We start from the raw sequence: 53,817 nt of genomic DNA on the forward strand, positions 1-53,817 counted from the left end.
GCGTCGGCCTGCTCTCGGCCGTCATCGCCACCGCCTTCGCCATCGCCGTGGGCCTGGTCGGCGGCTACTTCGGCGGCGCGGTCGACGAGGTGCTCTCGGTGCTCACCAACATCTTCCTGGTGCTGCCCGCGCTGCCGCTGATCATCGTGTTGGCGGGCTACCTGCCCCAGCGCGGCGTCGCGTCGGTCGCGGTGGTGATCGCCGTGACCGGCTGGGCGTGGGGTGCCCGCGTGCTGCGCGCCCAGACCCTGTCCGTACGGCGGCGCGACTTCGTGGAGGCGGCCAAGGCCAGCGGCGAGGGCCCGTTCCGCATCGTCTTCTTCGAGATCCTGCCCGTGCTGCTGCCCGTGATCGCCACCAGCTTCCTGGCGACCGTGGTCGGCGCCATCCTGGCCGAGGCGGGGCTCTCCTTCCTCGGCCTGGCCGACCTGTCCACGGTGAGCTGGGGGAGCATGCTCTACTTCGCGCAGAACGGCCAGGCGCTGCTGATCGGCGCCTGGTGGTGGTTCGTGCCGCCAGGGCTCTGCATCGCGCTCATCGGCACCGGCCTGGCGCTGGTCAACTTCGGCCTGGACGAGGTCGCCAACCCGCGGCTGCGCACGATCAAGGTTCGGAAGGCTCGCGCATGAACGTCATGGAAGTCCGCGGGCTCGGCGTCGACTACCTGTCGTCGAGCGGCGCCGTGCACGCGGTCGCCGACGTCTCCCTCGACCTGCGGCGCGGCGAGATCCTCGGGCTGGCGGGGGAGAGCGGCAGCGGCAAGTCCACCCTCGCGCACGCGATCGGGCGGCTGCTGCGTCCACCGGCCACGATCACCGGCGGCTCGGTGACCTACCACCGGCCCGACGGTCCGGCCGTGGACGTGCTGAAGCTGAAACGGGAGGAGCTGCGCGCCTTCCGGTGGAGGGAACTGGCGGTCGTCTTCCAGAGCGCCATGAACTCCCTCAACCCGGTCAGCACCGTCGGAGCTCAGATCGACGATGTGCTCCGCATCCACGTCCCCGACCTGCCGCGCAAGGCGCGCACCGAACGCTCGGTGGAGCTGCTGCAGCGGGTCGGCATCAGCGCGGACCGCAGGCGCAGCTACCCGCACGAGCTGTCCGGCGGCATGCGCCAGCGCGCGGCGATCGCCATCGCGCTGGCGCTCAACCCCGAGATCATCATCATGGACGAGCCCACGACCGCGCTCGACGTGGTGGTGCAGCGCGACATCCTTCACGAGATCAGGGCCCTGCGCGAGGAGTACGGCTTCGCGGTCATGTTCATCACCCACGACCTGTCGCTGCTCATGGAGATCTCCGACCGGATCGCCATCATGTACGCGGGCAGGGTCGTCGAGACCGGCACCGCCAGAGCCCTGCACCAGGCTCCGCGCCATCCGTACACGCTGGGCCTGCTGCGCTCGTTCCCGCGCCTGCACGGGCCGCGCGAGGAGCTGCTCGGCATCCCCGGCACCCCGCCCGACCTGCGCTCACTGCCGCCCGGCTGCGCCTTCCACCCGCGCTGCCGCTTCGCCTTCCACGCCTGCGACTCGACGCTGCCACAGCTCGATCCCGACGTGGCCTGCCTGCTCAACGAGGGGAAGGGGGTCCGATGAGCGCGGTCGTCCTCGAAGGCAGGAACCTCACCAAGCACTTCAAGGCCGCCCGCGGCCGGGGCAGCGTGCGCGCGGTCGAGGACGTGTCGCTGACGCTGCGGGCCGGGTCGGTGACGGCGCTGGTGGGGGAGAGCGGCTGCGGCAAGAGCACCGTGGCCAGGCTGCTGGCCCAGGTGTACCCGCCGACGTCGGGCGAGGTGCTGCTGCGCGGGGAGAAGGTGAAGGGCTTCAGGGAGTACCGGCGGCAGGTGCAGCTGATCTTCCAGGACCCGTTCGCCTCGCTCAACCCCTTCCACCGGGTCCGCTACCACCTGGCCAGGCCGATGCGCGTCCACGGGCACGTGCGCTCGGACGCGCACGAGCGCGAGCTGGTGGCCGAACTGCTGGAACGGGTCAGTCTCACGCCCGTCGAGCAGTTCATGGACAAGCTGCCGCACGAGCTGTCGGGCGGGCAGCGGCAGCGGGTGGCGATCGCCCGCGCGCTCGCCGTACGGCCGGTCGCGCTGATCGCGGACGAGCCCGTCTCCATGCTCGACGTGTCGATCAGGCTCGGGGTGCTGCGGCTGCTGGAGGAGCTGGCCGACGACAGCGGCCTGGCGCTGCTGTACATCACGCACGACATCGCCAGCGCCCGCTACTTCGCCGAGGACATCACCGTCATGTACGCGGGGCGGCTGATCGAGAGCGGCCCCGCCGAGGCGCTCACCCAGGCGGCCCGCCACCCCTACACCCGGCTGCTGCTGGACTCGGCGCCCGATCCCGACAGGGTGACGCGGCCCGACCGCACCAGGCACGGCGAGCCGCCCAGCCTGGTCTCGCCGCCGAGCGGGTGCCGCTTCCACCCGCGCTGCCCCGTCGCGCTGCCGGTCTGCTCCTCCGAGGTGCCGGGCCGTACCGATCTCGGCGACGGCCGATGGACGCACTGCTGGCAGGCCGATGGAGCGGTCGGGTAGGGAAGTGCTCTCGCGGACCCCGCCGGCGGGTCCGGCCGTACGTCAGGTCGTCGGCGGGGCGATGCCGAGCCGGTCGAACGCCGCGGCCGCACTCGGGGAGTACGGGGGACGAGCGCGAGGGCGGTGGCCAGGGGTATCACGGGCAGCACGTAGCAGTGGTCGTAGTCGGCGGTCGCGGCCGGCGCTTCGGTCAGGAGAACACCCTTTGGCCCGCCCAACACTTTGCCTGATCGGGAAGCGCCTGGCTGCTGCCGTACGGGCGTGGAGGGGTACACGGGCGACATGGACCGCGACAAATCGGGCAAGAGTGGTATTTCCCGCGAGCTGTGTGACTGGTGCGGCACGGTGATCTCGGACGGGACAGAGATTCACGGCTTGGCACCGGACTCCTCCATGATCCATGCCAGTATCCCCGGGTTCGACGGCCGGCGCTTTCTGACGGCCTGCAACCACGAGCACCTGGTAGCCCTGTACGAGCACTACCGCCGTCGGCCCTTCGTCGACGAAGAGCTGTGGGCGGGGAAGATCGCCAGAGCGTTGAACGGCACCGCCGAAGAGCTCACCATCGAGGACCTGACCGACGCCACCGGCTTGAGCCGGGAACAGGTCGAACGGTGCATGGCATGGCTCGAAGCCCAGCTCCACCGGCCGCGCGACCGATGATGACGCGCTCCCGGCCTGTCCCGGGGCGCCGCGCCCGTCCAGGCCGCCCTGCGGCAGCGTGCCCCCTAACCACCACGAGCTGTCTGCCGCATGCCCGCATCATGGACACCGGCCTGCGCACGTTCTACGGAATGATCCCGCCACCGGTTCCTCGGCCAGAACCCGCTCCCTGAGCAGGTCAACGTAGCCTGAGCCGCCTGGCTGACCGGGCGAACGGCGCACCGGCGCGGGTTTCGCTCGCCCTCAGCTGGACCCGCGTGTCTCGCGGAGGAACCGCAGCAGGAGGTCGGTCACCTCGGCGGGCCGTTCCAGGCTGGGCAGGTGACCGGCCCAGGGCAGCTCGTGGTGACGGGCGTCGGCGAGCCGGTCCGGCAGCCGGGCCGCGATCTCGCGGAAGTCCGGCAGGTCGAGGCCGCCGGACACGGCCAGGCAGGGGGCCGTGATCAGTGACAGGTCCACCTCTGCCTTGACCTGGGCGAACTCCTCGGTCACGGCCAACTGGACGTCGAACGCGTGCCGCTGCATCTGACGGACCCGCTCCCTGACCGCGTCGTCGGCCTCCGGGCCCAGGAAGGTCTCCACATTCAGATCGACGGCTCCGTCGATGTCACCGGCGGCGATCAGCGCGTCCTCTCGCCCGGCGAAGGACCTCAGCGCCTCGCCGGGCACGTGGTCGGGAGAACCGGAACAGAGCAGTGCGAGAGCTGTGACCATGTCCGGCCAGCGCGCCGCCAGCTCCAGGGCGACCCGGCCGCCATAGGAGGATCCGATCAGCGTCGCGTGCTCGATGCCGAGGCCCTTCAGCAGGTCGGCGACATCTTCGGCATTGTTGTACGGGCGGTCCGGCATCGGAGACTCACCGAACCCGCGCAAGTCACAGCGGACCACTCGGTATCCGGCATCGAGGAGGGCCGTCCACTGCGGATCCCACATGCGTCGATCGCACACCGCCGAATGCAGGAGCACCAGCGCAGGACCGTCACCAGCCACTTCATGAGAAAGAGTCATACGGCGGGACCCTAGTGTAACCGCCCTCCTGCGAGTGGAAGCGGACCTCGGCGCCCGCCTCGCGGGCCCGCTCCTCGCCCCAGGCCAAAGCCGTGGGGGAGAGGTCGACGGCGTCCACCTCGAAGTCGAGCGAGGCAAGGTGGATGGCATTGCGGCCCGGCCCGCAGCCCAGATCCACACTCGGTCATGAGCGCGAGCGGGTCAACCGCTGGTGGCCGACCGCCTGGTGTTCAGCTGGTCGAATCCGACCGCGACAAGGATGAGCACACCGATGGCGATCTGGAGGTAGAAGGCGTTGATCGCCAGGAGGTTGCCGCCGTTGTTGAGGACACCCATGATCAGCGCTCCGGTGGCGGCGCCGATCGCGCTTCCCTTCGCGCCGAAGAGGCTCGCGCCACCGATGACACAGGCGGCGATCGCGTTGAGCTCGAAGCCCGTGCCGGCGGTGGGGATGCCCGCTCCCAGCCGGGAGGCGAGCAGCACCCCGCCGAGACCGGCGAGCAGGCCTGAGATCATGTAGACCGAGACCGTCACCATGCGGACGGGCACGCCGGCCAGGCGGGCCGACTCGGGGTTCGAGCCGACGGCATAGATGTAGCGGCCGAAGACCGTCCTGGTGAGCACGAACCACATCACGGCGGTGACCACGGCGGCGATGATGAGCAGGTTCGGAATGCCGAGGACGGTGCCGTTGGCGATGACCTGGAACGCCTCCGGCACACCCTGGATGGTCTGGGCGTCGGTGGTGACCAGGACTATTCCGCGGGCGATGCCGAGCATGCCCAGGGTCGCGATGAACGGCGGTAGCAGGGCCCGGGTCACCAGCAGGCCGTTGACGATCCCGAGCCCCGTGCCGATCCCCACTCCGAGCAGGATCGCCGGCAGAATCGGCATGCCGGCGACCAGGAACTGCGCGGTGGAGGCGCCTGACAGGCCGAGGATCGACCCGACCGACAGGTCGATCCCGGCGGTCAGGATGACCAGGAGCTGGCCGACCGCGATGATCCCGAAGATCGCGACCTGCCGGGCGAGGTTGGCCAGGTTGTTGCCGGTGAGGAACTCGTCGCTGGCAAGCGTGAGGGCGCCGATCGCGACGAGCAGGACGACGAGTCCGCCGCTCTCTCGTCCCGCGATGTCCCCCAGCGTGATGACTCGTCGTGGGAGCGCGGCCTGCTGCTCGGGCGACAGCCTCGCCCTCGGCACCGTCTCCAGGCCCGGTCCCTCACCGCCCGGCGGCTTGTTGGTGATCGTCGTGGTCACGATCGGCTCACGCCAGATCAGCTTAGGCATCTCGGCTCACCCCTCCTGGGTCGTCTGGCGTCGGTGGAGTCGTGCTCCGAGGCGCCCGGACCTTGCCCGAGACCGATGACGTTCCGTCAGGGGTCGCCGGCGTCGCGTCCCCGGCGGCTGGGATCTCGGCGCCGCCGGTACCGCTCGCCAGGCGGAGTACGTCCTCCTCGGTGGCGGATCCGGGAAGCTCGCCCGCTACCGCCCCGTCGCGCAGCACAAGGATGCGATCGGCGAGACCCAGCAGCTCAGGGAGATACGACGAGACCACGATGATTCCCAGCCCTTTCGCGGCCAGGTCTCCGATGACCGTGTAGAGCTCGCCCTTGGCTCCGACGTCGATGCCCTTCGTGGGCTCGTCGAACATCAGCATCTTCGGCTTGGTGAGCAGCCATCGGGCCAGCAGGACCTTCTGCTGGTTGCCGCCGGACAGCGTCGACACCGGCTGGTCGTAGGAACCGGCCCGCAGCCGCAGGCTGTCGAGCAGCCGATCCGCCTCTTCGGCCTGCTCGCGGCCGGGCAGGAGACCACGGCGGGAGCCGCTGCGCAGGCTGGCGATGGTGACGTTCTCCCTGATCGAAAGCTCAGGCAGCAGTCCCAGCACCTTGCGGTCCTCGGTGAGCAGTCCTACCCCGGCGTTCATCATCGTGCGAGGGCTGGACGGTTTCACCGGCTTGCCCTCGACCTCCAGCTCACCGGCCACGGTAGGAGCGGCGCCGAAGATGGACAGCAGCAACCCGCTGCGCCCCGACCCCAGCAGCCCTCCAATACCGAGGATCTCTCCGGCTCCGACGTGGAGGTCGATGCTCGGCGAGCGCTCGAACCTGCGCAGTCCCCGCACGCGCAGCGTCGGCGTTCCGGCGTGCCGGTGGGTCTCCGGATAGAGAGAGCTGATCTCCCGGCCGACCATCGCGGTGATCAGCCGGTCCTCGTCGTAGTTGCTGATCGGCCCATGCTCGGACAGGCTCCCGTCGCGCAGGACGGTCACCCAGTCGCCGATCTCGAACATCTCCTCGAGCCGGTGGGTCACGTAGAGCATCGCGATACCGCGCTCGCGCAGCCGCAGGATGTGCTCGAGGAGTCGCGCCGACTCAGCCTCGGTGAGCGCCGTGGTCGGCTCGTCGAACACGATCACCTTGACGGAGTCCGCGGTCAGCACCTTGGCGATCTCCACGAGCTGGCGCGTGGCCGCCGGGAGCCGTTCCACGATCGCGTCCGGGCTGAGATCCTTCAGGCCGACCTCGTCGAGGGCCTCCCTGGCCCGGGTGCGCAGCCGGCTCCTGGCGATGATCCCGGTACGCGCGGGAAGGCGGCCCATGAACAGGTTCTCCGCGACCGACAGGTGCGGAAGAAGGCTGAGCTCCTGGTAGACGGCCTGAACACCGGCCGCGCGCACCGATGCGGGGGTCGGCGCGGTGACCGGCCGGCCCTCGATCTCGTAGCTGCCGCTGTCCCGGCGCAGCGCGCCCGTCAGCACCCGGATCAGGGTCGACTTCCCCGCGCCGTTCTCGCCCGCGAGGCAGTTCACCTGACCGGGGAGCAGACGGAGTGAGACGTCGGTGAGCGCCTGGACGGGGCCGAAGGCCTTGGAGACGCCCTGCAGTTCGACGACCGGCTGGACCATCATTCCGCCTTCATCGTCGGCGGGTGGAGCAGTTGCTTCACATCGGGCTCGTTCATGTTCTTCTTGTCCGCCACGACCGCCCCGGGATCGATGTCACGCGGCGGGATGCGGTTGACCGAGGCCATCCCGGCCGCCAGGACGCCCTGGTAGCCGAAGAAGTAGGGGTTCTGCACCACGAGCGCGTCGATGGTGCCGGCGGCGAGCGCGGCGTTCTCCTGCGGGTCGGAGTCGAAGGCCACGACGGGGACGGTGTCGGTGGCCTTGTTGTCCTGGATCGCCCGAGCCGCGCCGACCCCTGAGGTGTTGTTGTCCGCGAACACCCCCGCCAGGTCGGGGTTGGCGGTCAGCGCATCGTTGACCTGCGACGCCGCGGTGTTGATGTCATTGTTGTTGAAGCGCTGCAGCGCCACCTTGACCTGCGGGCAGTTGTTCGCGAGGCCCTGCTTGAATCCGGCGTCCCTGTCGACCAGTGACTGGATGCCGGCCACGGAGGACTCGATCATGACGGCGCCGCTCGTCTTGTCCTGCGCCTTGAGCAGGTCGCACATGCGCTTGCCTGCCTGCATCCCGGCCTTGAGGTTGTCGGTGCCGATGAACCCCTCCGAGGCGGTGGTCACGCGGCTGTCCACGGTGATGACCTTGAGGCCCGCCTTGCGCGCCCGGTCGATCGCCGAGTTCAGGGCGCTGGAGGAGTTGGGCGCGATGACAAGCCCGTCAACGCCCCGGGAGATGGCGTTCTCCACCAGTTGCACCTGCTGGTCGATGTTCGTCTCGGACGTGGGGCCGAAGGTGCTCACCTTGATGCCGAAGTCGCCGCCTGCCTGCTTCGCCCCGGCGATCATGGTCTGCCAGAACGAGGAGTCACTCGCCTTGATGACCACGTCGATCTTCTTGCCGCTCGCCGCCCCGCCCGCGCCTCCGCCGGTCGCCTGGCTGGCCGAACTCGTCGCCCTGCCTCCCACAACTCCCAGCACCAGCGCCACCAGCGCGATGGCCGCGACGAGCGACAGCGAGAAGACGATACGTGAGCGAGCCATGGCGGCCTCCTGAAATGCCTTCAGGGAATCTCGACAGGCGTCTCAGGTGGCTTCACTTGACACACCGGTGAGGTGCGCCCATGGAGAACTTTTCAACAAGGACTCAAAACAGTGGGTCGCTTCCAGCAAAGCCCGGGAAGTGTCTCGGCGGAAACTAGTAAAAAGAAAAGAACTCATTACTCGCCGATACCGACGGTTCGGACCTGCTGTCTGCGCGACAGCAGGTCCGGGTCCGTGGTACGGCGGTTGCGAGATCAGCCTGCGGCGCTATTGGCGGGGATCCGCTTGCCGAGGTTGACGAAGAACAGGATCAAGCCCACGGTGAGCACGATGTGTCCCAGCCCGGCGATGCCGGAGACCGCCGCGCCGGTCTGGACGCCGAGGACCGTCAGGGTGCCGTGGACGGTCATCACGACAACGGTCAACGCGACACCCGCGTTGTAGACCCAGAAGAACCAGTTGAAGAGTTTGCCGGCGGTCAGCGTGAAAACCTTCTCCAACACCAGCACGATGAGGTGGAAGAGCATCCCGAGTGCGAGCAGGTGCGTGTGCACGACTCCGAGTTGGGTGTCGCCGGTGAAGTCGTTCAACTTGGTGAGCTCGCGGTAGTACAGGCCGCTGATCACGCCGAGAATCATGTAGGTGTGTGCCGCGTAATAGAGCTTTCTCACGATGGTCTCCCAAGAGGATGGTTCTTCGGCAGGCTTCAGGCTCTGGCGTCGTTCCAGGTCGCGCTGTTGAGGAAGTAGGTGTCATACAGCTCCTGGACATCCAGCAGGCTCTCGGGCGGCACCTTGCCGTAGGCGACGCGCTCCAGGTGGCGGAAGTACTCGAACCGCTCGACGCCGGGGGTGATGACGATGAGGATGTCGGCGTCGTGTCCGGGTGCGGCGGCGAAGGCGTGCGCGAGACCGGGCGGCACGATGACCAGGTCGCCGCGTTCGGCGGTCACGACCTGGTCGCCGGACAGGAGCTGGGCGGTGCCGTCCAGCATGTAGAACAGCTCGGCCGAGTTGGAGTGGTGGTGCGGCTTGGCGCCGTCCGCGCCGTCGTTCAGGGTGACCCGCTGCGTGGACAGCGCGCCTCCGGTCGAGCTGCTGTCGGCCAGCAGCCGGATGGTGGTGGGGGCCTGGCCGATCACTTGGGCGTCCGCGGAGCGGACGATCACGGACTGGTCGAATTCCGGCACGATCAGTGACATCTGCGTGAGTCCTTGGGGGGAGGGGTGTTTGGAGGTTCAGACGGCGAAGAGGAGGGCGGCGCTGATGAGGACGACCACGGCGGTGGCGAAGTGGATGCCGAAGGCGGCGGCCCTGGTGCCGCCGTGCCGCAGGACGATGGCGGTGTCGCCGAGAGGGGTGAGGGCGACGGCCAGCATGAACCAGCCCACGGCGTGGGCGTCCGCGAACGCGATCAAGGCGAGGCCGATGACGCCGGAGGTCAGGTCGCGCAGGCCCTTGATGGTCAGGTAGGCGGCGTCTCCGTCCTGCTTGGCGGGGACGCCGTAACCCGCGGCCGCGGCTTGGGGGGTGACGAGGAATCGCGCGCCGATGAAGGCGACGAAGAGGACGAGGACGATGGCCAGGCCGTAGGCAAGGGGGGTGAGCATCGGATTTCTCCAGGTGCTAGCGATGCTAGGAACAAGAGCGACACTAACATAGCTTCGATAGAGGTTCTAGCGGTGCTAGCGTTGCGAGCATGTCGATTCAGTCGCGCCGGGAGCGCGAGCGGGCGAAGCGGGAGCGGTTGATCATCACAGCGGCCCGGGAGCTGGCCGAGGCCGAGGGCTGGGAGGCGGTGACGACCCGGCGCCTCGCCGAACGGGTCGAGTACAGCCAACCGGTGCTCTACAGCCATTTCACGGGAAAAGACGCCATCATGGCGGCGGTCGCGGTGGAGGGCTTCGCCGACGTCGCCGCCGAGCTGCGCGCGGCCCGTACGGCGGCGACCGACCCTCGACAGGCCCTCGCCGCCGTCAGCGCCGCCTACGCCGCGTTCGCCGAGCAGCGACCCGCGCTGTACGAGGCCATGTTCAGCCTGGCCACCGACCTGCCGTTCGCCACCCCCGAAGCGCCGGCCGCCCTGCACGCGGCCTTCGGCGAGCTAAGGGAGGCCGTACGGCCACATGCGGGTGACGACGACCTCGGCCTGCTCACGGAGACCTTCTGGAGCAGCCTGCACGGACTGATGACGCTCATGCGCGGAGGCAGGCTCCCGCGCGAGAACCACGACCGGCGCCTGGCCATCCTGGTCGGGCGCTTCTCCTGTCCACCCGCTGATCACGCCTGACCATCGCGCGACACGCGCTCGGCCGCGGTCGTCGGCGTTCGGGCAGTCGTCGGGCTGTCCACACCGTAGATCCCGGATGCTTCGGCGGCCGACGAAATGTCCGGGCGAACGCTAAGCACCCCTGTCATCGACCCTTCTCGGTCGAGGCCTGCTGCCAGGAGGCACGCAGGGCGGCGAGGACGACGTCCAGTTCGCCGTCGTCGCGGGGCGCGTACAGCATCACGATCGTGTCCGGCCATTCCGGGCGCAGACTGATCGGGTGCTGCTCTGCCCACCCCGCCTCGACGAGCGGGGCAAGCAACGGCCGCGGCAGGGTCAGATGGAGGAAGCCGGCCCGGTGGATGTGCCCGAACTCGTCCGTGCTGGGATGCAGGAACGCCTCCCACGGGCCGAGAGGCTGACGCAGCCGCAGGGCCAGCGAGGAGGGTTCCGATACCTGGCTGGGCCCGGTGAACACGCCAGGCAGCGCCTGCGCCTGCTTGACCAGCTCCGCCCTGACCCGCGGCGGAGAGAACATGTCGAGCTGGTCATGCGGAATCTCCAGCCCCGTGGTCGTCGGCCGCTCGCCGTGCCGCCGCGGTGGAGTCAAGAGGTTCGGATTCATGAGCTGCCACACTTTCTGTGCGTGGTTACTTGTTGTGTGTGGCCATGAGTCTGGTGGCAGTGCCGGGACGGCGGAAGAAGGCACTTCGTCCGGCGTAACACACACCGATGTGCCCTCGGCTTCTCCACCCCGACGTCGGCCGGCTCCCGCGAGCGTCAAGGTCATTTCGTGCAGCCACTCGCGCCCGCAGGTCCGCGACAGATCGGTGCCTTCCGGTTGAGCGGTGTGCTCGGCAGGGGCGGGCAGGGGTCGGTGTACCTGGGTGAGGACGCCGCCGGGGTCAAGGTGGCGGTGAAGGTGCTGCACACGCAGGCGGTGGGGGACCAGGACGCGCATCGGCGGTTCGCCACGTGAGGCCGGGCGGCGAACCTGGCAGACGCGTCCACCGTCAGGCAGGGCCGCCCGCTCGCCTGCGCGCTCCACTGAGAAGGTGCCGGATCGCCAGGGAGTACTCGTCCCTGACCCGGAGCTTGTCCTGGGCAGGCGCCTCGGCGAGCGCCATCCCCGCGGCGCCGAGAATGTGGAAGGTGATGCGGGCCATCGGCTCCAGCGGCAGCGGCGGCACCTCCCCGCTGTCCACGAGCGCCTGGATGAGCTGCTCGATGAGGCCGTAGGCGTACTTCTCCTCGCATTCCTTCCAGCGCTGCCAGCCCAGCGCGAGGGGCGCCTCCTGCCAGACCACGCGTCCGTAGTCCGGGTCGCAGCAGTGGTCGAGGAACGTCTCCGTGGCTGTCATCGCCGCCTGCCAGGTGTCGGTCGCGGTGGCGGCCGACTCGATCACATGGCGGATCATCTCGGTCTCCAGCGCTTCGACCACCGCCTCGAACAGCGCGGTCTTGTTCGCGAAGTGGTGATAGACCGCGCCACGGCTGGCCTGGATGTCCGCCGCTACGTCCTCGAGCGCGGTCCCGGCGAAGCCGTGCTTGGCGAAGCGACGCGTGGCCGCTTCGAGCAGCGCGGCCTTGGTCGCCTGCGAGTACTGCTCGCGGCGGCTCTTGACAGGTGGCATGCGGGAAGTATACGACATGCACTGTGTATGTTTCCGACACGAAGTAGGTGTCCAGGTTGTCGTGGAACCGGGTGCATCGCCGCCATCAGCTGGTCCATGCCGTGCTGGCCGCCGGGCTGACGACCGTTCCTCCCGAACTGGCCGCGGAGGTCGACGTCGAGTTCGGCGACTTCGGCGGCTTCCTTCAGGAGGTTCAGCGGCGATGGCACCGGGCGTTCGACGCCCGGCTGGACGAGGTGCTCGAGCAGCAGCCGCAGGACATCCACGACGCGCTGGTCCGGCTCTGGCGGGACCTGGCTCTCACGATGCCCGCGGCGAGGCTCATGCTGGACGCGAACGCCGATCATCCCGCGCTCGTCGAGCCGGCCGAGCAGCACCGGCGCCTGCTCCACGCCGCGACCGGAGTCGTCCTGAGTCCTGCGCCTCTCACGGAGCCGCCCGAGGGCCGCGGGAAACGGTGCCTGTGGGCACTCCTCTTGCGCACCTCCATCACGTGAGGGGACGGAGTCCGAGTCGCGCTTCACTCGTGTGCCGCTTTCGATTGGGAGTACGTATGAAACGATTTCTCGCGTTCTTATGTAGTGGTCTGCTCGCCGGCTCGCTGGTCGCACCTCCTGCCGCCGCGGCAACGGCGGGCGGTGTACGGCTCAAGCTCAGCTTCGGGTGGTGCAAGACGGCCTGCGAGATCCGCATCAAAGTCACGAACAACAGCCGGTACAACATCGACTGGGTCGGGGGCACCTGCCGCCTCAGGGTCAACGGACGCTTCGTGGGGAAGGGGACGATCTATATCGGCCCGATCAAGCGCGGCCATTCCCGCAGTAGCACCTGCAACGTGGTCGATTCGCGATTGGAAGACGCCTGGTGGGACTACGAGAACGGCGACGCGGTCTTCTCGACGTACGCCACCGCGAAGGGTGTCTACCACTACCGCTATCGCCGCTGAGCTCTTCCCGACCATGACACCCGCGCCATCAGATCGTCGTTTTTGAACGGAAAGCTCGCCCGCGCTCCGGCCGCCGGGTGGCGGTCACTCCGCGCGGGAAGGCCGGGGGAACCCCCTCCGTGCCGGGCCGCTCCCGCCACGGACGGTGGCCCGCCCGCGCGGTGCCTCACCCACCGGCCCTCGCGCCGGCGACCGGCGACAGCCCCAGGCGTGCCAGGTCCGCGCGCAGCCCGGCAACGTCGGTGAACAACACCGATCGGATGCCCAGAGCCTCGGCTGCCCGCACGTTCTCCTCGCGATCGTCGACGAACAGCACGTCACGTGGTGCGGCCCCGAGCCGGGCGGTCAGCCGGTGGAAGATCTCCGGGCTGGGCTTCACCAGGCCCAGGTCGGCGCTGTAGAGGCGATGCCTGAACAGGGACGCCCAGGGTCGCTCGTCCACCATGCGGGCGAGTTCGATCGGCGCGTTCGACAGCAGGGCAAGCGGCGTGCCGCCGCCGGTCAGCTCCGCCAGGAGTCCGACGGTCTCCTCGTTGATGTGTGCCCATGTACGGACGTCGAGCGCCACCAGCACCTCGACCAGGTCGGCGTCCGCAGGCGCGTTCAGGTGCCCGCACACCTCGCGCCAGAAGTCGGCGGCGGTCACGGCGCCGAGGTCGTACGGCGGCCGGTGCGCCCAGTACGCCGGCCAGAACCGCTCCGGCTCGACCCCCACCGTCTGCGGCAACAGCGCACCGGCGTGCTCCGGCGGGGCGAGGCTGATGACGCCCGCGTAGTCGAACACGATCCATTGCATGGAGACCTCCCTGCTCTCGTTGACTTTCTAACACATATCTTGTTCGATCGACCATGTGGAAAGTTTGCAACGAGTGGATACGCTCATCGAACGGTTGCGGACCACTGAGCACGTCACCGTGAGCGAATTGGCCAGGGAGACCGGCGCGTCCGAGATGACCATCCGGCGCGATCTCGACCAGCTCGCGGAGCGTGGGGTGCTGCGCAGAGTGCGAGGCGGCGCGGTCAGCCTGCTGCTACGCGGCGAGGCCATGCCGTTCGCCGTACGCGAGCACGAGGCGGTCGAGACTAAGCAGCGGATCGCCGCCGAGGTGAACGGGCTGCTCTCCGACGGGGAGGCCGTGGTCCTCGACTGCGGGACGACCACGCTCACCATCGCTAACGCGATCGTCGGGCGGCGTCTCACCGTCGTACCGCTCGACCTGCACGCCGCGAACGCGCTCAGCGGCGCCCCCGAGATGCGGCTGCTGGTTCCCGGCGGCCGGACCAGGCCCGGCGCCCTTGCGTTCACCGGGCCGCTCACCGAGGGGTCGCTGGCCTCGCTGCGCGTCGACACCGCCGTCCTCGGGGTGTGCGGGCTGTCGGTCGAGCACGGGCTGACCGCGCATGACCTCGACGAGGTTCCGGTCAAGCGGGCCGCCATCGCGGCGGCCAGGCGCGTCGTCGCCGTGTGCGACGGGGCCAAGTTCGGCAGGACCGGTCTCGGGCTCGTGTGCCCCGTCACCGCGCTCGACGTGGTGGTCACCGATAGGTCCGCACCGGAGGCGGCCGTCGCCCGGCTGCGGGACGCCGGGGTCGAGGTGCGCCTCGTCTGAACCCTCCGCCCGCCTTCGGGAGATGGGGAGCGCTCGTGGAACCCGGATCAGGCGTTCTCGACCGGCAGTCCGGCCCCGGCCCAGTCCTCGATGCCGTCGGCGTACAGGCGGACGTTCCGGTACCCGAGCCGCTTCAGCTCGGCGGCGAGGGCCGGGCCCCGCTCGCAGTCCGCCCCGCATCGTGCGGCGGCTCATCGACGACGCCCGCGCCACCGGAGCCCTGCCGGGGGACGTCGCCTTCATGGACGTCGTGACGATGCTCGTGCGCATCGCCCGCCCCTCCCTGGACCGCTCGACGCGGACGAGAAGCACGCCTTCGCCCGGCGGCACCTGGAGCTCTTCATCCGCGGGCTCAGGGCGATGGCCCGCCCGGACTAGGAGTTCATGGAACGGGTCGGTGGAGGGCACACTGGGAGTGAGGACCCCGCTCCGGAAGGTTCGCGTATGGACGGCCAAGCCAGCGGGAAGCCGGCCGGCGTCCTGGACAACCCCGTCGTCGGAATGGCCCCGTGGATCATCTTCTCCGTGCTCGTCGGCCCCGGCCGGTTCGAGTTGTCCGTGGCGCTCGCGCTGGCCGTGTCCGTCCTTCTCATGGTGGCGGACCGGGTCCGGCGGGGCGGTTCCCTGAAGCTGCTCGAGGTAGCGGAGGTGGTCTTCTTCGCCGCCTTGGCGGTAGTGGGTCTGTTCGCGAGCGAGGGCACGCGCCGCTGGCTGGAGACGTACGCGGGTGAGGTGTCGAACATCGCGCTGGTCCTGATCGCCTTCGGGTCCATGGCGGCGCGGATGCCGTTCACCCTCCAGTACGCCCGCGAGCAGGTCGACCGCGCGTACTGGCAGTCGCCGGCCTTCCTTCACACCAATTATGCGATCACCGGCGTCTGGGGGCTGGCCTTCCTGATCGCGGCGGTCGCGGGCGGCTATGGGGATCTCGTCCTGGGCGACCCGGACAACCTCTGGACCGGCTGGATCATTCAGATCGCCGCGATCATCGGGGCCGTGCGGTTCACCGCGTGGTATCCCGGCGTCGTGCGAGCGCGAGTCCGGCGGGAGCGCGGTACAGGCCAAGGCGCCTGAGTCGCTGGGGAGGGTGCCTCGTGACGGCGGATCCATCGGATCTGTTGCCCTAACTCCGTTTAACGGAGTATCTTGATCGTCGTGCCAAGGAGATCAACGGAAGTCAGCGAGCCGATGTACTTCGTGCTCGCCGCGCTGCTCGACGGGCCCCTGCACGGGCACGCCATCGTCGGCAAGGTCATCGAACTGTCGCGCGACCGCGTCAAACCGTCGATCAGCACCCTCTACGGCATCCTGGAACGCCTCACCGCCCAGGGCACCCTCAGCATCGACCGCGAAGAGGTTGTCGACGGCCGCAACCGCCGCTACTTCCGCATCACCGACCGCGGCAGAGCCATCGCCGAGGCCGAGGCCGAGCGCATGCATCACGCCGCCAACGTGATCAGAAGCCGCCCCGACCTGGGGCTGACGTGACACCACTGGAACGGCGCTACCGGCGGCTGATGCGGGCCTACCCCCGCGCCTACCGCTCAGCGCACGGCGAGGAGTTACTCGACGTCCTGCTCGCCCACACCGACGCCCTGCGCTCCAGACCACCACTGAAAGAGGTGGCCGGACTCCTGCTCAACGGAGTACGCGAACGGGCCTGGCAGGCCACCACGACACCGATGTGGGCCGACGCCCTGCACCTCGGCGTCACCGCGCTCTGCGCAACCAACCTCGCCGCAGCCCTGCCCTACGCCGCCTCCATCCCCGCCTGGTGCGCACTGTCGGCGCTCGCCCTGATCCTCGTGATCCTCGGCCGGGTACGGCTCGCGCTGCCCCTGGCCCTCACAGCCGGGATCAAGGCATGGGCGATCGGCACCGGCGTCATCTTCGCCGACGCCACCCTCCTGCCCGTCGAGCCGGCCTTCCTGACCCACCACGCCCTCTACGCCCTCAGCGGCCCGATCGGCGCCACCGCCGGACCGCTGCTGGCCTGCGCGGGCCTGACCATCCTGGCCCTGCGCGCCGAGCGGCCACGACGCAGGTCGCTGTGGTGGATGGCCGCGGTACCCCTGCTGGCCGCCGCCGATCCCGCCTGGATGGCCCTCGACGACCCCACCCCCGTCGTCCTGCTCAGAATCACCACCGAGGCCGCCGCCCTGACCTGCGCGGTATGGGCGGGCCGGCTGACCGGCGACCAACGCTGGGCACTGGCCGCCGCCCTCTACCTGGTGGCCACCTCCGCCGCCGTCGGCGAACACCTGAACGTCCAACCACGCCAGAACCTCGCCTACTGGGGCCTGCTGGCGTTCCTCACCCTCGTCGCGGCCCTCGTGCCGCACGGGTCGCGCACACGCGCGTTCGACTGATCTGGAGAATTCCCCATGCGCCGAGTCACGTGGTTGCTTTCGCTTGCCCTCATATCGGGCTGCGCGGCCGAACAGGCCGCCGCCCCCGTCCCCTCCAAAGGGCCCGACCCACGGCCCAGAATGGAGCAGATCAAGGCCGACTGCATGAAGCAGAAGGGCTTCAGGTACATCGCCTTCGTCCAGCCACCCCAGCCGAAGCCCGACCTGGGCACCTACGAGGGTATGAAGGCGTACCGGCAGAAGTACGGGTACGGCGTGTTCGCCATGCACGTCTACCCGAAGGACCCCCTGGCCCGTGGTGGCGAGAGCCCGTACGTCCATGACCCGAACGACGCGATCATGATGAAACTGAACAACGAACAGCTCGCCTCCTACAAGAAGGCGCGTGAGGGGTGCCTGAACAGAGCGGCCAAGGAGGTGCTCAAAAAGGAGGTCAGCTCGACGGACAAGGCCGTTGACCTGCTCAACGCGGCCTCGGCCAGGTTGGAGGCCGAGGAGATCGACGGCGACCCCGAACTGGTGGCTCTCGCCTCGAGCCTCGCCGACTGCCTCACCGCCAAGGGGCAGAAGGTCTCCTCGACCAAGCCGACCGACCTGGCAAGGAGAGGGTCCAAGGCGTTCTGGGCCGAGTCCGAGAAGCTGGGTGACGAGCAGTACCCCAATAACAAGGGCTTGCACTACGTGCCTGACCTCACCGCCGCACAGGCCAGGCCGTACCTGGATCGGGAGGTCAAGGCCGCGCTGGAGGACCTGGAGTGCGGCAAGGAGTTCTACACCCGCTACGCGCCGAAGCAGGCCTCGATCGACGCCCGGGTGATGGACGAGTACGGCCCGCTGCTCGGGATGTAGCGCCTTCCGGAGTGGCGGGTCATGCCACACTGCGGCCATGAAGAACGAGGAACTGGCGCGAGCCGCGGCACTGCGCGAGGAAGACCGGCATGAAGAAGCGCGTGAGCTGCTGGTGGCGCTCTCCGCGCAGCATCCCGACGACGGCGACGTGGCCAGGGCCACGGCCTACGTGCATGACTCGCTCGGGCTGGAGCACGAGGCGGTGCCGTACTACGAGAGAGCGCTGGAGCTCGGCGCCGACGACAGGATCGGCTTGTTCACCGGCTTCGGCAGCACGTTGCGGGTCATCGGCAGGTATGACGACGCGCTCGCGGTACTGGAGCGCGGGCTGGCGGAGTTCCCCGGCGACCCGTCGCTGCGGGCGTTCAAGGCGATGGCGCTGTACAACACGGGTCAGGATCGCGAGGCCGTGAGCACTCTGCTGAAGCTGCTGGCCGAGGGCGGGCAGACCGGAGGGTACGCCCGCGCCGTCGCCTACTACGCCGACAACCTCGACGAGATCGTCAAGCCTGGCTGAGCCTCCCGGTGGCGCGGGCGTTGTCGTCGAACGCGGCCTGTCCTGGATCCCTGCGGTGGGGGGTGATCCGTGGTGCTGGGCGGGTGTGTCCGGCCGGCCCCTTACCATACGCGCATGACCGCGCACGGATTCACGCTCACCGCCGAGGGCCCGTTCGACTTCGGCGCCTCGCTCCGCTTCGTCGAGGACTGGCCGGCCACCAGCGCGCTGCCCTCCGACGGGCGGGCGCTGCGCTTCGCGTACGCCGCGGAGTCCGACTGGCTCCCGATCGGCGTGACCGTGACGGCCGCGCCCGGCGGGGTCGCCGTCGCCACGACGAGGGCCGCGGGAGCGGGGATCCGGGGCGAGGTGGCGCGCATCCTCTCCCTCGACGTGGACGGCGCGGGCTTCGCCAAGCTCGGCGAGGCCGACCCGGTGCTCGGCGACCTGCAGCGACGCCGTCCCGGCCTGCGTCCTGTGTGCTTCTGGAGCCCGTGGGAGGCGGCGTGCTGGGCGATGATCGTGCAGCGCTCGTCGATGCTCATCGCCTCCAGGCTCAAGCAGCGCATCGCCGAGCGGTACGGCGCGAAGGTCACCATGGACGGACGGACGTTCGCGGCCTTTCCCCCGCCCATCACGCTGCTGGAGGCCGGCGGACTCGGCCTGCCCCCGCAGAAGGAGGAGTGGGTGCGCGGGCTGGCCCGCGCGGCGCTCGACGGCGTCCTCACCACCGAGCACCTGCGCGCGCTCGGCCCGGAGGAGGCCCTGGCCGAGCTGCGCGCCCTGCCCGGCGTGGGGCCGTTCTCCGCGGGCCTGATCCTGATCCGCGGCGCGGGCGCGCCGGACGCGTTCCCCGGCGACGAGCCGCGCCTGTTCACGATCCTGCGCGAGGTGTACGGCCTGCCCGAAGACGCGCCGCCGGCCGCGTACCGGAGGCTGGCCGAGGCATGGCGGCCCTACCGTTCCTGGGCCTCCTTCCTGTTCCGGGCATCCACCTACGGCGTCATGGACGATCGAGCGCTCATGGAGATGGAGCGCCGTCCCGGCGAGTGAAGGTCTAGATCGCGGAATCCGGGGCAGTTCGAGGGTCTTTGACGGACTCTCGGGAGAATCCATGAGCGAGGCTGAGGCAGTGGCACGCCGGGCGGCGGACAGCCCGGCGATGGACAAGCTTGCGCGGGTCGGGCTGGCTTGTCGTGGTGTCCTGTACGGGTTGATCGGAGTGCTGGCACTCCAGATCGCGTTCGGCGGCGGCGGCAAGGAGGCCGACAAGAGCGGGGCGATCAGTACGGTCTCGGCGCTGCCGTTCGGGGCCGTGATCCTCTGGGTCATGGTCGTGGGGTTCGCCGCCCTGACCGTGTGGCAGGCGTGCGAAGCGATCTTCGGGGCGCACAGGCTCAAGGACAGGATCGAGCCGATCAGCCGGGCGGTGGTCTACGCGTTCGTCTGCACCGCGCTGCTGACCATGCTGCTGGCGGGCGAGACAGGCTCCGACGACCAGAAGTCACGGGACCTGACGGGCAAGCTGCTCGCGCTGCCCGCCGGGCAGGTCATCGTAGGCGCGGTCGGGCTCGGCATCATCGCGCTCGGCCTCTACTGGGTGTGGTACGGATTCGAGAAGAAGTTCCGCGAAGAGCTCAGGCCGATGCCGCCTCAGGCCCGCTCGGTGATGGACCGGCTCGGGCTCGCCGGTTACATCGCGCGCGGGGTCATCGCCGCCCTGGCCGGGGTCTTCGTGCTCCAGGCGGCCATCACCTTCGACCCGGACAAGGCCGGGGGCCTCGACGCGACGCTCAGAGCGTTCGCCGACACCCCGGTGGGACCCTGGCTGCTGGCGGTGGTGGCGCTCGGGCTGCTGCTGTTCGCGGGGTACTGCTTCGGAGAGGCCCGCTGGCGGCGGACATGAGGCTCGACGACTGGTTCCTCACCGCCGAGGAGCGCGGCAACGACGCCACCAAGCTCGAGGCCTGGTCAGAGGGGAACCTGGTGCGCCCGCTCGTGCACGGCGCGTCCTACTTCGCCGAGCTCAACGCGTGCCTGGCCGGCCTCGGCAAGGACGACCTGCTGCTGTTCGCCGACTGGCGCGGCGACCCCGACGAGCGCCTCACGCAGGACGGCCCTGAGGTGGCGGCCGCGATGGCGCAGGCGGCCGAGAGGGGAGCGGTGACCAGAGGGCTGATCTGGCGCTCGCACCTGGACTTCCTGCGCTTCAGTTCGGCCGAGAACCGGCACCTCGGCCAGGACATCGAGGCGGCCGGCGGTCAGGCGCTGCTCGACACCCGGGTACGGCTCGGCGGCTCGCACCACCAAAAGTTCGTCGTCCTGCGCCATGACCGCGACCCGGGCAGGGACGTGGCGTTCGTCGGCGGCATCGACCTGTGCCACAGCCGCAGGGACGACGGCCGGCACCTGGGCGATCCGCAGGCGGCGCCGATGCCGGCCGAGTTCGGCGAGCGCCCGCCATGGCACGACGTCCAGGTGGCGATCAGCGGCCCGGCCGTGGCCGAGGTGGAGAAGGTCTTCTGCGAACGCTGGGAGGATCCGGCGCCCGAGACCCGCCAACCCCTCAGGCGGCTGCGCGATCGCCTGAACCGGATGGCGGATGTGCCACCGCTGCCCGACCCCGGTCCACCGCCGCTGCCGGCGGGGAGGCATGCCGTACAGCTGTTGAGGACCTACCCGCACCTGCGTCGCGCCTACCCGTTCGCGCCCCGGGGGGAGCGCAGCGTGGCCAGGGCGTACCACAAGGTGCTGGGCCGGGCCAGATCGCTGGTCTACCTGGAGGACCAGTACCTCTGGTCCACGGAGGTGATCGAGCCGTTCGCCGAGGCGCTGGAGCGGGAGCCGGGGCTATGCATGATCATCGTGGTGCCGCGCCATCCTGACCAGGACGGCTGGCTGGCGGGTCCGGCAAGCCTCATCGGCAGGTCGGAGGCGCTGTCCAGGCTGATGCGCGCGGGCGAGGGCCGGATCGCGATCTACGATCTGGAGAACCACCTGGGCACGCCGGTGTACGTGCACGCCAAGGTCTGCGTGGTCGACGACGTGTGGGCGAGCGTCGGCTCCGACAACGTCAACCTGCGCTCATGGACGTTCGACTCCGAGCTGAGCTGCGCCGTGATCGACGAGGAGCCCGATCCGCGTCCGCCCGCAGGCGCTCGCAGGTTCGCCAGGGATCTCCGGCTCACGCTCGCCGCCGAGCATCTGGACCGCGATCCCGGCGATGTGGCCGATCTGTGCGGTCCTGAAGAGGTGTTCGAGGCGTTCGCCGAGTCGGCCGCCAGGCTCGAGGCCTGGCACCAGGGCGGCCGCGGCGGCCCCCGCCCGCCGGGCCGGCTGCGACCGCACCCGAAACCCGGGCTCGGCCGCATCCGCCGGGCACTGGCCATGCCGTTGTACCGGATGGTCGTGGACCCGGACGGGCGGCCGCCGGGTCTACGCAGGTCGAACGAGTTCTGAGGGCTGCGGCTGACGTCGCTTCTCGCGCCGGTACAGGATCGCGCGAGCGGTCATCACGACGCACCCGACGCCGAGCAGCGTGCCCCAGACGACGTCGGTGAGAAAGTGCATCCCGCGGTAGAAACGGGAGAAGGCGACGGTGAGCGGGGCGGCGACCGCGAGCATCCAGATCACCACCTGGAGCGCCCTGTTGCGGATGTGCGTGGTCAGGATGAGCGCTACCCCGGAGTAGAACGCGACGGCCGCGCTGACGTGTCCCGAGGGGAAGCTGGAGGTGGGCGGGGCCGGGTCGAGGTGCTGCACCGGCGGCCGGTGCCGCCCGACAGGCGCGGTGGTGGCCAGGAAGACGAGCGACTGGCTCCAGACGGCCGCGACAAGGAAGATCGATTCGCGCCAGCGCCTGTACACGAGTCTGAAGACGGTCGCGGCCATCGCGGTGAGCGCCACGATGTAGGGGGTGTCCGACAGGCTGCTGCCGAAGTCGGTGACCGCGTTCCACAGGGAGGTGCGGTCGGCGGCCATGGCCCGGCTCAGGGCGGCCTCACCGGTGGGCCAGGCGAGGATCAGCCGGCCCACTCCGTACGTCACCGCGGCCATCAGGAGCATGGGCAGTAAGATCGTCGACGCGTAGTACTTCACGTGCTCAGCTCCGGTCACGGAACTCCTTCACCAACTCGGGTTCGACTCCCTCGGTCAGCGGCGAGGCGGGCCTGCGGCCCTGCTCGCGCCGCCACGTCTCGAATGCCGCCGCGGTGGCGGCGACCACGGCCGCTCCCAGCACGATCCCCGCGGCCACGTCGCTCACCCAGTGCACGCCGAGCGCGATTCTGGTGTAGCCGACCGACAGCACCAGGAAGCAGGCGGCGGCCCAGGCCACGCGCCGCCCCCGCCGGGACAGCATGGGCAGGACGAGCAGGAGGATCACGCCCGCGCCGAGCGTCACGTGGACCGTGTGGCCCGACGGGAAGGAGTCACCCGGCGCGAGCGCGACGGGGTCCGGCAGGTGCGGCCTGGCCCGGGCAACGATGATCTTGAGCGCGAGGCCGAGCAGCCCGCCCACGGTCACGGTGGTGACCGCCCAGACGGCCAGCCTCGGCGCGCCCTTGTACAGCAGCCAGGCGGCGTACGCGATGACGGCGATCCGCCACGGCCACGGCCCGAACAGGTCCGTCCATACGATGAGCAGCCTGGTCACGCCGGGATGGGCGAGCGCGTACTCGTGCAGTTCCTCGGCGACCTGGGCGTCCAGCCCGTTGACGGGCATCTTGGCCACGACGAGCAGCAGGCTGAACGGGATCATGATGCTCGCCACCGCGAGGCTGGCGAGCGTCAGCCGCAGCCCCAGGCTGCGGTCACGATCGACGCGAGCCCTGAGCCACTGGCGCCTCATGGTTCCGGCTCTTCCTCGTTGCACATCCGCACACGGCTACCCCGGCAGCGGGCATTGATTCCTGCCTGAAGTCCGGCGCCGAGGGTAGTCGGGAGAGCATGTCCCTCACCGTGGCGGTTGTCGCGCACCGTAAGAAGACTCTCGGCGCAGGCCTGGACAGGCTGCGCGTTCTCATCACCGAACAGGACGTCGGAGACCTCCTCTGGTTCGAGGTGCCCAAGAGCAAGAAGGCGCCGAAGAAGGTTCGCAAGGCGCTCAAGCAGGGCGCCGACCTGGTGTTCGTCTGGGGCGGCGACGGCACGGTGCAACGCTGCGCCGACGCGATGGCCTCCTCAGGCGTGCCGATGGCCATCCTCCCCGCGGGGACCGCGAACCTGTTCGCCACCAACCTCGGCATCCCCCTCGACCTCGAGGAGGCGGTGCGGATCGGCTTCCACGGACGGCGGGAGAAGCTGGACCTGGGAGTGCTGAACGGCGAGCACTTCGCGGTGATGGCGGGGGCCGGGTTCGAAGCCGACATGATCGCCGAGGTCGACGGGCAGGCCAAGAAACGGCTCGGCAAGCTGAGCTACGTCAAGGCCGCGGTCCGGCACGTCGGCGGGCCGCTGGTGCCGATGAAGATCGAGATCGACGGGGCGACCTGGTTCGACGATCGGGCCAGCTGCCTGCTGCTGGGAAACGTGAGCACGATCGGCGGTGGCATCGAGGCGTTCGACGACGCCCGGCCGGACGACGGCTGGCTGGAGGTCGGTGTCTCCACCGCGAAGGGGCCGATCCAGTGGGCCAGGGTCATCGGCAGGATGGCCGGCGGACGCTCGGACGAGTCTCCTTTCGTCCGGATCACCCGCGCCAGGAAGGTGTCGGCCCGGTTCGGCGCCCCGCTGACGTACGAGCTGGACGGCGGAGAACGCGAGGCCACCACCCGGATCGAGGCAGAGGCCGTCCCCGGCGCGCTCACGATCTGCCTCCCGCCGGACGAGCGCTCCTGAGCGCGGCCTACCTCTCGGAGGCGCCGGCTCGCGCTCCGGAGGCGAGCCGCTCGACCGGGGTGTAGGGGTCGGACAGGCCGAACGCCGCCGGTCCGAAACAGTCCAGCGCGGCGGGGCTGCGCATGATCTCGGGCGTGGAGATGGCGTAGACGGTCAGCCGCTGGCCGAAGGCCAGCGCCTCGGTGGTCACCGGCGCGCCGGTGTCGGCGTTCAGCGTGCAGATCAGGTCGGGCACGATCGCGACCAGCTCGCCGTTGCGGCGGGCGACGAGGTGCTCGTTCTGGAAGGTGATCTGCAGCTGGTCGGCGGGGTCGTCGAGCGCGGCCAGCGTCACCTGGCCGCGGGCGAACCCGGCGACGGTCTTGCGATCGACGTCGACGACCTTGCCCCGGAACAGGATCAGGCCGTGGCTGTAGATGGTGCCGGCCAGCGCCGCGGTGAGCGCGTCGAACGGGTCGTCGTGCCGTTCGCGCGCGGTGCGAAGAGCGGCGCCGATCCGCATGCCCAGGCTCAGGGTCCCCGGTACGGCGGTGCGGCGCACGGTGGCCGCGTCCATCGGGTAGTCGCAGATGTAGGCGGCGCCGCCCATCTCGACCGTCATGACGCGGGCCAGGCGTTCCATGCGGACGTTGTCGAGGGCGTCGATGATGGCGACGTCGCCGTGGTCGGAGGCGATCGACATGGGCGACCCCGGCACGCCGTACACGGCGAACGTCTCCATCTGCAGTTCGGGAAAGGCCCTGCCCATGCCGTCGGCGTCGATGACCGGCAGCCCGAGCTGGGCGCCGAGCAGCAGCGGCATCATGCTGTTGAGACCACCGCACTCGATCGGCATGGTGGCGGCCGCGGTGCGGCCCAGGTGCTTCTCCAGTGCGCGCAACGCGGCGACGTTGCCCCGGCCGGAGGGCGGCCGCTCGACGAAGACGGTGGGCGCGCCCATCATCGCCGACGGCAGCACGAGCGCGTCGTCGGGCAGCTCGTCGACCGAGATGATCGTCACCCGGCGGCCTTCGCGCAGCTGCCGTTCGACCAGCAGCCTGCCGATGTAGGGGTCGCCGCCACCGCCCGTGCCCAGGACGGCCGCGCCCTCGGCCAGGTCGCGCAGCGCGTCCACCGTCAGGTTCACGCCCATCACGCCCGCACCTCCTCGTTCGTCGCGGAGCCGAGACGGAGCTCGCCGACGGCTTTGACCCGGACGCGTACGGCGTTGCCGGGGAGATAGGCCACGTGCACCTCGTCGACGTCGACCACCTCGACGGTGCCGGGGTCGGCTCCCGCGGAGACCGCCCGCTCGACGGCCTCGGCACGGGCCTGATCGAGGACGTCCTCGCGGGTGCGCGCGGCGGTGATGGCGAACAGCCGGTCGACGTCGCCGCCGATCTGGCCGGTGGCGGCGCCGATGGCGTTGGCCACCGCATGGTGCTCGGGCCGATGGACGGCCGGCACGCCAGGCAGCCGTTCGGGCATCAGCACGCTGCCGCCGCCGACCACGACGACCGGCAGCGGCCGGGCCGAGACCCGCATCCGGTCGACGAGCTCGCTCACCCGGCCTGCCATCCACGCCACGCCGTCCCTGACGAATTCCCTGCCGAGGTGGCGCACAAGGGAGGCGTCGCCGATGTCGGCCATGCCCGCGGCGACCGCCAGGTCGGTGGCGGTCAGAACCCGGCCGCCGAAGACCAGCGCCTGCCTGGTCAGCTCGTAGCCGACACTGTCGGGACCTATCTCCGGTGTCGGGCCGCCGGTGACGCGGCTGCCGCCGCCCAGCCCGATCGACAGCACGTCGGGCATCCGGAAGTTGGTGCGCACGCCGCCGATGTCGACCTCGCCGGTGGCCTGGCGGGGGTAGCCGCCGCTGAGCACGCCGACATCGGTGGTGGTGCCGCCGATGTCCACCACGGCGCAGTCGCCCAGCTCGGCCAGGAACGCCGCTCCGCGCATGGAGTTGGTCGGCCCCGAGGCGAAGGTGCGCACCGGGTAGCGGCGGGTGTGTTCGGCGTCCATGAGCGTGCCGTCGTTCTGCGACAGGTACAGCGGCGCGTGGATGCCGACCGCCCTCAGGGCCTCGGTGAAAGCGTCGACGATCTCGTCGGCCAGGTCGCGCAGGCAGGCGTTGACGACGGTGGCGTTCTCCCTCTCCAGCAGCCCTACCCTGCCGATCTGGTGGGACAGGCTGACACGCAGATGGGGCAGCTCGGCCAGCAGGATGCCGGCGGCCCGCTCCTCCAGCTCGGAGTTGACCGGAGAGAAGACGCTGCTGATGGCCACGGTGTCGATCTCGTGGACGCTCAGCTCGGCTGCGACGCGTTTGAGCTGGTCGGGGTTGAGCGGGGAGATCGGCCGGCCGTCGAACTCGTGGCCGCCGTCGCACAAATGGACACGGGGGTCGATCGCCTTCAGCAGCCGGTCCGGCCAGTCGACCATGGGCGGCAGCGCCGCGGTGGCGGGCAGCGCCAGCCGTACGACGGCGGTGCGGGCCAGTCGGCGGCCGGTCACCAGCGCGTTGGTGAAGTGGGTCGTTCCGATCATCACCGCGGCGATGTGCCCTCGTCCGACCCCGGAGGAGGCCAGCAGCCGTTCGAGGGCGGAGACGACGCCGCTGGTCACGTCGAGGGTGGTGGCGGTCTTGACCTCGGCCAAGACGGTGGTCTCCGCCATCAGGACGGCGTCGGTGTGGGTGCCGCCCACGTCGATCCCGACACGCACGGATGGTGCTCCTGTCTGCGTCGAAGGTGGAGGGGGAACGGGGTCCTGGCGGAGGTCACACCGCGCGCGCGCCCTCCTCACGCGGGGCGCCGGTGAGGCCGAGCCTGCCCGCGAGCGCGTAGGCGGCGAAGGCCACCGCCAAGGCGTTGAGGGCGGGGATGCCCCACGCGACGTACTTGCCGATCAGCGCGGAGCCGAGCCAGATGGCCAGCGCGGCGGGCGCCCAGCCGGGCGCCACCTCCGGGAGTACGCCGGAGGCTCGCGACGCGTCGAGCGCCGGACGCCACCGACGGACGACGTAGTACTCGGCGACCATGATGCCGGCGACGGGCGGGATGGCGACGCCGAGCAGGACGAAGAAGTCGACGAGGTGGTCGAGGATGCCCGCCGCGGCCAGGCCGGTGCCGATCACGCCGAGCGCGACGGTGACGGCCGCCCTGCCGGTGCGCAGGCCGAAGGCGGTGTGCAGGGTGTTGGTCGTGCCGAGGGAGGCGGCGTACAGGTTCCAGTCGTTGATCTTCAGGGTGGCGGTGATCAGGATGATGGTGCCGACCACTCCGGAGGTGGTGGTGACGATGGCGATCACGTCGCCGGTGCGCAGCGCGTGTGCGAGCAGCACCCCGACCAGGGCGACGACGTACTCGCCGAGGGTGATGCCGAGCACCGTCTGCTTGACCACGTCGGCGGCGCTGCGGTTCCACCGGCACATGTCGGGTGAGATCACGGCGCCGACGATGAACCCGCCCGCCACGATGGTGGCCCCCTCGGCCAGGCTCAGGGCGGGACCCGGCGGCGCGGACGCCACCAGCGTGCCGAGCGACTGCTTGGACAGCTCGACGGCGATGGCCCACCCGGCCAGCGCGAGGAAGGCGGGGACGGTGATCCAGGCGGTCCAGGCCATGCCGGCGAAGCCGTGCACGACGATCGCGGTCACGGCCAGCCCCGCCAGGATCGACCAGACCCAGACGGGCGGGCCGCCCAGCAGCGAGGCCAGGCCCTGGGCCAGGACGGCCGACTGGACACCGAACCACCCGAGCAGGCAGACGGCGATGACCATGCCGACGATGCCGGCGCCGTAGCGGCCGAACCCGGCCCACCGGGCGAGCACGGTCGTCGACAGGCCCTCCCGCATGCCCGCGATGCCGACGGCGACCGCCACGACCTCGAGGATGACGGCGCCGAGCGTGATGGCCAGGACCGCGTCCCAGAAGGCCATCCCCATGCCGAGGGTGGCGCCGAGCAGGAACTGGCTGAGCGCGCTCAGCATGCCGAACCGCTGGACCGCGACCGTCACCCAGCCGTAACGGGCCGACGGTGGCACCCTCTGAAGCGCGTAGTCGTCGCGGGCGAGGCCCGTGTCGGGTAACTCGGTGGTGGTCGCCGCATCGGACATCCCGATGCCCCTTCCTCTCGGTCGAAAACGCAGAGGCCGTTGGCTGCGACGCTAGTCGTCACCGACGATCATTGTGAAGAGGCGAGTTCGGGCGGGCCGACGGCGAGCATCCACTGGCCCTGTCGGCACTATTGACGCTTCTCGGTCAGCAATGTACAAAGCTCACGAAGATCATGAACAAGGCAGGGGAAGCGGACGGATCCTGACGCTCAGAGGAGCGATGTCTGATGACAGGCAACTACAATCTCGCCGAACGTCTCGCTCGAACCGCTCGTGATCGGGGATGGCTCGACCGCCCGGCGTACCTCGTCGACAGCGTCGTCCACCGATACGCGGACGTATTCGCGGGGGCCGACCGGGTGGCCGGGTTCCTGTCCGCCTCCGGCGTACGCCGGGGAGACCGGGTGCTGGCCTCGCTTCCCGACGGCATCGACCTGATCTGGACCATCCTCGGGACACTCAGACTCGGAGCGATCGTCGCTCTGGTCAACGCCGACCTCCACCCCGACGAGCTGCGGCAGACGGCCGAGCTCGCGCGGCCGAAGCTCATCGTCGCCGACCCGCGGGTCGCCGGCGTCTTCGACGGTGCCACGGTCACACCCGCCCTGATCAGGGCGGAGCACGGACGGGTTCCGGCGCCGGCGGCGGCCGAGTGCGGACCGGACACCCCTGGCATCGCCCTTCTCACCTCGGGAACGACCACCGGCCGCCCCCGTCTCTGCTTCCACACTCACGGCGACCCCTACGTCTTCGATTCCGCGTTCGGCCGGGTCCTCGACCTGAAGCCCGGCGACGTGAGTCTGTCCGTGTCCCGCATGTACTTCTCCTACGGGCTCGGCAACACGCTCTTCTACCCCCTGCTCAGCGGGAGCGCCGCCGTGCTCGCGGCGGAACGCCCCGCACCCGTGGCCGCGCTCGCCGCGATCCGCGACCTCGGCGTCACCGTGTTCTACGCCCAGCCCAGCTTCTACGCCAGGCTGCTCGCCGAGCCCGATCTCTCGCCCCTCGAAGGTCTCCGGCTGGCCGTCACGGCCGGTGAGGTGCTCGCCCCTGCCCTGGAGGCCGACCTGCGGAAGGCGCTCGGGGGGCGGCTGCTCAACGTCCTCGGCACCACGGAGGTGGGGCAGGTCTTCGCCGCGAACAGCCCGGCCGACGCCAGGGAAGGCACGGTGGGCCGGAGCCTGCCCCCTTTCCTGGTGCGGCTGGTCGACGACGGGGGCGAACCCGTTCCCGCGGGAGTCGAGGGAAATCTGCAGGTCGCAGGGCCCACCATCGCCCCCGGCATCGGATCCGCGTCGGAGGCCCCCCGGCATGGCGAGAGCGGCTGGTGGCCCACGGGTGACACGGCCACCGTGGATGACGACGGCTACATCCAGATCCACGGCAGAGCGGACGACATCGAGATCGTCGGCGGGCAGAACGTGCACCCCGCCGAGATCGAGGACGTGCTCGTGCAGCATCCGCTCGTGCTGGAGGCGGCGGTCTGCTCGACCCGGGCCGAGGACGGCACGTCGAGGCTGCTGGCTCACATCATCGCCAAGGGTGACGAGGCCGATCACGCCACGATCCGCAGCGAGCTGGCCGACTCGGCCAAGGAGCGGCTGACCTGGTACAAGGTGCCGGCGGAGATCGTCTTCGTGTCCGAGCTCCCGCGGACGTCGACGGGCAAACTCAGCCGGCGGGAGTTACGGACGAGAGCGGCACGCTGAAAGCCGGGGGGCGGCGCACATGGCGACACACACCGATGGACTCCGCTGCCGATTGGTCCGTTCCCGCGAAGCGACGCCGTCCGGGCGTCACATCCTTGGCAGGGTCGCCTTTCTCGACCACCCTCGTCCTCCGGTCATCGATGAGGGCGTTCCCGACATGGGAGTCCACCTGGCCGGTGACGGGACCGATCTCGTCGCCGAGGTGTGGGAGACGGATTCCCCCGTCGTGTCAGGCGTCTACCAGGACCTGGCCTACGCCCACGACGGCGAGTATCTCTTCTGCGCCGGCCAGGTTCCGGAGAACGGGTCATACCGGGAGCCGGTCAGGAACGCCTACGGGGCGGCCTTCGATCTGATCAGCAAACTCGAGTATCCGAAGGTCATGCGCATCTGGCACTTCATCAACCACATCAACCACGCCAACGCCGACGGCCTGGAGATCTACAGGGACTTCTGCCTCGGCCGGGCCGAGGCGGTGGATCGCCATCTCGGGCCGGCCGATGACATGCCGGCCGCGACCGGGATCGGGGCTCTGGGCGGCGGCATCAGCTGGTACCTGCTGGCGTCCAGGACCGGGCGAGTGCGCAACATCGAAAACCCCTGGCAGGTTCCCGCCCCCTCCTATCCACACCGGTACGGTCCCCGCCCGCCGAAGTTCGCGCGCGCCACCCACTTCTCGCCGCACGGCCTCGATGGCGCGGGTGACCTCTTCGTCGCCGGCACGGCCAGCATCCTCGGCCACGAGACTGTCCACGCGGGCGACATCGAGAAGCAGTGCGACGTGACCCTCGGCAACATGGCGAAGGTCATCAGCCGGGAGAACCTGCTGGCCAACGGGATCGACGACGGCCGCACCCTGAAGGATCTTCGTTTCGTCAAGGCCTACGTCCGTCGTGAGCAGGACATCCCGGTCGTCCGCGCCAAGTGCGCGGAGGCCTTCTCCGGCACGGCGGAGGTCGTCTACTTCACCGTCGACATCTGCAGGTCGGACCTGCTGGTGGAGATCGAAGGCATCGCACCGCGAGCGACATCGTGACCAGTCGTCTCGCGTCCGAGCGGGAGGGTCGACGGGAGAGCTAATGGGACGCGCGGGCCTGCAGGAGGCCGGCAAGGAAGTGCAGGAGGGCCGCCGAGGTGGTCGCCGAGGTGATGGCCTGCTCGTCGATCAGCGGCTGGATGCGCAGCATCGGCAACCACTCGGCCCGCCCGCCCTCCTCGTCGCCGGCCGGCGCGGCGGCGCAGGGGGAGGCCTGGCGGGCGACGAAGATCAGGTGGTCGCAGTCGGCCACGTCCTCGGCGGGGCGGATCCGGATCAACGGCTGCAGCGGCCCGGGCCGCCAGCCGGTCTGCTCCTCCACGTGGCGGGCCGCGGCCGCCTCGGGCTCCTCGTCAGGGCCGATCTCGCCGAGCGGGATCTCCCATCCCCACGTGTCGGTCACCAGATGGTGGCGCCACAGGAGCAGGACGCGCCCGCCATGAAAGACCACCGCTCCTGCGGCCCGAAGCGTGCGGATGAAGGGCCGTTCCACGTGCTCCCCATCGGTCAGGGCGACGTCCACGACGCGAAGATCGACCCCGTTCGCCGCGTAGAGCAGCCTCTCCGACCGCCGCATGGGATGCTCCTCACCGATTCGCCGGGACTTGCTCTCCGAGAATACGCACAAGGTGGCCCCACCTGCCCGGGCGGGAAGAACGTCGGTAGGAGAGATTAGCCTGGACGGTGTCGTCCCGCCGCGGGCGACGCCGGGCGTCGGCCCGGCCCCGATGTCATGAATGTCCCAGCGCTCGACCAGAGGGGAAGCGATCGTGGGGTCTTTCGCGGGCGGAGGGCTGCCCCAGGATGACGTCGTCGTCACGGCCCTGCGCGCCGGCGATGAGGCGATGTTCGCGGCGCTGCTGAACACCTGGTCCGGGGGCTTGCTGCGGGTGGCCAGGTCCTACGTGTCCACCGACCACTCCGCCGAGGAGGTCGTCCAGGACACGTGGCTGGCGGTGATCGGCGGGATCGACTGCTTCGAGGGCCGCTCCTCGGTCAAGACGTGGGTTTACCGCATCCTGGTCAACACCGCGAAGAAGCGCGGCGTGCGTGAGAGCCGCACGCTGCCGTGGAGCGCCTTCGAACAGGACGGCGGCTGGCCGGCGGGCCTCGGCCCGGTGCCGCCTGGCGGCTGGAAGGAGGCCCCCGCGGCCTGGCCGACGCCCGAGGGCGAGGCGCTGGCCTCGGAGGTGCGCGAGCTGATCGCCGAATCCCTGGCCAGGCTGCCCCCGCGGCAGCGGATCGTGATCACCCTGCGCGACGTGGAAGGATGCACCTCCGACGAGGTGTGCGAGATCCTGGAGATCTCCGCGGCCAACCAGCGGGTCCTGCTGCATCGCGCCCGCGCGGCCGTGCGCGGCTGGCTGGCGGACTACTTCGAGTCCGTGAAACCGCCAGAATAATGGTTCACGTGCTGCTTCCTGTCCGTGCAGCAGTCACAATAAGTGAAACGGTTCATTTCCCGGGATAAGGGCGGTCAGGTCGTGAAGCGCTTCACCTGCGACGAACTGGTGGAGGTCGTCACCGCTTACTTCGAAGACGCCCTCGACCAGCAGGCTCGCCACGGCATGCAGGCGCACCTGGCCCGCTGCGAGGGGTGCGAGCGCTACGTCGAGCAGTTCCGCGCCACCATCGGAGTCCTCGGCGACCCACCACCGGAGAAACTGCGGGCCGACGTGTACGACGGGCTCATGTCGGCCTTCCGCGAGCGGCGGCGGTCCTCCTGAGGAGAGAGGCGCGCTGACGCGCTCGCTTCCTGTGGCCTGGCGCAGGTCACGCCTCTCCTCCGTTACGCGGGAATCCGTCTGTAACGTTCGCGCGGCCGGCGGGTCTGTAGACCCATGCGCCATGCCAAGGGGAGCCGATGGTGGGGCTGACCGCCGAGGACGCGCCGCTGCGGGACGCCTCGGCGGTGGCGGACTTCGCTCGCCGCTGCTTCCGTCCCGCCGCCGCCGACCGCGTGGGTGTCGAGCTGGAGTTCCTGGTCTTCGACAGTACGGCGGCGGCCACGCACGTCCCGCTGGCCAGGATCGAGCGGGCCCTGCCCGCGCTGCGGGGCGGCAGCCGGGTGACGTTCGAGCCGGGCGGCCAGCTCGAACTGTCCGGCCCCCCTGGCCCGCTGCGGGACGCGCTGGCCCACCTGGCCGCCGACGTGGCCGCCGTGCGCGACGCCCTGCGCGCGGACGGGCTGGCGCTGGGCGGAGTGGGCCTCGACCCGATCCGGCCCGCCGTCCGCCAGTTGCGCCTGCCCCGATACGAGGCGATGGCCGAGTTCCTCGGCGTGCCGTACGGGGCGCTGATGATGTGCTCGACCGCGTCGATCCAGGTCAACCTGGACCTGGGCGAGCGGCCCGCGACGCGCTGGGAACGGGCCCACGCGTTCGGCCCCGTGCTGATGGCCGCCTTCGCCAACTCGCCGCTGAGCGGCGGCCGGCCGTGCGGCTGGATGTCGGGCCGCCAGGCCGTCTGGGATCGCCTCGACGCCACCAGGACCTCGCTCGTGCCCACCTCGGACGATCCTGCCGCGGACTGGGCCGAATACCTGCTGGACGCCCGGCTCATGCTGGTGCGCGAGGCGGGGGAGGGCTGCCGCCCGGTCCGTGACGGCTCGACGTTCCGCGACTGGCTGAAGGCCGACGGCGAGCAGCGGCCCACAGCCGAGGACCTGGCCTATCACGCCACGACGGTCTTCCCCCCTGTGCGGCCGAGGGGCTGGCTCGAGATCCGCTACCTCGACGCCCAGCACCCGGCGACCTGGCCGGTGTGCGTGGCCGTGACCCACGCCCTCGTCACCGACGACCGGGCCGCCGACGCCGCCCTGTCCGCCGCTGAGCCGTGCCGCGAGCTGTGGGCGGCGGCGGCGCGGTGCGGGCTGACCGACCCGCGTCTGGGCAGGGCCGCCGAGGCGTGCTTCCGCGCCGCGCTGGAGGCGCTGCCTCGCCTCGGCGCGGGCCCCGGCCTGGTCGGCGAGGTGGCGGCGTTCGCCGACCGGTACGTGACAACCGGCCGCTCCCCTGCGGCCGACCTGATGGACCCGACGTCGACACGGAGCGTCCCGACCTGGCTGAACGACGAGGGATGGGAATGAACGATTTCAAGGAACGAATCGCGGCCGAGCTCATCGCGGTGCGCGACCGGTCGCTCACCTACACGGAGGCGGATGACGACCTGCTGGTGCGCCAGCACTCGCCGCTGATGTCGCCGCTGGTGTGGGACCTGGCGCACGTGGGCAACTACGAGGAGCTCTGGGTGCTGCGCGAGGCAGGGGGCATCGACCCGCTCCGCCCCGAGATCGACGACATCTACGACGCGTTCAAGACCCCGCGGAAGGATCGCCCGAGCCTGCCCATCCTGGGCCCGGCCGAGGCCCGCCGCTACATCGAGGGCGTGCGCGGGCGGGTGCTCGACGTCCTCGACACGATCGACCTGGACGGTCCCGACCCGCTGCACCGCGATGGCTTCGTGTTCGGCCTGGTGATCCAGCATGAGCACCAGCACGACGAGACCATGCTCGCCACGCTGCAGCTGTCCGGGCAGGTCGGCCTGGTGCGCGACGGCGACCTGCCGCCGGGCAGGAGCGAGGGTCCCGAGGAGGTGTTCGTGCCCGCCGGCACCTTCCTCATGGGCACCGAAACCCTGCCATGGGCCTACGACAACGAACGGCCCGCCCACCGTGTGGACCTGCCCGCCTACTGGATCGACCGGCTCCCGGTCGGTAACCGCGCCTACGCGGCGTTCATCGAGGACGGCGGCTACGACGACCCGCGCTGGTGGTCCGCCGAGGGCTGGCAGTGGAGGCAGCGCAGCGGCGCCTTCGCCCCCCTGTTCTGGGTCAGGGACGGCGGCGCCTGGTGGCGCACCCGCTTCGGCCGTACCGAGCCTGTCCCGATGGACGAGCCGGTCCAGCACGTGTGCTGGTACGAGGCCGACGCCTACGCCCGCTGGGTGGGCAAGCGGCTGCCCACCGAGGCCGAGTGGGAGAAGGCCTGCGGCTGGGACCCTCGCACCGAGAGGGCGCGCCGATACCCGTGGGGTGAGGACGCTCCCACCTCCGGCCGGGCCAACCTCGGCCACCACGCCGCCCACCCCGCGCCGCTGGGCGCCTACCCGTCAGGGGCCAGCGCGTACGGCACCGAGCAGATGGTGGGAGACGTGTGGGAGTGGACCGCCTCCTGGTTCCAGCCCTACGACGGCTTCCGCAGCTTCCCCTACAAGGAGTACAGCGAGGTGTTCTTCGGCCGGGACTACCGGGTGCTGCGCGGCGGCTCATGGGCGGCCGACCCGGCGGCGGTGCGGACCACGTTCAGGAACTGGGACTACCCGATCCGCCGGCAGATCTTCACCGGCTTCCGCTGCGCCCGCGGGGAGCTGGTCTGAGGTGTGCAGACACGCGGCCTGGCTGGGCGCCGCCCGCCCGCTCGCCTCGCTCATCCACGACCCCGAGCACGGCCTGCTCAAGCAGTCGTACGCGCCACGGCTCCAGCGCTGGGGCCTGGTCAACGCCGACGGGTACGGCATGGGCTGGTACGACCCCTCGCGCGCCGAGCCGGTGCGGTATCGCCGGGCCGTGCCCATCTGGACCGACGCCAACCTGCCCGCGCTCGCCCAGGTCGCCCGCTCGACCTGTCTGCTGGCGGCCGTGCGCTCGGCCACCGTGGGCATGCCGATCGAGGAGAGCGCCACGGCGCCGTTCACCGACGGTGGGTGGCTGCTCAGCCACAACGGGCGCGTCACCAGGGACGCGCTGCGCGATCTCGCCGACGACCTGCCCGACCGCGCGGAGAGCGCGTGTGACGCCGCCTGGGTGGCCGCCGCCGTGTTCCTGCGCGGGCGTGCCGGGCTCGGCCTGGGCGAGGCGCTGACCGAGGTCGTCGTCCGCGCGGGGGAGAAGGACCCCGCCGCCCGCCTGAACCTGCTCGCCTGCGACAGCGCGTCGATCGCCGCGACCGTCTGGGGCGACACGCTCTTCTACCACCGACTCCACGACGGCGTGCTCGTGGCCAGCGAGCCGCTCGACGACCTGCCCGGCTGGCAGGCCGTTCCCGAGCGCAGCCTGCTGACCGCCACCCGCGAGGACGTACGCGTCCAGCCGTTGTGATCTCACCCCAGGGGGCACTGTGTCCGTCAGCCAGCCGACCATGCATGTGATCAACCATCTCGACCGCGACTATCTGCGCCAGGCGCTCGAACACGACGTCAGGACCGGGCTGACGTCGTCGCCCAAGTGGCTGCCGCCCAAGTGGTTCTACGACGCCGCGGGCAGCGAGTTGTTCTCCCGTATCACCCGGTTGCCCGAGTACTACCCGACCCGGCGCGAGCTGGCCATCCTGCGGGCGCACACCGCCGAACTGGCGGCGGCCGGCGGTGCGGACACGCTGGTCGAGCTGGGCTCGGGCACCAGCGAGAAGACCGTACTGCTGCTGGAGGCGCTCGACGCGGCGGGCACGCTGCGCGCCTACACGCCGGTGGACGTGGACGCGGTCACCCTCGAATCGGCGGCGCGGCGGCTGGCCGGGCGTTTTCCCGGGCTGGCCGTGCGGGCGGTGTGCGCCGACTTCGAGCGCCATCTGGCGTTGCTGCCGCGCACCGGGCGGCGGATGGTGGCCTTCCTGGGCGGCACGATCGGGAACCTCGAACCGGCCACCCGCGAGGTGTTCATGAAAGAGCTGCGGGCCACGCTCCGGCCAGGGGACACCTTCCTGCTCGGAGCCGACCTGGTGAAGGACACAGGGCGGCTGGTGGCGGCCTACGACGACGCGGCCGGGGTGACGGCCGCCTTCAACAGGAACGTGCTGCGGGTGATCAACCGGGAGCTGGACGCCGACTTCGAGCCGGAGGCGTTCGCGCACGTGGCCCTGTACGACGCGCGCCGCGACTGGATCGAGATGCGGCTGCGGGCGAGCCGGGACATGCGGGTGCGGATCGGAGGGCTCGGGCTGGCCGTGGACTTCGTCCAGGGGGAGGAGATGCGCACCGAGATCAGCGCCAAGTTCCGGCCGGAGGGGCTGAAGGAGGAGCTCGTCGCCGCGGGCTTTGAGGTGCGCAGCCGCTACACCGACCCCGCAGGGGACTTCACCCTGGTACTGGCCGGGGCGTGATTCCCCGGTTCCGGTCCGGTGCTCAGCCGGGAGGCGCGCATAGCCGTACCGGCCGGGCACGCCTTCGCCGGTCGGCCATGTTTCTCCGCCGAGGTCAGCGACGCCGCGCAGGCCGGTGACCGGTGACTTCCGCCGTCGTCAGTCGAACAAGGCGTAGCATTCGACCTCGGAGCGGCGGAACGTCAGCCCCTTCGAGACCGAGTCCTTGACGCATGCGCGTTCGGCGGGGCTCAGCGTCAACTCGCCGCACACGGTCACCCCGGAGTAGGTGCGGCAGTCCAGCGTCGGGTCGAACCTCCCGATGCGATAGTTCTCCCTGACCTGCGAGCGGCACTCGGCCCGCGCGCTCGGCGTGTCCGCGTACCGGCACTGACCCATCAGGATCTGGTACTGCTGCTCGCTCACCTCATGCCGGTTGCCTGTCCCGCCTCGGGCGGGGCCTGCGAACAGTCCGAGAGCGGCCACCACCCCGAGCCCGACGACGACGATTCTCTTCATGGTTCCCCCTTCATGCGAGGTACCGCTGGAAGTCACCGCCAAACATGACTCAGAGCAGGTTTCGCTCGCCTTCGACGGGACAAGGCGCAGGTCGTCAACGGGGTCGGCGCTACCGGCCGGGGTTCACCGGGCGTTCGAAGAACGTCTCCAGTACGACAATGGCCTGGGTTCCGCTGACACCCGGGACGTCATAGATCCGGCGCAGCACTCCCTGCAGGGCCTCCGTGGTCGCGGTGCGGACCTTGACCAGCACGGACGCCGCTCCGGCGATGACATGCGCCTCCTGGATCTCGGGGAGGGCGGCGAACGCCTCCGCCGAGTCGCCCATCCACGCGTTGGCCTCGACCATGACGTAGGCCAGCACGCCCCGGTCGAGCGCCGCCGGGTCCACCTCGATCGTGGTGGCCCGGATGACACCGCGCTCACGAAGCTTGCGGACCCGCTCGTGGGCGGCGCCGGCCGACAGCCCGACGATCTGGCCCAGGGCGGCGTACGCCTGGGTCGCGTCTCGCTGCAGCTCGGAGATGAGGGCCCGGTCGATCTGGTCCACAGCGCACCGCCGTTCGAATGACAATCTACAGGAATGCCGGTTGACCATATCCCATTCGGCCGCGATAGTCTCTCGCCGAAGGAGGTCTAGTCATGATCGATAGGTTCAAGGCGACGTTCGAGGTCCTGGACGACCGGTTCTCCCTGTACGGCGGCGACGAGTACGTGGAGGTGCTGCACCGGGGCAGCCGCAAGACCGAGGGGCCGGCCTACTTTCCAGCCGGCCGGTACCTGGTGTGGAGCGACATCCCGAACGACCGGCTGCTCCGCTGGGACGAGACGACCGGCGCGGTCGGCGTGTTCCGTCACTCCTCCGGCAACGCCAACGGCAACACGGTCGACCGCGAGGGCCGGCTGCTCACCTGCGAGCAGGGCGCCCGGCGGGTGACCAGGACCGAGCACGACGGCTCCATCACGGTCCTCGCGGACAACTACGAAGGCAAGCGGCTGAACAGCCCCAACGACATCGTCGCGCGCTCCGACGGCTCGATCTGGTTCACCGATCCGCGCTACGGGATCACCGGCTACTACGAGGGGAGCCCGGCCGAGAGCGAGATCGGGGCCGACCACGTCTACCGGCTCGACCCGGACACCGGCGACCTGAGGATCGTCGCCGACGACTTCCTCCGCCCCAACGGCCTGGCCTTCTCCGCCGACGAGACCCGGCTGTACATAGTGGACACCCGCAAGCGCCACATGCGGGTGTTCGAGGTGTCGGAGGAGGGCAAGCTGTCCGGGGGCGAGGTGTTCGCCGACGCCTGGTTCGACGGCATCAGGGTCGACTGCCACGACAGGGTCTGGGCCGCCGCCCTCGACGGCCTGCACTGCTACGACCCGGACGGCACCCTGATCGGCAGGCTCCTGCTACCGGAGTCGGCCTCGAACCTCACGTTCGGCGGCCTCAAGCGCAACAACCTGTTCATCACCAACTCCGCCGGCGACCTGTACTCGATCCGGGTCACCTTCGCCGGAGTCCGCTACCCCTGACGGAGACAGCTCTCGCCGCCCAGGCCAGTGGTCTTACGGCAACCGTGGGATGTTCCTCTACCGCGTACGTCTGGTCACGACCCGCCTCCACCTCCGTCGCCGCCTGAGGAGCCGCCGGAGTCGAAGCTACCCCCGCCGGGCATCGAATCGTAGGCAGGCGGGGTACCGGGGTTGCCGGATCCTCTTCGTAAGGAGGGTCTGCCGGTTATCGCCGACCACGCCATCCAGATGACGATGCCCGCGATCGCGATGAGAAATCCGGCTGCCACCAGGGTCGAGACCGTCATCGGAGCATCTCCTCACAGGCGCGGGGGATCTTCATCGTAGCCACCGGCACGCGCACGTGTCTTACTCGCCAACCGCTTGCGGAGTCGACCACTAACGGCGGGCGCCGTCATGCCGGCACGCCGCGTGCCGCGGTGAGGCTGACCGACGCCTCAGCCGTGTAGGCCAGGAAGGTCATCGTCTCCTGGAAGTACAGCCGGATGCTGGTCTCGTCGTGCGAGAGATAGCCGATCGACACGTCCTGGCCGATGCGCATCTCGAAGTCGCCGCCCCGGGTGGACAGCAGGAGGGCGCCCTCGATGGCGGGCGCCCAGATGATCTGGCCGTCCAGCAGGCGGGCGATGTGCTGGAAGATCGGATAGCCGTGGTCCGAGGTCTCGCTGACGGCGGTGTAGGCGTCGGCGCTGAGCACCAGGCTGTAGGGACCGCCCACACCGGCCAGCCGGAGCGCCGTCACGGCCCGGCTGACGGCGTCGGGGTAGGCGCGGGTCTCGGCAGGGAGCGCGATCGCCGCGTTGGAGGAGCTGTCACGGATGCCGGTGATGCCGGCCGCGGCGTACCCGTCGAAGACCGCGCGGTCTTCGGCGAACGCCAGCCGGCGGGCGGCGTCCTTCACCGGCTGCCAGTCGGCGTCCTTCGCGCCGCGCTCGACGTCGTCGACCTCCCGCCGGTCGACGGTGAACGGCACGCGTAGTTCCACGAGCGGCTGGGAGAGGCGAACGCGTGCCACAACGGCGTCGTCGGGAGCGCCGATCTCCTCCAGTCGGCCGGTGGAGACGGAGGCGAGCCGAGCGCCTTCCGGATCGGAGACGTCGACGACGCGACGCCCGGCCACATGGCGTTCGAACGTGCGCCGGGCCTCCTCCTCCAGGTCGGCCCATGCCGCGGCGGACATCGGCGCCAGTTCGCGATGCAGGTTGTTCATCGGGCAGTGGCTCTTTTCAGGTCGCCGATCCCGAGAGATCCGTCGGCCGTGGCTGGGACGTCGGTCGCGGGGGACAGATCCGCGTCGGCCGTGGTCCCGCTGCTCGGCGGACCAGGCAGGTCCTGGAGGAAATCGAGGCTCGGGACGAAGAAGAGCGTGCCGGTCACGGCCGTGGAGAAGTCGAGGATCCGGTCGTGACCGGCCGGCGGGGCGCCGAGGAACATCCGCTCGAGCATCCGCTCGGTGACCGTGGGGGTGCGGGCGTAGCCGATGAAGTACGTGCCGAACTCGCCGCGGCCCACGGCGCCGAACGGCATGTTGTCGCGCAGGATCTGCCGTTCGGTGCCGTCGGCGTCGACGATCGTGGTCATGGCGACGTGCGAGTCGGCCGGTTTGCTGTCGTCGTCCAGTTCGATGTCGGTCAGCTTCGTGCGGCCTATCGCCAGTTCCTGCGCCTCGACCGTCAGGGCGTTCCACGCTCGCAGGTCGTGCAGGTATTTCTGCACGATGACGTAGCTCCCGCCGGCGAACTCGGGGTCCTCGTCACCGATCAGGATCGCCGCGCGCGCGTCACGACCGACGGGGTTCTCGGTCCCGTCGACGAAGCCGAGCAGGTCGCGTACGTCGAAGTACTTGAACCCGTGCACCTCGTCGCGGACGGTCACCGCGCCGTAGAGCCTGTCCATGATCTCCGATGCCAGCGCGAAGCACAGGTCGAGGCGCTGGGCCCGGATGTGGAACAGCAGGTCGCCGGGGGTGGACACGGCACGATGCCGGCCTCCGACCAGTTCGCGGAAGGGGTGCAGCTCGGCGGGACGAGGGCCGTCGAACAGCCGGTCCCAGGCGTGAGAGCCGATGGCGGCGACGCAGCTCAGCGCGCTGTCCGGCGCCCGGAACCCGATGGCCCGCTGCAGGCCGTCCAGGTCGGAGAGGAGGTCCAGGACCGCCGGTTCGCCGCGGGGATCGATCGTCGCCACGATGAAGATCGCCGCTCTTGTCAGCGGGCTCAGCACCGGCTGCGGGAGCGCGTCCGCGATTTCCGCCATGCCGCCCCTCCTCAAACGTTCGTCTTCACTGTGACCCGCGCCGCAACCGTTCCCCGTTTTCGGCCAACCGATTCACTGCTTTCCGTGGTCGACCGGGCAGTTGTGGGGTGCGTTCCGCAATCTTTGCCGCGAACCGAACGCGCGTTGGGGTACAGCCGGGACCTCGTCACGGTGCCTTCACATCTTGTCGGGCGCGTTGTCCGCCTTCGCCTTCCGTGTTACTCAGCGGCTCTTAGATTGGCTTTCATGACGATAAGGATCGGCCTCGTCGGTGCAGGTCAGCGTGCGGGCATCACATGATCACCAAGGACGCCGTCGACCGCCTCATCCGCTTCGACGGTTTCCCCCTTCCTCCGAGACCCTGACCTGCCGCAGGTCTGTCACGTCGGCACACGAGTCTCCGTACCGAGGCAGGCAGGTGAGGTCATGAGCCGGCGGACCTGGGTGGTCGCGCTGTCGTTGCTGGGCCTGGTGTGCGGTGGTCCCCAAGCTCAGGCGGGCGCCGCACCCGAGACGCGGGTTCTGCGCATCGGCACCTATTTCGTCAACCCGCCGTTCGAATACATCGCCGATGGCGCCACGGTCGGCTTCGAGGTCGACCTGATGAACGAGATCGCCGCACGGCTCGGCCGCAGGCCCGAGTTCGTCGACACGCGGTGGGAGACGATGCTGCGGGAGATGCGGGACGGCCGCTACGACTGCATCGTGGGCGGCATCACCATCACGCCGGCCCGCGAGAAGATCCTCGCCTGGTCGACGCCCTACATGACCACGACGCTGAGCCTCGTCGCCGACGCCGAGAGGAGTCCCGCGATCCGCGGCATCGCCGATCTGAAAGGCGCTTCGGTCGGCGTCCAGGCGGCGACCACCGACTACGACGTCGCGGTGAGGATGCGGGCCGAGGGCGAGATCGGCAGCGTGAAGGTCTATCCCTTCGACCGCATCGAGGACGCCATGAGCGACCTGGCCGCCGGGCGGATCACGGCGGTGATGAAGGTCTACCCGGTGGCCGCGTGGCTCGCGCGCAAGACCCCCGGCCTGCGGATCGTGGCCCAGGTGCCGGGCGAACCGCAACCGCTGGGCATCGGCTTCAGCAAGGCGAACCCCGGCCTCCTGGCCGCGGTCGACCGGGCCCTCGCCGCGGTGAAGCGGGACGGCGCCTATGCCAGGCTCGCGCGGAAGTGGGGTGTGCCCTGACCGCCCCGGCGATGGACCTCGTCATGGAATCTCCATCGTCAAGGCCATGAGGCGCAGGAGCAGCAGGGCGACGTCGTCGCTGCGGCGGTCGGCTCCCTGCGCGTTCCTGGTCAGGCTCTCCGCCAGCCCGTCCAGGTGCTGGTCACCGCCGCGCGCGAGCTCGGCGCCGAGAGCGGTCAGACCGTCGTCGATGTCGGTCCCCGGAACCTCGATCAGGCCGTCGGTATACAGCGCCAGAAGGCTGCCGACCTCCAGCGGCACCTCTGTGCACGGATAGTCCGTCTCGGGTTCGATACCCAGCAGGAGTCCCCCAGGGACGTGTATCACCTCGATGCGGCCGTCGGGATGCCGTACGAGAGGCGAGGGATGACCGGCTCGGGCGAGGCGCGCCACCCGGCGCCGGATATCGAGGTGAACGTAGACACAACTGGCGAACAGGCCGGGATCGAGGTCGGTGAGCATCTGATTCGTCCGGTACAGGACCTCGCCCGGATCGGCGCCGGCCGCGGCATAGGCGCGCACCGCCGTGCGAAGCTGGCCCATGAGGGCGGCGGCGGTGACGTTGTGCCCTTGGACGTCGCCGATGATGGCCGCGGCGGTGTCCCCAGGCAGGCGGATGAGATCGTAGAAGTCGCCCCCGATGTCCATGCCTTCGGTGCCTGGCAGGTAGCGGGCCGCCGCGGCGAGTCCCGGTATGCGGGGAAGAGCGTGGGGGAGCAGGACCTCCTGCAGGCCGCGAGCGAGTTCCGCCTTCGCGTCGTACAGCCGGGCGCGTTCCATCGCCTGGGCGATCAGGCCGCCCAGCGAGGTGAGGACGGCTCGCTCCTCGACGGTGAAGGCGTGCGGCTCGCGGAAGGCGAGCACGCAGGTGCCGACGGGCCGGCCGGAAGCGATCAGGGGCAGGAGCGCCCAAGCGGCCATACCGTCGTCCGGCGCGACGGCGGACGGGTAGATCTGGTACAGCTCCTCTTGCGATTCGAAGAAGTTGGGCACTCCGGTGACCATCGCGCGGATGCTCGGCGTGGGCGAGGTCAGGGAGAGCCGGCCGTACTGCTCGATGATGTGGGGCGGGAAACCCCGATGGCCGGCGACGCACAGCCGTCCCTCCTCGGCCGTCAGCAGGGCCACGGCCTGGGCGCCGAACGCGGGCATGATCTGGTCGGCGACCAGATTCACCACATCCTGTACGCCGGCGGCCTGCGTGAGCGTGCTCGCCAGGTGGAGGATGTGGTAGATGGCTCCTGTTCGGGTGGGCAGCGCCACGTCGATCGGAAGCGTGGAGGCCGGGACGGCTTCCGCTTCCATGGGAGCCGGGATGATGCGCACGGTGATGCCGGAGATCGAGGGATACAGGTCGAAGGCCAGCCACCGGTCCGGTGGGCACAGCGCCACGAACGAGGTCGGCCGCTGACTGATCATCGCTCTGCGGTAACGGTCCTCGTACACCGGATCGTCCAGCCACGGCAGCACGGTCCACGGTTGGGCGCCGATCAGTCGCATCGGCGACTCGCCGAGCAGAGCGGCTCCGTTGGGGCTGATGTAGGTGAGGCGGCCTTTGATGTCCAGCGTGCACATCCCCTCGGGCAGGCGCGCCACCATCGCCCCGAGTACTTCCGCCGGATCGGTGATCGGCTCCGCGTCGTGCTTCCGCCGTCCCGATGGACTGCTCCGGGCGACGGTCTGCAGTTTTCGCGCCAGTCCTGCCGCGGCGGCGCCGAGGCGGTCACGCGTGTGGGCGGGCGGCGGCGGATACGAGCCCGACCAGACGATGAACATCGCTCCGTAGTCGCCCGCCGGGGTGGACAGCGGGAGCGCGGCAAGGGAGAACTCGTACGGCAGGGCGACGGCGATCGTCGGGTAGCAACGCACCATGTCCTCTTCGTTGCCCACCCACACCAGCCGCTTGTCCCGCAGCGCGTCGGCCACGGGGATCGGCGCTGTCAGGCTCACCCGCTCCCACGGCTGGACGAACTCCCGCGGCAGCCCCTCCATCACCAGCAGTTCCAGCACCTGGCCGTCAGGAGACAGGCGGTAGATCGCGCCGGTATGGGCGCCGATCTCCTTCAGCATCTCGGTCAGGCCCTTGGCCAGCGCGTCCCTGTCGCCTCCCTCATCCGAGACAGCGATCGTGTCATCAGGTGGGAACTGTCGCCCCAAAGCCACCACCTCATTCCAGGGTCTTACATATGGGACGTTACCCCGACTGACCTGGAGCTTTGGTGATGAGTCCTATCGGATGCCCGCCTCCCTCGACATAAGAGGACCTCGTGCTCACCGTCGAGCGGCCGCGGGCGTGCCGCTTCCCGCCGCGTCGTGGTTTCCGCGATAGGCGAGCCTGAGCGCGAGATAGATCGGCAGCCCGATCGGCGACAGCAGGATCGTGAACGCGAGCACCGGACCCATGAGCAGCGGGTGCACCTTCCGCTCCCTGCTGTCGAGGTACATCCACCGGCCGACGAACAGGTCCCAGGCGATGATCTGGGCCCACAGCGCGGCCGGCGCGTCCGGGTCGGCCACCAGCCGCCGCAGCCCCTCCAGCGAGGGCTGGGTGACGACCGGCCAGAAGCCTGAAAGCAGCGGCACGAGCAGTACCAGGTTGACGGCCACGGCGGGCAGCACGATGAGCGGCGAGCCGGCGACGAGGCGGGTGACCCGCCAGGTGGGCGCCAGGATCATCAGCGCCCAGAACGGCGCGGCCACGTAGAAGCTGAGGTCGAACAGGAAAGCGGTCATGGGGCGAGCTCTCTCTCTGGCCGGAGCGCGACGGCGGTCGCGCCGAGGGCGGTGACGACGAGGACGGCGAGCGCGGCGAGGGTCGTGCCGTCGGGATGGACGATGGACTGACCGCGCAGGGCCTGCCACAGGAGCAGCAGGAACAGCCCGCCGTAGGCGCCGCCGGCGCTGACCACGAGCCGTAGCCGCACCTCCTCGCGGCGCAGGACGGGAAGGCGCGTGGACAGGGCCGCCAGCAGCAGCGCGAGCAGCGGCAGGAGCTGGAGGGCGTGCATGCCCACGAAGTGCGGGACGCGCAGGTCGCCGCCGATGGTGCTCCAGCCCAACAGGGGCAGCCCTGGGCCGCCGTCGGTCACGCCCACGCTGTGGGCGCCGGCGAAGTCCTCGGCCCAGGTCTGGCCGGGCACCCTCGTCACCATCAGGCCGCCGGAGGAGATGCCGAGCGTGGAGACGATCAGGCCGAGCCGGACGGCCCAGGTGCTCACCCGGTCGGCCTGCCGATCGAGGATCACGAGGATCCCTGCGACGAGGTTGGCGATCATGAGTACGCCGATCGTGGCGCCCATGGCGATCCAGATGGACTTGTCGAGCGGGGTGGCCTCGTTGAAGTGGCTGTGGCGGGCCCGCCCGGCCTGGAAGGCGATGAGGGCGACCTCGGCCGTGCCCGCCGCGGCCAGGACGGTGCCCATCCACCGGCTCACCCGCCCCGCCCTGTGGCGCAGCGAGAGTAACCAGGCCCAGGTGAAGGAGTAGAGGGCGAACGAGATCGTGAACTTCAGCGGCTTGATCCAGACCGGGACGCCGTCGAGCGTGCGGCCGTCCGCGAAGACGAGGACGAGCAGGACAAGGCTCAGCGCGGCCATGACGGCGGCGAACAGCATGAGCGGGCGGTGCCATCGGAGCATGGTGAGACTCCCATAGATAGCGGATAGTGCTACTTACTACTATCTATAGCTAAGCTATCCGTGTACGACAAGAGGAGGACGTGAAGACGTGCGGATGGCGGAGCTGAGTGAGACGACGGGAGTCCCGGTCCCGACGATCAAGTACTACATGCGGGAGGGCCTCATCGCTCCCGGCCGGCCCACCGGCCGCAACCAGGCCGACTACGGCGACGAGCACGTGCGCAGGCTCAAGCTGGTGCGGGCCCTCGTCGAGTACGGCGACCTGCCCATCGCCGTGATCGGCGACCTGCTGGCCCGCGTCGACAATCCGAACCTCGAGGTGTACGACCTGCTCGCGGCCGCCCAGAAGGCCGTGACCCCGCGCAAGGAGCCGCGTCCCGGCCCCTGCAAGGACAAGGCGGAGGACCTCCTGCGCGAGCTGCTGACCAGGCGCGGCTGGCGGATCAGGACGGGCGACCCCGCCTACCGCACCGCCGTCGGCGTGCTGGCCACCCTCGACGAGGTCGGCCGTCAGGACGTGCTGGACGTCCTGGACGTCTACGCCGAGGCCGCCGAACGCATCGCCGAGGCCGACGTGCGCGTGCTCGGCGCCGACCTGGGCGACCGCGAGCGCGCCGTGGAGATCGTGGTCATCGGCACCTCGGTGGGCGACACGCTGATCGCCGCGCTGCGCAGGCTGGCGCAGGCCACCGTCGGCGAGCGCATGTACACCTGAGAGGGGCAGGTCATGGGCGACTGAGAGGAGCAGGTCATGGGCGACAACCTTTTTCGCACCGCGCTCGACGAGCTCGGCGCCGTGCTCGCGGAGGTGGACGACCGGCAGGTCGACGCGACCTGCCGGTTGATCGCCGAGGCGAGAACCATCGGCGTCCACGGCTGCGGCAGGGAGGCGCTGCAGATCAAAGGTTTCGCGATGCGCCTGTTCCATCTCGGCCTGCCGGTCGCGGTGGTCGGCGACATGACCATGCCGGCGCTGGGTCGCGGCGACGTTCTCCTCGTCACCTCCGGGCCCGGCGAGACATCCACGGTGCTGGCGCTGATGCGGACGGCGAAGGCGGCGGGCGCGACGAACCTCCTGCTGACCGCTGAACCCGAGAGCGGCGCGGCGGAGCTCGCCGACTTCGCGCTCGTGATCCCGGCGCAGACCATGGCCAGCGACCGGGGCGAAAGGCGGACCTCCGTCCTGCCGATGGGCTCGGTCTACGAAGGCGCGCTGTTCGTGCTGTTCGAGGTGATGGTGCTGAAGCTCAGGACGCTGACCGGCGCCACGCGCGAGGCGATGCGCGCCAGGCACACCAACATGGAGTGAAAGAGCCCTGGCCGCACGCGCCGGTCCAGGCACGGACGAGCCGGCGGAGGGAGGTCCTGAGGTCCCCGCTCATCCGGTCTCGCCGACGATGGCGCGCAGGGCGGCGACGTGCGCCTGGTAGGCCGCTCTGCCGGCCTTGGTGAGCGAGAGCCAGACTCGCTGCCGGGTGTCGCGCACGGCTTTGGTCTGCTCCACGTACCCGGCTTCCATCAGAACGCTGACATGCTTGCTCAGCACCGAGTCGCTGACACCGAGCCGTTCGCGCACCACGCCGAACTCGACCTGCTCGGCAGCCTCCAGCAGCGCGCAGATCCGCAGCCGGTTCGGCGCGTGGATCGTGGCGTCGAAGCCGTCCTCGGCCCTGTCGGTCACTCTCATGCCGAGGCCCGCGCCCGTCGGTCGTGGACGATCCCGTAACCGACCATCCAGCCCGCGGCCAGGACAGCCGCGGCCGCCCAGACCCAGCTCCACCTGTCGCCGAGGAGTTGGGCGGCGATCCAGAGCGGGGGCAGGGGCGCCGCGAGGACCAGTTGCTGGCGGAGTGTGAGCTCGCGGGGCGCAATCCCCGCCCTGTTGACCTGCCGGGAGTACAAGCGCTCGGTCAGCCACCAGCCGGCCCCTAAGGCGGCCAGCAGGGCGATCGTGGCCCAAGGAGCGATGTCGGCCAGCGGTTGCGCCATCATGACCCCGGCGACCAGCAGTCCGAGCACGGGGAAGAACCATGCGTGGATCGGGGCGCTGCCCGCCGCGCGCGCCTGCCTGGCGGCCTCCAGCGCCGCGGCGGCCTCGGAAGGGGAGGGGCGGTCGAAGCTCTCGTGTGTTTCCATACTGGAAAGAGTCCGCCAGGCTTTCCATGTTGTCAACACTCGATTTTCCGTCATGGAAACAGTGCGGTCAGCGACGTGACCGAGCCGACCGCGATCCTGCTGCTGTCACCCCTGAACAGATCGAGATCCGCGGGAAAGCGTCCCAGTCGGCCGTCACCACCCCGCTCGCCGTCATCGAGGGCCTCGCCTTCCTCGGGCTCGCACTGTGAGGGTCGCGACGGGGCCCGGCTGCTCGACTTCTCTGCGCGTCGGGCCAGTTGCAAAGGGTGCAATGTCCACCCTTCTTCCGCAATGTCGCGGAACCGATCGGTTTCGGAAATGTCCATTCTTGCCGCGCGCGCGCCGCCGACCAGAGATGATCAAGGTGGCCGTGTCCCGCGTGAGCGGGCCGGCCGGCCGACGATTGGAGCAATGTGCGAAGAAGATCTTCTCTGCTCGCCGCAGCCTTCCTGGCGATGGCGGCGCTGTTAACCGTCTCGACTGCCGGCGTGGCCGCCGATACGGTCGCCGGTGACGGAACCTCAGCGGAGGCCGGGAAGGGCAGCATCGCCTGGGCGCCCTGCGAGGAGGAGCCCGCCGCCGAGTGCGCGACGCTGGCCGTCCCGATCGACTGGTCCGCTCCGTACGGGCCCACCATCGATCTCGCCATCGCCCGCCGCAAGGCCACCGACCCCGCGGCCCGCATCGGATCCCTGGTGGTCAACCCGGGCGGCCCTGGCGGGTCGGGTGTGGAGGCCGCCTACGGCGCCCCCGGCTTCTTCACGGAAGAGATCCAGCGGCGATTCGACATCGTCGGCTTCGATCCCCGGGGCGTGGCTCGCAGCCACCCGGTGGTCTGCTCGGCGCCTCTGTACAACCAGATGCCGTCCCCCGTCATAGCGAGCCAGGCCGACTTCGACGCCTGGAACGCCTACACCAGAAAGCTGCACAAGGACTGCAGGGCCCGCACCGGACCCCTCTACGACCACGTCGACTCGGTCAACGTCGCGCGCGACATGGATGCTCTCCGCGCCGCCCTCGGCGAGGAGAAGCTCACCTACTACGGGCTCTCGTACGGCACGCTGATCGGGCAGATGTACGCCGAGCTGTTCCCGCACCGGATCAGGGCGCTCGCCCTCGACAGCAACATGGACCACAGCCTCGGCCTCAAGGCGTTCCTCGACACCGAGGCCGCCGCCGCCGAGGACGGGTTCGACCAGTACGTCGCCTGGTGCGAGGCCGACACCAGCTGCGGCCTGCACGGGCGCGACGTCCGGGCGCTCTGGGAGGAGCTGCTGGCGAAGGCACGGCGCGGCGAGCTGTACTACCCGGGCGTCAAGGACCGCCCGATGACCGAGCTGCAGGTCATCTACCAGGGCGTCCTGGGGAACGAAGGGCCCAACTGGCACCTGCTGACCGAGATGCTCATGGCGTTGGCCGGCGGACCGCCGCCGTCGGACCTGCCTCCGCTTCCCGGCAGGCAGCCCGTCCCTGGCGAACTCGCCCAGCTGCCGACCGTGGTCCTCTGCCAGGACTACAACCTCCGGGTGCGCGACTTCAGGGAGTACGCCGCGCTCATGCGCAGCTCCGCCCGGCTCGCGCCCGACATGCGGTACAACCCGATGCCGATCGAGGACGTGCCGATCTGCCTCAACCACCACACCAACAACCCGCAGCACCCCCTGCGCTACAAGGGCAGTGCTCCGTTGCTGCTCGGCAGCTCGCTGCACGACCCGGCCACGCCGTACGGCTGGTCGGCCAACGCGGCCCACCAGCTCGGCCTCAAGGCGGTGCTGCTCACCTACGAGGGCTGGGGCCACCGCATCTACGGCAAGGACGAGTGCAGCACGCGGCACTTCGACGAGTACCTGATCTCGCTCGCCGTGCCCGCGCCCGGCACCCGCTGCTCGGTGCCCGCGGTTCAGGCCATGGCCAAGCGGCAGGCCCCGGCGTGGCCGTCGAGCTCGCTCCACTGGGCCGGTCCTGTCGCGACTCCGTCCCGCCCTCAGCCGGGCCCGGCCTCCGCCGGCCTGTCCAGGACGTCCGGCTGAGCTCCGACCCTGCCGTGATCGCATGACGCCGCCCGGCTCCTCACCGCGAGGTGGCCGGGCGGCTCCGATCGGGAGCACCCCCCAGCGGTCCTGCGCCCGGGAGACCGTGACGATCTTTTCCACGCTGGAGTACGCGGACGATCAGCTCGGCAGGAGGGAGACGATGGCGGGGCCGAAGGCGGAGCCCAGCAGGTAGGCCAGGCTGAACAGGCCGATCGCCGACGGACGGTGGTCGTCGGGTACGGCGGCGGTAGCTCGTACGGCGAACACGCCCTGGCCCGACGACGCCGCGACGGAGGCGGCCGCCTGGGCGGCCAGCAGCGCGGCGGGCAGGACGGTGAGCGTGGACACCAGCAGCCCCGCCAGACCCAGGCCGGTGAGAGCGGCGACGGTCACGCCCGGGCGGACTCTGGCCGACGCCGTCACGATGAACCAGGACAGCGATCCGCCGAGCAGCAGAGGCCAGAGCACGGCGACCCCGATCTCGCCGGAGGTCCAACCACTGTGCTGGGACAACTCGCGCGGGATGGCGTACATCAACGAGAAGTTGACCATGGCAAGTGCGAAGGCGAGACCGGCGGAGATGAGGAACTCAGGCGTGCGGAGCAGGACGGCGGGCACGAAGCCGTGTGGTCGAAGGCGGAGATGACGGACGAGCAGGGCGAGTCCGGCGAGCGACGCGAGCCCGGCCGGCCACGGTTGATGCGGCACGAAGACGAGCGCGGTGACCATCGCCGTCAGGATCGCGGCGCCGGCCAGGTCGAAGCTGCCGCGGCCGACCGGAGCGGGTGGCGCCTTTCTCGCCACCGACGGTACGGCCAACAGGCTGAGCGCGGGCAGCGCGAGCGCCGCCCGCCAGGAGAGCAGGTCGCTCACCAGCGAGCCCAGCAGCGGCGCGAGGGAACCGACCACCGCCAGCGCCGCGGTGACGAGTCCCATCCTGCGGGCGGAGTCGGCGAGGTTCATCGCCGACGCGCTCAGCCCTGCGGCGCCGAGCGCCTGCAGAGCACAACCGAGTATGGCGTACGGCGGTGCGGGGCCGGTCAGGACGAGGCTCGCCCCGGCTAGCAGGAGGAGACCACAGAAGGCCAGAGTGGCACGAACCCCTCGAAGGCCAAGGAGCCCAGCCATCAGCGGAGTGCCGACGGCCACTCCCCATCCGAACGCCGTCACCGTCCAGGTCGCCGTCCCGACCGAGACCCCCAGCCCGCCAGCCACCTCGTCGAGGACGAGGGCAGGTCCCGCGACGCCGAAGGACAGCGGTCCGGCCAGCAGGGCGAGCGTGACGGCTGGGACCCGCTCACGTGTCAGCCCCCTCATCATGCGGCGGCGATGGCCCTGGTGCCGCGCGCAAACCTCAGTACACGGTCGGTCTGCACTCGTGCCGCGGCCCTGGTGACCTCGTCCACAGCGTGGGTGCCGCCCCGGTCACAGTGAGAGGTGCCGTAAGGGTTGCCATCGGTCCACTTGTCCGGGTGGGTGTAGCCCGGCGGCACGATGATCCCGCCGAGGTGGATGAAGGTGTTGTACAAGGCGAGCAGCGTGGACTCGTGGCCGCCGTGGGCGGTACCGGTGGAGGTGAACCCGCTGTAGACCTTGTCGGAGAGCAACCCCTCACGCCACGGGCCGCTCAATGTGTCCAGGAACTGCTTGAGCTGAGAGGAGACATTGCCGAACCGGGTGGGCGAGCCCATGATCACCGCATCGGCCCAGACCAGATCCTCGGCGGCGGCGAAGGGCACATCGGCGGTAAGCGCGGCATGGGCGGCCCAGGCGGGGTTGGAATCGATCGCGGCCTGGGGAGCCAGCTCCGCCACCTTGCGCAGCCGTACCTCCGCACCCGCTTTCTCGGCGGTCTCTGCCATCTCCTGGGCTATCGCGGCAATCGTCCCGGTGGCCGAGTAGTAGACGATCGCGAGGTTCAAGGGCGTGGTCACAGATGACTCCTTCAATGTGGATCACTATCCGACAAGCCGACAATATAGTCATCTATTATTACAGTCAATCCTAGTGACTAAATGGCTGGCGGGAGGCAGGCGCGTTACGGCGTGGCGGGGAAGCTGCCGTCGCCGTCCGGCACGCCACTGCCGTGCTGCGAGGGCGCGGCCATCCAGGAGTCGCCGCCACGACGGCAGTGCTCGCCGACCTGCCGCCATCGGCCATCCGCACCTCCGCCGCGGCGCGTCGCGACCACCCAGCGCGGTTCAGACCGGATGACCCGATCGAGGAGATCCAGGCACCTGCCGCGCGGGTATCAGCGGCAGGTGCCTGGAGAGATCGCGGGCGACGGCGCTCGTGCCGGTTCGTTCGCCCCTGCGAGATTGTCAGGCCCTCACCCGGGAGTTCACCACTGCTTGAGGCGGTATTGCTTGGGCAGCTTGAAGCCACGCTCGGCCATCAGCTGCCGCAGCCGATCCGGATAGTCGGTGATGATCCCGTCCACCCCGTCGTCGACGAGCTTGTTCAAGGTGGGCTCGTCGTCGACGGTCCATGGGATCACCTTGATGCCCAGACCGTGCGCCTGATCCACCATCTCCTTGGTGACGTACGGCTGGTAGCCCGGGTCCGTCACCTTGCCATTCTGCGGGAACCCGTGTACCGGCGAGAAGGCGTCCGCGCCGAACGACTTGATCGCCTTGAGCGGGTCCCCGCCGAAATCGTCGATGTCGATGCCACCGAGCCAGGGCGACGCCCCAGGCTTCCCGGTCTGCAGGAAGTCGCGGTTGGTCAGGGCCACGATCGGCAGCCGCGGCTCGACCTCGCGCACCCGCATCAGCGCGCCCCAGTCGAAACTCTGGATGGTGACCTGCCGCATGAGCCCGGCCCGCCGGATCTCCGCCAGCGTCACCTGCACGAACTGCTCCCTCGGCGCCGTCTCGTGCGGCGCGCCGGCCTCGACCTTGGTCTCGACATTGAGCATGACGCGACGCGCGCGATAGCGGTCGACCAGCTCGAACACCTCGCGCAGGGTCGCCATCCTGGCACCGGGAACCGGCCGCTGGCCGGGGAACTCCGGCAGCGTCATGGAGCCGCAGTCCATCGTCCTGACCTGCTCGAGGGTGAGCGTGTTGATGTACTTGCCGACGTAGGGGAACTCGGGATCACCCGGCACGGCAGGCGCGGTATCCCTGCATTTCCTGTTGCTGATCTTCCGGTCATGGGTGACGACCGCCTGGCCGTCCTCGGTGATCTGCACGTCGAGCTCCAACGTGCTGACCCCCAGCTCGAGGGCGTTGGCGAACGCGGGCAGCGTGGCCTCCACCACCAACCCCAGCCCGCCTCGGTGAGCCTGCAGGTCGAAGGGGCGCCTGTCCGCATGGGCCGCCCCAGGCAACGCCGCGAACCGGGCCTCCTCACACGGGCGCCACGTCGATGAGTCCTGGTCGGCCGCCTGCCGGCCTACGG

61 protein-coding genes (2 of these 61 running past the window's edge) are annotated in these 53,817 nt (G+C 70.0%); 31 read left to right on the forward strand and 30 right to left on the reverse strand.

The genetic code is table 11. The features are described 5' to 3' along the window. The 4 genes from AB0B45_RS22850 to AB0B45_RS22865 all read left to right on the forward strand — a co-directional run. Nucleotides 1-629 carry the 3' portion of an ABC transporter permease gene (locus AB0B45_RS22850; RefSeq protein WP_358133616.1) on the forward strand. 199 nt of this gene lie to the left of the window's left edge, so the window shows 629 of its 828 coding nt (coding positions 200-828); the start codon falls outside the window, past its left edge; its stop codon occupies nt 627-629. Further along, a complete protein-coding gene (locus AB0B45_RS22855; RefSeq protein ID WP_358133619.1) occupies nt 626-1,597 on the forward strand; it encodes an ABC transporter ATP-binding protein in 972 nt (323 codons plus the stop codon). The genes AB0B45_RS22850 and AB0B45_RS22855 overlap by 4 nt, the downstream gene beginning before the upstream one ends. After that, on the forward strand, nt 1,594-2,550 hold the full coding sequence (locus tag AB0B45_RS22860; protein ID WP_358133621.1) for an ABC transporter ATP-binding protein: 957 nt from the start codon (nt 1,594-1,596) through the stop codon (nt 2,548-2,550). Before AB0B45_RS22855 ends, AB0B45_RS22860 begins: the two co-directional genes overlap by 4 nt. Before the next feature lie 282 nt (nt 2,551-2,832). After that, a complete protein-coding gene (locus tag AB0B45_RS22865) occupies nt 2,833-3,213 on the forward strand; it encodes a hypothetical protein (RefSeq protein WP_358133624.1) in 381 nt (126 codons plus the stop codon). 243 nt (nt 3,214-3,456) lie between these two features. Here the strand turns inward: AB0B45_RS22865 and AB0B45_RS22870 are convergent, their stop codons facing one another. From AB0B45_RS22870 to AB0B45_RS22905, 8 genes are all read right to left on the reverse strand, one after another. Continuing rightward, nucleotides 3,457-4,221: an alpha/beta hydrolase gene (locus AB0B45_RS22870; protein WP_358133626.1), complete on the reverse strand. Its 765-nt coding sequence runs from the start codon at nt 4,219-4,221 to the stop codon at nt 3,457-3,459. After that, on the reverse strand, nt 4,205-4,399 hold the full coding sequence (locus AB0B45_RS22875) for a class I SAM-dependent methyltransferase (protein ID WP_358133629.1): 195 nt from the start codon (nt 4,397-4,399) through the stop codon (nt 4,205-4,207). Before AB0B45_RS22875 ends, AB0B45_RS22870 begins: the two co-directional genes overlap by 17 nt. A gap of 23 nt (nt 4,400-4,422) precedes the next feature. Then, nucleotides 4,423-5,511, reverse strand: a complete 1,089-nt coding sequence (locus tag AB0B45_RS22880) for an ABC transporter permease (protein WP_358133631.1) — start codon at nt 5,509-5,511, stop codon at nt 4,423-4,425. Continuing rightward, on the reverse strand, nt 5,504-7,135 hold the full coding sequence (locus AB0B45_RS22885) for a sugar ABC transporter ATP-binding protein (RefSeq protein WP_358133634.1): 1,632 nt from the start codon (nt 7,133-7,135) through the stop codon (nt 5,504-5,506). The genes AB0B45_RS22880 and AB0B45_RS22885 overlap by 8 nt, the downstream gene beginning before the upstream one ends. Continuing rightward, nucleotides 7,132-8,169 (reverse strand): ABC transporter substrate-binding protein, encoded by a 1,038-nt coding sequence (locus AB0B45_RS22890; protein WP_358133636.1) that lies wholly within the window; start codon nt 8,167-8,169, stop codon nt 7,132-7,134. Before AB0B45_RS22890 ends, AB0B45_RS22885 begins: the two co-directional genes overlap by 4 nt. A gap of 254 nt (nt 8,170-8,423) precedes the next feature. After that, nucleotides 8,424-8,840: a DUF2871 domain-containing protein gene (locus AB0B45_RS22895; RefSeq protein WP_358133639.1), complete on the reverse strand. Its 417-nt coding sequence runs from the start codon at nt 8,838-8,840 to the stop codon at nt 8,424-8,426. Nucleotides 8,841-8,875: 35 nt separating this feature from the next. Continuing rightward, entirely contained in the window at nt 8,876-9,370 is a 495-nt protein-coding gene (locus AB0B45_RS22900) for a cupin domain-containing protein (RefSeq protein WP_358133642.1), read from the reverse strand. A 36-nt stretch (nt 9,371-9,406) separates the two neighbouring features. Next, a complete protein-coding gene (locus AB0B45_RS22905) occupies nt 9,407-9,778 on the reverse strand; it encodes a DUF4267 domain-containing protein (RefSeq protein ID WP_358133644.1) in 372 nt (123 codons plus the stop codon). Nucleotides 9,779-9,867: 89 nt separating this feature from the next. Here AB0B45_RS22905 and AB0B45_RS22910 point away from each other — a divergent pair, with 89 nt between their 5' ends. Further along, the gene (locus tag AB0B45_RS22910) at nt 9,868-10,458 is read left to right on the forward strand and encodes a TetR/AcrR family transcriptional regulator (RefSeq protein ID WP_358133647.1); all 591 of its coding nucleotides are present in this window, start codon (nt 9,868-9,870) and stop codon (nt 10,456-10,458) included. A gap of 124 nt (nt 10,459-10,582) precedes the next feature. Here AB0B45_RS22910 and AB0B45_RS22915 read toward each other — a convergent pair whose 3' ends face one another. After that, entirely contained in the window at nt 10,583-11,062 is a 480-nt protein-coding gene (locus tag AB0B45_RS22915) for a luciferase family protein (protein ID WP_358133650.1), read from the reverse strand. A gap of 168 nt (nt 11,063-11,230) precedes the next feature. Between AB0B45_RS22915 and AB0B45_RS22920 the strand changes: the two genes are divergently transcribed. Beyond that, the gene (locus AB0B45_RS22920; RefSeq protein ID WP_358133652.1) at nt 11,231-11,416 is read left to right on the forward strand and encodes a hypothetical protein; all 186 of its coding nucleotides are present in this window, start codon (nt 11,231-11,233) and stop codon (nt 11,414-11,416) included. A gap of 34 nt (nt 11,417-11,450) precedes the next feature. On the opposite strand, the gene AB0B45_RS22925 is transcribed toward AB0B45_RS22920, so the two are convergent. Next, nucleotides 11,451-12,071, reverse strand: a complete 621-nt coding sequence (locus AB0B45_RS22925) for a TetR/AcrR family transcriptional regulator (protein WP_358133654.1) — start codon at nt 12,069-12,071, stop codon at nt 11,451-11,453. 71 nt (nt 12,072-12,142) lie between these two features. On the opposite strand from AB0B45_RS22925, the gene AB0B45_RS22930 reads away from it, so the two are divergent. Further along, on the forward strand, nt 12,143-12,568 hold the full coding sequence (locus AB0B45_RS22930) for a hypothetical protein (RefSeq protein ID WP_358133657.1): 426 nt from the start codon (nt 12,143-12,145) through the stop codon (nt 12,566-12,568). Nucleotides 12,569-12,624: 56 nt separating this feature from the next. After that, complete coding sequence (locus AB0B45_RS22935) at nt 12,625-13,017, forward strand: hypothetical protein (RefSeq protein ID WP_358133660.1); 393 nt, start codon at nt 12,625-12,627, stop codon at nt 13,015-13,017. 166 nt (nt 13,018-13,183) lie between these two features. Here the strand turns inward: AB0B45_RS22935 and AB0B45_RS22940 are convergent, their stop codons facing one another. Next, nucleotides 13,184-13,813: an HAD family phosphatase gene (locus tag AB0B45_RS22940; protein ID WP_358133662.1), complete on the reverse strand. Its 630-nt coding sequence runs from the start codon at nt 13,811-13,813 to the stop codon at nt 13,184-13,186. A gap of 73 nt (nt 13,814-13,886) precedes the next feature. Here AB0B45_RS22940 and AB0B45_RS22945 point away from each other — a divergent pair, with 73 nt between their 5' ends. From AB0B45_RS22945 to AB0B45_RS22985, 9 genes are all read left to right on the forward strand, one after another. Beyond that, nucleotides 13,887-14,627 (forward strand): DeoR/GlpR family DNA-binding transcription regulator, encoded by a 741-nt coding sequence (locus AB0B45_RS22945; protein ID WP_358133665.1) that lies wholly within the window; start codon nt 13,887-13,889, stop codon nt 14,625-14,627. A gap of 444 nt (nt 14,628-15,071) precedes the next feature. Continuing rightward, nucleotides 15,072-15,701, forward strand: coding sequence for a hypothetical protein (locus tag AB0B45_RS22950; RefSeq protein WP_358133668.1), 630 nt, complete (start codon nt 15,072-15,074; stop codon nt 15,699-15,701). A gap of 81 nt (nt 15,702-15,782) precedes the next feature. Beyond that, entirely contained in the window at nt 15,783-16,115 is a 333-nt protein-coding gene (locus AB0B45_RS22955; protein ID WP_358133671.1) for a PadR family transcriptional regulator, read from the forward strand. After that, the gene (locus AB0B45_RS22960) at nt 16,112-16,996 is read left to right on the forward strand and encodes a hypothetical protein (protein ID WP_358133674.1); all 885 of its coding nucleotides are present in this window, start codon (nt 16,112-16,114) and stop codon (nt 16,994-16,996) included. Before AB0B45_RS22955 ends, AB0B45_RS22960 begins: the two co-directional genes overlap by 4 nt. A 15-nt stretch (nt 16,997-17,011) precedes the next feature. After that, nucleotides 17,012-17,845: a hypothetical protein gene (locus AB0B45_RS22965; protein WP_358133676.1), complete on the forward strand. Its 834-nt coding sequence runs from the start codon at nt 17,012-17,014 to the stop codon at nt 17,843-17,845. 37 nt (nt 17,846-17,882) lie between these two features. Continuing rightward, nucleotides 17,883-18,362 (forward strand): tetratricopeptide repeat protein, encoded by a 480-nt coding sequence (locus AB0B45_RS22970; protein ID WP_358133678.1) that lies wholly within the window; start codon nt 17,883-17,885, stop codon nt 18,360-18,362. 114 nt (nt 18,363-18,476) lie between these two features. Beyond that, nucleotides 18,477-19,394: a hypothetical protein gene (locus tag AB0B45_RS22975; RefSeq protein WP_358133680.1), complete on the forward strand. Its 918-nt coding sequence runs from the start codon at nt 18,477-18,479 to the stop codon at nt 19,392-19,394. A 61-nt stretch (nt 19,395-19,455) separates the two neighbouring features. Next, nucleotides 19,456-20,247 carry a DUF1206 domain-containing protein gene (locus AB0B45_RS22980; RefSeq protein ID WP_358133683.1) on the forward strand — a complete coding sequence of 264 codons (792 nt, stop codon included), beginning with the start codon at nt 19,456-19,458 and terminating at the stop codon, nt 20,245-20,247. Then, on the forward strand, nt 20,244-21,800 hold the full coding sequence (locus AB0B45_RS22985; protein WP_358133686.1) for a phospholipase D-like domain-containing protein: 1,557 nt from the start codon (nt 20,244-20,246) through the stop codon (nt 21,798-21,800). Before AB0B45_RS22980 ends, AB0B45_RS22985 begins: the two co-directional genes overlap by 4 nt. On the opposite strand, the gene AB0B45_RS22990 is transcribed toward AB0B45_RS22985, so the two are convergent. Both AB0B45_RS22990 and AB0B45_RS22995 read right to left on the reverse strand, forming a co-directional pair. Further along, a complete protein-coding gene (locus AB0B45_RS22990) occupies nt 21,777-22,457 on the reverse strand; it encodes a phosphatase PAP2 family protein (RefSeq protein ID WP_358133688.1) in 681 nt (226 codons plus the stop codon). The two genes, AB0B45_RS22985 and AB0B45_RS22990, sit on opposite strands and share 24 nt — an antisense overlap. Continuing rightward, nucleotides 22,444-23,190, reverse strand: a complete 747-nt coding sequence (locus AB0B45_RS22995; protein ID WP_358133689.1) for a phosphatase PAP2 family protein — start codon at nt 23,188-23,190, stop codon at nt 22,444-22,446. The genes AB0B45_RS22990 and AB0B45_RS22995 overlap by 14 nt, the downstream gene beginning before the upstream one ends. Nucleotides 23,191-23,288: 98 nt before the next feature. On the opposite strand from AB0B45_RS22995, the gene AB0B45_RS23000 reads away from it, so the two are divergent. Beyond that, nucleotides 23,289-24,179 carry a diacylglycerol kinase family protein gene (locus AB0B45_RS23000; RefSeq protein WP_358133691.1) on the forward strand — a complete coding sequence of 297 codons (891 nt, stop codon included), beginning with the start codon at nt 23,289-23,291 and terminating at the stop codon, nt 24,177-24,179. A gap of 7 nt (nt 24,180-24,186) precedes the next feature. Here the strand turns inward: AB0B45_RS23000 and AB0B45_RS23005 are convergent, their stop codons facing one another. From AB0B45_RS23005 to AB0B45_RS23015, 3 genes are read right to left on the reverse strand one after another with little or no spacing between them, the layout of a single operon-like run. Next, the gene (locus tag AB0B45_RS23005; protein WP_358133694.1) at nt 24,187-25,311 is read right to left on the reverse strand and encodes a DUF917 domain-containing protein; all 1,125 of its coding nucleotides are present in this window, start codon (nt 25,309-25,311) and stop codon (nt 24,187-24,189) included. After that, entirely contained in the window at nt 25,311-26,885 is a 1,575-nt protein-coding gene (locus tag AB0B45_RS23010) for a hydantoinase/oxoprolinase family protein (RefSeq protein ID WP_358133697.1), read from the reverse strand. Before AB0B45_RS23010 ends, AB0B45_RS23005 begins: the two co-directional genes overlap by 1 nt. A gap of 55 nt (nt 26,886-26,940) precedes the next feature. Next, the gene (locus AB0B45_RS23015) at nt 26,941-28,278 is read right to left on the reverse strand and encodes a cytosine permease (RefSeq protein ID WP_358133699.1); all 1,338 of its coding nucleotides are present in this window, start codon (nt 28,276-28,278) and stop codon (nt 26,941-26,943) included. Between the two features lie 227 nt (nt 28,279-28,505). On the opposite strand from AB0B45_RS23015, the gene AB0B45_RS23020 reads away from it, so the two are divergent. Then, nucleotides 28,506-29,987, forward strand: a complete 1,482-nt coding sequence (locus AB0B45_RS23020) for an AMP-binding protein (RefSeq protein ID WP_358133701.1) — start codon at nt 28,506-28,508, stop codon at nt 29,985-29,987. Between the two features lie 19 nt (nt 29,988-30,006). Next, on the forward strand, nt 30,007-31,023 hold the full coding sequence (locus AB0B45_RS23025) for an FkbO/Hyg5 family chorismatase (RefSeq protein WP_358133704.1): 1,017 nt from the start codon (nt 30,007-30,009) through the stop codon (nt 31,021-31,023). Between the two features lie 40 nt (nt 31,024-31,063). On the opposite strand, the gene AB0B45_RS23030 is transcribed toward AB0B45_RS23025, so the two are convergent. After that, nucleotides 31,064-31,600, reverse strand: coding sequence for an NUDIX hydrolase (locus AB0B45_RS23030; protein WP_358133706.1), 537 nt, complete (start codon nt 31,598-31,600; stop codon nt 31,064-31,066). Nucleotides 31,601-31,793: 193 nt separating this feature from the next. Here AB0B45_RS23030 and AB0B45_RS23035 point away from each other — a divergent pair, with 193 nt between their 5' ends. The 6 genes from AB0B45_RS23035 (at nt 31,794) to egtD (ending at nt 37,121) form a co-directional block, all read left to right on the forward strand. Continuing rightward, entirely contained in the window at nt 31,794-32,426 is a 633-nt protein-coding gene (locus tag AB0B45_RS23035; protein WP_358133709.1) for an RNA polymerase sigma factor, read from the forward strand. Between the two features lie 81 nt (nt 32,427-32,507). After that, a complete protein-coding gene (locus AB0B45_RS23040; RefSeq protein WP_358133712.1) occupies nt 32,508-32,750 on the forward strand; it encodes a zf-HC2 domain-containing protein in 243 nt (80 codons plus the stop codon). Nucleotides 32,751-32,887: 137 nt separating this feature from the next. Beyond that, a complete protein-coding gene (gene egtA, locus AB0B45_RS23045; RefSeq protein WP_358133715.1) occupies nt 32,888-34,111 on the forward strand; it encodes an ergothioneine biosynthesis glutamate--cysteine ligase EgtA in 1,224 nt (407 codons plus the stop codon). Continuing rightward, on the forward strand, nt 34,108-35,400 hold the full coding sequence (gene egtB / locus AB0B45_RS23050) for an ergothioneine biosynthesis protein EgtB (protein ID WP_358133717.1): 1,293 nt from the start codon (nt 34,108-34,110) through the stop codon (nt 35,398-35,400). The genes egtA and egtB overlap by 4 nt, the downstream gene beginning before the upstream one ends. A 1-nt stretch (nt 35,401) precedes the next feature. Next, nucleotides 35,402-36,121: an ergothioneine biosynthesis protein EgtC gene (egtC, locus tag AB0B45_RS23055; protein WP_358133719.1), complete on the forward strand. Its 720-nt coding sequence runs from the start codon at nt 35,402-35,404 to the stop codon at nt 36,119-36,121. Between the two features lie 40 nt (nt 36,122-36,161). Beyond that, a complete protein-coding gene (gene egtD, locus AB0B45_RS23060) occupies nt 36,162-37,121 on the forward strand; it encodes an L-histidine N(alpha)-methyltransferase (RefSeq protein WP_358133721.1) in 960 nt (319 codons plus the stop codon). Nucleotides 37,122-37,259: 138 nt separating this feature from the next. Here the strand turns inward: egtD and AB0B45_RS23065 are convergent, their stop codons facing one another. Beyond that, nucleotides 37,260-37,619 (reverse strand): hypothetical protein, encoded by a 360-nt coding sequence (locus tag AB0B45_RS23065; protein WP_358133723.1) that lies wholly within the window; start codon nt 37,617-37,619, stop codon nt 37,260-37,262. A 109-nt stretch (nt 37,620-37,728) separates the two neighbouring features. After that, nucleotides 37,729-38,169, reverse strand: coding sequence for an Lrp/AsnC family transcriptional regulator (locus AB0B45_RS23070; protein ID WP_358133725.1), 441 nt, complete (start codon nt 38,167-38,169; stop codon nt 37,729-37,731). Nucleotides 38,170-38,261: 92 nt separating this feature from the next. On the opposite strand from AB0B45_RS23070, the gene AB0B45_RS23075 reads away from it, so the two are divergent. Further along, entirely contained in the window at nt 38,262-39,155 is an 894-nt protein-coding gene (locus AB0B45_RS23075; protein WP_358133728.1) for an SMP-30/gluconolactonase/LRE family protein, read from the forward strand. Between the two features lie 394 nt (nt 39,156-39,549). On the opposite strand, the gene AB0B45_RS23080 is transcribed toward AB0B45_RS23075, so the two are convergent. Next, nucleotides 39,550-40,365: a family 1 encapsulin nanocompartment shell protein gene (locus tag AB0B45_RS23080; RefSeq protein WP_358133730.1), complete on the reverse strand. Its 816-nt coding sequence runs from the start codon at nt 40,363-40,365 to the stop codon at nt 39,550-39,552. Continuing rightward, nucleotides 40,362-41,411 carry a Dyp-type peroxidase gene (locus AB0B45_RS23085; protein WP_358133733.1) on the reverse strand — a complete coding sequence of 350 codons (1,050 nt, stop codon included), beginning with the start codon at nt 41,409-41,411 and terminating at the stop codon, nt 40,362-40,364. Before AB0B45_RS23085 ends, AB0B45_RS23080 begins: the two co-directional genes overlap by 4 nt. A 426-nt stretch (nt 41,412-41,837) precedes the next feature. On the opposite strand from AB0B45_RS23085, the gene AB0B45_RS23090 reads away from it, so the two are divergent. Then, entirely contained in the window at nt 41,838-42,608 is a 771-nt protein-coding gene (locus AB0B45_RS23090) for an ABC transporter substrate-binding protein (RefSeq protein WP_358133735.1), read from the forward strand. A 21-nt stretch (nt 42,609-42,629) separates the two neighbouring features. Here the strand turns inward: AB0B45_RS23090 and AB0B45_RS23095 are convergent, their stop codons facing one another. The 3 genes from AB0B45_RS23095 to AB0B45_RS23105 form a co-directional block, all read right to left on the reverse strand. Then, complete coding sequence (locus AB0B45_RS23095; RefSeq protein ID WP_358133737.1) at nt 42,630-44,765, reverse strand: SpoIIE family protein phosphatase; 2,136 nt, start codon at nt 44,763-44,765, stop codon at nt 42,630-42,632. 114 nt (nt 44,766-44,879) lie between these two features. After that, a complete protein-coding gene (locus tag AB0B45_RS23100) occupies nt 44,880-45,341 on the reverse strand; it encodes an ABA4-like family protein (protein WP_358133740.1) in 462 nt (153 codons plus the stop codon). Next, entirely contained in the window at nt 45,338-46,246 is a 909-nt protein-coding gene (locus AB0B45_RS23105; RefSeq protein WP_358133743.1) for a hypothetical protein, read from the reverse strand. Before AB0B45_RS23105 ends, AB0B45_RS23100 begins: the two co-directional genes overlap by 4 nt. Before the next feature lie 94 nt (nt 46,247-46,340). Between AB0B45_RS23105 and AB0B45_RS23110 the strand changes: the two genes are divergently transcribed. Together AB0B45_RS23110 and AB0B45_RS23115 are read left to right on the forward strand one after the other, a co-directional pair. After that, complete coding sequence (locus tag AB0B45_RS23110) at nt 46,341-46,961, forward strand: MerR family transcriptional regulator (RefSeq protein ID WP_358133746.1); 621 nt, start codon at nt 46,341-46,343, stop codon at nt 46,959-46,961. A gap of 36 nt (nt 46,962-46,997) precedes the next feature. Continuing rightward, nucleotides 46,998-47,555: an SIS domain-containing protein gene (locus tag AB0B45_RS23115; protein ID WP_358133749.1), complete on the forward strand. Its 558-nt coding sequence runs from the start codon at nt 46,998-47,000 to the stop codon at nt 47,553-47,555. Nucleotides 47,556-47,624: 69 nt separating this feature from the next. Here AB0B45_RS23115 and AB0B45_RS23120 read toward each other — a convergent pair whose 3' ends face one another. Genes AB0B45_RS23120 through AB0B45_RS23130 form a run of 3 tightly spaced genes read right to left on the reverse strand, consistent with a single transcriptional unit; the run spans nt 47,625 to nt 48,708 of the window. Further along, a complete protein-coding gene (locus AB0B45_RS23120; RefSeq protein WP_358133751.1) occupies nt 47,625-47,933 on the reverse strand; it encodes a transcriptional regulator in 309 nt (102 codons plus the stop codon). After that, nucleotides 47,930-48,382, reverse strand: coding sequence for a hypothetical protein (locus AB0B45_RS23125; protein ID WP_358133753.1), 453 nt, complete (start codon nt 48,380-48,382; stop codon nt 47,930-47,932). The genes AB0B45_RS23120 and AB0B45_RS23125 overlap by 4 nt, the downstream gene beginning before the upstream one ends. Before the next feature lie 50 nt (nt 48,383-48,432). Beyond that, nucleotides 48,433-48,708, reverse strand: a complete 276-nt coding sequence (locus AB0B45_RS23130; RefSeq protein ID WP_358133755.1) for a hypothetical protein — start codon at nt 48,706-48,708, stop codon at nt 48,433-48,435. A gap of 129 nt (nt 48,709-48,837) precedes the next feature. On the opposite strand from AB0B45_RS23130, the gene AB0B45_RS23135 reads away from it, so the two are divergent. Next, nucleotides 48,838-50,412, forward strand: coding sequence for an alpha/beta fold hydrolase (locus AB0B45_RS23135; protein WP_358133757.1), 1,575 nt, complete (start codon nt 48,838-48,840; stop codon nt 50,410-50,412). Between the two features lie 141 nt (nt 50,413-50,553). On the opposite strand, the gene AB0B45_RS23140 is transcribed toward AB0B45_RS23135, so the two are convergent. The 3 genes from AB0B45_RS23140 to AB0B45_RS23150 form a co-directional block, all read right to left on the reverse strand. Then, a complete protein-coding gene (locus AB0B45_RS23140) occupies nt 50,554-51,735 on the reverse strand; it encodes an MFS transporter (protein ID WP_358133760.1) in 1,182 nt (393 codons plus the stop codon). After that, nucleotides 51,732-52,349 (reverse strand): NAD(P)H:quinone oxidoreductase, encoded by a 618-nt coding sequence (gene wrbA, locus AB0B45_RS23145; protein WP_358133762.1) that lies wholly within the window; start codon nt 52,347-52,349, stop codon nt 51,732-51,734. The genes AB0B45_RS23140 and wrbA overlap by 4 nt, the downstream gene beginning before the upstream one ends. A 407-nt stretch (nt 52,350-52,756) precedes the next feature. After that, a protein-coding gene (locus AB0B45_RS23150; RefSeq protein WP_358133765.1) for a glycerophosphodiester phosphodiesterase crosses the window boundary here: on the reverse strand, nt 52,757-53,817 show its 3' portion. It continues 10 nt past the right edge of the window; 1,061 of the gene's 1,071 nt are visible here — the last part of the coding sequence; the start codon falls outside the window, past its right edge; the stop codon is at nt 52,757-52,759.

Source organism: Nonomuraea sp. NPDC049152 (assembly GCF_040648355.1).
Classification (GTDB): domain Bacteria; phylum Actinomycetota; class Actinomycetes; order Streptosporangiales; family Streptosporangiaceae; genus Nonomuraea.

What these genes read in the sequence shown, in the direction of transcription:
- AB0B45_RS23030 (WP_358133706.1), bottom strand. Translation starts at nt 31,600, where the DNA reads ATGCGGCGGTCGGAGAGGCTGCTCTACGCGGCGAACGGGGTCGATCTT.
- AB0B45_RS23120 (WP_358133751.1), bottom strand. Translation starts at nt 47,933, where the DNA reads ATGAGAGTGACCGACAGGGCCGAGGACGGCTTCGACGCCACGATCCAC.
- AB0B45_RS22870 (WP_358133626.1), bottom strand. Translation starts at nt 4,221, where the DNA reads ATGACTCTTTCTCATGAAGTGGCTGGTGACGGTCCTGCGCTGGTGCTC.
- AB0B45_RS23000 (WP_358133691.1), top strand. Translation starts at nt 23,289, where the DNA reads ATGTCCCTCACCGTGGCGGTTGTCGCGCACCGTAAGAAGACTCTCGGC.
- AB0B45_RS22970 (WP_358133678.1), top strand. Translation starts at nt 17,883, where the DNA reads ATGAAGAACGAGGAACTGGCGCGAGCCGCGGCACTGCGCGAGGAAGAC.
- AB0B45_RS22925 (WP_358133654.1), bottom strand. Translation starts at nt 12,071, where the DNA reads ATGCCACCTGTCAAGAGCCGCCGCGAGCAGTACTCGCAGGCGACCAAG.
- AB0B45_RS22910 (WP_358133647.1), top strand. Translation starts at nt 9,868, where the DNA reads ATGTCGATTCAGTCGCGCCGGGAGCGCGAGCGGGCGAAGCGGGAGCGG.
- AB0B45_RS23025 (WP_358133704.1), top strand. Translation starts at nt 30,007, where the DNA reads ATGGCGACACACACCGATGGACTCCGCTGCCGATTGGTCCGTTCCCGC.
- AB0B45_RS23005 (WP_358133694.1), bottom strand. Translation starts at nt 25,311, where the DNA reads ATGGGCGTGAACCTGACGGTGGACGCGCTGCGCGACCTGGCCGAGGGC.
- AB0B45_RS23125 (WP_358133753.1), bottom strand. Translation starts at nt 48,382, where the DNA reads ATGGAAACACACGAGAGCTTCGACCGCCCCTCCCCTTCCGAGGCCGCC.
- AB0B45_RS23135 (WP_358133757.1), top strand. Translation starts at nt 48,838, where the DNA reads ATGGCGGCGCTGTTAACCGTCTCGACTGCCGGCGTGGCCGCCGATACG.
- AB0B45_RS23140 (WP_358133760.1), bottom strand. Translation starts at nt 51,735, where the DNA reads ATGATGAGGGGGCTGACACGTGAGCGGGTCCCAGCCGTCACGCTCGCC.
- AB0B45_RS22935 (WP_358133660.1), top strand. Translation starts at nt 12,625, where the DNA reads ATGAAACGATTTCTCGCGTTCTTATGTAGTGGTCTGCTCGCCGGCTCG.
- AB0B45_RS22980 (WP_358133683.1), top strand. Translation starts at nt 19,456, where the DNA reads ATGAGCGAGGCTGAGGCAGTGGCACGCCGGGCGGCGGACAGCCCGGCG.
- AB0B45_RS23015 (WP_358133699.1), bottom strand. Translation starts at nt 28,278, where the DNA reads ATGTCCGATGCGGCGACCACCACCGAGTTACCCGACACGGGCCTCGCC.
- egtA (WP_358133715.1), top strand. Translation starts at nt 32,888, where the DNA reads ATGGTGGGGCTGACCGCCGAGGACGCGCCGCTGCGGGACGCCTCGGCG.
- AB0B45_RS22880 (WP_358133631.1), bottom strand. Translation starts at nt 5,511, where the DNA reads ATGCCTAAGCTGATCTGGCGTGAGCCGATCGTGACCACGACGATCACC.
- AB0B45_RS22965 (WP_358133676.1), top strand. Translation starts at nt 17,012, where the DNA reads ATGCGCCGAGTCACGTGGTTGCTTTCGCTTGCCCTCATATCGGGCTGC.
- AB0B45_RS22890 (WP_358133636.1), bottom strand. Translation starts at nt 8,169, where the DNA reads ATGGCTCGCTCACGTATCGTCTTCTCGCTGTCGCTCGTCGCGGCCATC.
- AB0B45_RS22885 (WP_358133634.1), bottom strand. Translation starts at nt 7,135, where the DNA reads ATGATGGTCCAGCCGGTCGTCGAACTGCAGGGCGTCTCCAAGGCCTTC.
- AB0B45_RS23105 (WP_358133743.1), bottom strand. Translation starts at nt 46,246, where the DNA reads ATGCTCCGATGGCACCGCCCGCTCATGCTGTTCGCCGCCGTCATGGCC.
- AB0B45_RS22985 (WP_358133686.1), top strand. Translation starts at nt 20,244, where the DNA reads ATGAGGCTCGACGACTGGTTCCTCACCGCCGAGGAGCGCGGCAACGAC.
- AB0B45_RS22905 (WP_358133644.1), bottom strand. Translation starts at nt 9,778, where the DNA reads ATGCTCACCCCCCTTGCCTACGGCCTGGCCATCGTCCTCGTCCTCTTC.
- egtD (WP_358133721.1), top strand. Translation starts at nt 36,162, where the DNA reads ATGCATGTGATCAACCATCTCGACCGCGACTATCTGCGCCAGGCGCTC.
- AB0B45_RS23020 (WP_358133701.1), top strand. Translation starts at nt 28,506, where the DNA reads ATGACAGGCAACTACAATCTCGCCGAACGTCTCGCTCGAACCGCTCGT.
- AB0B45_RS23090 (WP_358133735.1), top strand. Translation starts at nt 41,838, where the DNA reads ATGAGCCGGCGGACCTGGGTGGTCGCGCTGTCGTTGCTGGGCCTGGTG.
- AB0B45_RS22915 (WP_358133650.1), bottom strand. Translation starts at nt 11,062, where the DNA reads ATGAATCCGAACCTCTTGACTCCACCGCGGCGGCACGGCGAGCGGCCG.
- AB0B45_RS23100 (WP_358133740.1), bottom strand. Translation starts at nt 45,341, where the DNA reads ATGACCGCTTTCCTGTTCGACCTCAGCTTCTACGTGGCCGCGCCGTTC.
- AB0B45_RS23110 (WP_358133746.1), top strand. Translation starts at nt 46,341, where the DNA reads ATGGCGGAGCTGAGTGAGACGACGGGAGTCCCGGTCCCGACGATCAAG.
- AB0B45_RS23115 (WP_358133749.1), top strand. Translation starts at nt 46,998, where the DNA reads ATGGGCGACAACCTTTTTCGCACCGCGCTCGACGAGCTCGGCGCCGTG.
- AB0B45_RS23130 (WP_358133755.1), bottom strand. Translation starts at nt 48,708, where the DNA reads ATGGACATTTCCGAAACCGATCGGTTCCGCGACATTGCGGAAGAAGGG.
- AB0B45_RS23075 (WP_358133728.1), top strand. Translation starts at nt 38,262, where the DNA reads ATGATCGATAGGTTCAAGGCGACGTTCGAGGTCCTGGACGACCGGTTC.
- AB0B45_RS22995 (WP_358133689.1), bottom strand. Translation starts at nt 23,190, where the DNA reads ATGAGGCGCCAGTGGCTCAGGGCTCGCGTCGATCGTGACCGCAGCCTG.
- AB0B45_RS22860 (WP_358133621.1), top strand. Translation starts at nt 1,594, where the DNA reads ATGAGCGCGGTCGTCCTCGAAGGCAGGAACCTCACCAAGCACTTCAAG.
- AB0B45_RS23080 (WP_358133730.1), bottom strand. Translation starts at nt 40,365, where the DNA reads ATGAACAACCTGCATCGCGAACTGGCGCCGATGTCCGCCGCGGCATGG.
- AB0B45_RS22900 (WP_358133642.1), bottom strand. Translation starts at nt 9,370, where the DNA reads ATGTCACTGATCGTGCCGGAATTCGACCAGTCCGTGATCGTCCGCTCC.
- AB0B45_RS22865 (WP_358133624.1), top strand. Translation starts at nt 2,833, where the DNA reads ATGGACCGCGACAAATCGGGCAAGAGTGGTATTTCCCGCGAGCTGTGT.
- AB0B45_RS22855 (WP_358133619.1), top strand. Translation starts at nt 626, where the DNA reads ATGAACGTCATGGAAGTCCGCGGGCTCGGCGTCGACTACCTGTCGTCG.
- AB0B45_RS23065 (WP_358133723.1), bottom strand. Translation starts at nt 37,619, where the DNA reads ATGAAGAGAATCGTCGTCGTCGGGCTCGGGGTGGTGGCCGCTCTCGGA.
- AB0B45_RS23085 (WP_358133733.1), bottom strand. Translation starts at nt 41,411, where the DNA reads ATGGCGGAAATCGCGGACGCGCTCCCGCAGCCGGTGCTGAGCCCGCTG.
- AB0B45_RS22950 (WP_358133668.1), top strand. Translation starts at nt 15,072, where the DNA reads ATGGACGGCCAAGCCAGCGGGAAGCCGGCCGGCGTCCTGGACAACCCC.
- egtB (WP_358133717.1), top strand. Translation starts at nt 34,108, where the DNA reads ATGAACGATTTCAAGGAACGAATCGCGGCCGAGCTCATCGCGGTGCGC.
- AB0B45_RS22940 (WP_358133662.1), bottom strand. Translation starts at nt 13,813, where the DNA reads ATGCAATGGATCGTGTTCGACTACGCGGGCGTCATCAGCCTCGCCCCG.
- AB0B45_RS22975 (WP_358133680.1), top strand. Translation starts at nt 18,477, where the DNA reads ATGACCGCGCACGGATTCACGCTCACCGCCGAGGGCCCGTTCGACTTC.